Origin of the sequence: Rhodoferax sp. U11-2br (assembly GCF_018619435.1) — a bacterium.
Taxonomy (GTDB): Bacteria; Pseudomonadota; Gammaproteobacteria; order Burkholderiales; family Burkholderiaceae_C; genus Rhodoferax.
In genome coordinates, this window is the sequence record NZ_JAHFZF010000031.1 from 1 (window position 1) to 55,830 (window position 55,830).

Sequence of the window (55,830 nt, forward strand, 5' to 3'; positions counted from 1 at the left end):
GGGTGGGCGGGCGTTATTCGGTCTGGTCGGCCATTGGCCTGCCATTGGCGATTGCCATTGGTGCGACCGGTTTCCGTGAGTTCCTCGCCGGTGCACACGACATGGACGAGCATTTCCGCACCGCCCCACTGGTGCAGAACCTGCCGGTGCGCCTGGGTCTTCTGGATGTCTGGTACCGCAACTTCCATGGCTTCACCAGCCGCAGTGTGGCGCCTTACCACTGCGCCCTGAAACGTTACCCGGCCTACCTGCAACAGCTGGAGATGGAAAGCAACGGCAAACGTGTCGACGCCAGCGGCGAAGCGTTGCCTTTTTCGACCTCTCCCGTGGTGTGGGGTGAACCCGGCACCAACGGCCAGCACGCCTACTTCCAGATGCTGCACCAGGGCACCGACGTGGTGCCGGTGGAGTTTGTGGCGGTCAAGAAGCCGCTGCATAGCCTGCCCGGCCACCACACCCTGTTGCTGGCCAATGTGCTGGCCCAGGCGCAGGCGCTGATGTTGGGCAAGGCCGATGCGGGTGGCCACAAACACTTCACCGGTAACCGGCCCAGCACCTTCTTGCTGTTGGATGAGCTGACCCCGACTTCGCTGGGTGCGCTGATTGCCTTGCAGGAACACCGCGTGTTTGTCTCGGGCAGTCTTTGGGGCATCAACAGCTTTGACCAATGGGGTGTGGAGCTCGGCAAGGTCTTGGCCAAGGACGTCGAGGCCCGTCTGCTCAGTGGCGACACAGCGGGGCTGGACGGCTCCACAGCGGGCTTGCTGGCCCGTTTGCAGGCTTGATCCCACACGCGGTGTTGTTGGACACAACACCGCGCTCTGCCAACGGCAGAGGCCCAACCTGCCCGGCGCGGGCGCGGCGGCGTCAGGCCATGGCTTTTACAAGGATGTGTTCGTGAACATTGTTTTTGACTTTGGTGCGGTGTTATTCACCTGGCAACCCGGCATCTTGCTGATGCAGACTTTCCCGCAGCGTGTGCGCACACCCGACGAGGCCGCGCAGCTGGCGCACCAGGTGTTTGGCCATGCCGACTGGCACGACTTTGACCGAGGCCTGCTGGAAACCGATGCGGTGGTGGCACGCACCGCCCTGCGGCTGGACTTGCCGCAGCAGGACTTGGCGGCCCTGGTGCAGGGCATTGGGGAACGCTTGACGGTGATGTCGGAGTCACTGGCGGTGTTGACGCAGTTGCACCAGCGCCGTCTGGCAGGCGATGGTGTGAGCGGTTTGTATTTCCTGTCCAACATGCCGGTGCTTTATGCCCGTTATCTGGAGCAACACCACCCGTTTTTGCAGTGGTTTGACGGCGGCATTTTTTCAGGAGATGTGCTGCAGATCAAACCGGACCCAGCCATTTACCAGCTGCTGCAAAGCCGCTACAGCCTGGCACCCGATCACACCGTGTTCATCGACGACCTCCAACACAACATCACGACCGCCCAGTCGTTGGGTTGGCACGGCATCCATTTCACTTCAGCGCAGCAGTTGCAGGCGGATCTGGCCCAGCTGGGCCTGTAGCGCACCCACGCGCTCTGAAAGGCGGGTGTTCCCGCTGGCGACTTGGTGCCCATTCAGACGTGAGGTTATCAAGAAAAATGCCCTCTAGCCCTTATGAATCAAGGGCGAGGAGCTTCTGAAACCATAGTAAAAAACCCCGCAAAGCTCGCGCTCTGCGGGGTTTTTTGTTGGTGAGTCGAGTGCCTTAAAAGCCACTCGACGCCGCATGGTGATCTACAGCTAGGCGTTTGGGCGCAGACAGTACCAGAGGTACGGCAAGCCCAAATAACGACGCTGTAGGTCGCCAGGCAAGGAGCTCTTACATGCCCATGCCACCCATGCCGCCCATACCACCCATGTCAGGCATGCCGCCTGCAGGTGCGTCGTCCTTCGGAGACTCAGACACCATGCATTCGGTGGTCAACATCAAAGAGGCCACAGACGCTGCGTTTTGCAGGGCGGTGCGGGTCACCTTGGTCGGGTCCAGGATACCCATTTCGATCATGTCGCCGTAGGTGTCGTTGGCAGCGTTGAAGCCGTAGTTGCCCTTGCCAGCCAACACAGCGTTCACCACCACAGAGGCTTCGCCACCGGCGTTGAACACGATTTCGCGCAGAGGCGCTTCGATGGCCTTGAGCACCAGCTTGATGCCGGCGTCTTGGTCAGCGTTGTCACCCTTGATTTCGCCAGCAGCTTGCTTGGCGCGCAGCAGAGCCACGCCACCACCAGCCACAATGCCTTCTTCCACAGCAGCGCGGGTAGCGTGCAGGGCGTCTTCGACGCGGGCTTTCTTTTCCTTCATTTCGACTTCGGTGGCAGCGCCAACCTTGATCACGGCCACGCCGCCAGCCAGCTTGGCCACGCGTTCTTGCAGTTTTTCGCGGTCGTAGTCGCTGGTGGCTTCTTCGATTTGCACGCGCACTTGTTTGACGCGGGCTTCGATGTCAGCAGCTGGGCCGGCTCCGTCGATGATGATGGTGTTTTCCTTGCCCACTTCGATGCGCTTGGCAGAACCGAGGTCAGCCAGAGTCACTTTTTCGAGTGTCAGGCCAACTTCTTCAGCGATGACCTTGCCGCCGGTCAGGATGGCGATGTCTTCCAACATGGCCTTGCGACGGTCACCAAAGCCAGGCGCCTTAACAGCCACAACCTTCAGGATGCCACGGATGGTGTTCACGACCAGAGTTGCCAGGGCTTCGCCTTCGACATCTTCAGCAATGATCAACAGCGGACGGCCGCTCTTGGCGACTTGTTCCAGGGTGGGCAGCAGGTCACGGATGTTGCTGATCTTCTTGTCGTACAACAGCACAAACGGGTTGTCCAGCAAAGCGGATTGCTTTTCTTGGCTGTTGATGAAGTAGGGCGACAGGTAACCACGGTCAAACTGCATGCCTTCAACGACGTCGAGTTCGTTTTGCAGGCTCTTGCCGTCTTCCACGGTGATCACGCCTTCTTTACCAACCTTGTCCATCGCGTTGGCGATGATTTCGCCAATGGAGGCGTCAGAGTTGGCAGAAATCGAGCCGACTTGGGCGATTTCCTTGGAGGTGGTGGTGGGCTTGGAAGCCTTCTTCAGCTCTTCGATCAGGGCGGTCACAGCCTTGTCGATGCCGCGCTTCAGGTCCATCGGGTTCATGCCGGCGGCAACGTACTTCATGCCTTCGCGCACAATGGCTTGGGCCAACACGGTAGCGGTGGTGGTGCCGTCACCAGCGTTGTCAGAGGTCTTGGAAGCAACTTCCTTGACCATCTGCGCACCCATGTTTTGCAGCTTGTCTTTGAGTTCGATTTCCTTGGCCACGGACACACCGTCCTTGGTCACGGTGGGGGCGCCGAACGAGCGCTCCAACACCACATTGCGACCCTTGGGGCCCAGGGTCACTTTGACCGCGTTAGCCAAAATGTTCACGCCTTCAACCATGCGTGCGCGGGCTTCGCCGCCAAAAATAACGTCTTTTGCTGCCATGTTATGACTCCAGAATATTTAAGTGAAATGAGTCGCTAGCCCGCATGAATAAAGCGTAACCAGCTATCTATTTGGTATTGAGTGCTTACTTCTCGACGACTGCGAACAGGTCGTCTTCTTTCATGACCAACAGTTCGTCGCCATCGACCTTGACGGTCTGGCCGCTGTACTTGCCGAACAACACGCGGTCACCAACCTTTACGCTCATTGCGCCGAGTTCGCCCTTGTCGTTCTTCTTGCCAGGGCCAACGGCCAGCACTTCACCTTGATCAGGCTTTTCAGCAGCACTGTCAGGGATCACGATGCCAGAAGCGGTGCGGGTTTCGTTCTCAACGCGCTTGACAATCACGCGATCGTGCAGGGGACGAAGTTTCATAAAGATCTCCTAAAGTTTGAAACAAGGTTAAAACGCAAACGCCAGCTGTGTCAGCGGGCTGTTGTTGTCTTGAAGAGATGTGTGTTCATCACACGGTGCTGTTAGCACTCATCTCTATCGAGTGCTAATGATAAGGGCGTTTGAAAGCTTTTCAAGAGCCAGGCTGACAATTCCTGTCGTCTGCAAAACAACTTGTTGTCGAGTTTCAGCTAACTCAATAGTTTTCTCACTTAACTCGATAGTGATCGCCCCGGACTCGAAGTGCAGCCTGCGTCGACGTTTAGGGGTGTGAAGCGTACAGACACCCCGTAAACCTAAACGGTAGCCATTGAATTCACGAAGTGATGATCACGGCGTTGACTGAGGGGCTCCATAAAGCTGCCCTTCAATTCACACCTGCAGTTCCAAATTGCCGGCATTTCTGGCGGAAACGTCTGGTCCCAGTTCGACATCTACTTTTGCAGTGTGTGGCCGAGCGCACATACGCCCCGGCTTCGATTAATTAACGTTGCCCAATCGAGTTTCTGTGAGGGTCAGAGGATGAACATGTCTACTGGAAGAGTCCGACTGGCACTGGCGCTTGCCGTGTTTGTGTTGATGAGCTATATCACGGCAAAACCCGGCGTCGATGTGTCTCATTCGGTCATTGCTTCGGTCGCAGCACCCAAAGCCATTGGGGCGGCTTTGAAACGTCTGGAACCCCGTCTATCTGAAAGTCTGGTGACTGGACCCGTGGGAATCAAGGATGGCCGGCCATTGGCTGCAACGGGTTTGTCCTCCGAAGTGGGCCCCGACAACCAGTCGTTGCAGGAAGACGATGCGACAAAAACCTATGCGCTGGTTTTGTCGTCTCTGGGAATACTTCTCGCGATTGCTTTGCTGCGCCTGACGAGAACGCGTTCCATGCGGTCGCCACTGTGAGCCTGCAACGTCTTTTTCTGGTCTTGCGCGGACGCTGGAAAACCGTGCTTGGGGTGTTGCTGAGTGTGATGGTCCTGTCTATCGCGTTCAACCTCCTGATGCCGCGCAAATACACGTCCGAGGCCGCCGTCATGGTCGATGCCCGACCGGCCGACCCTGTACTCGGCGAAGTGCTTCCTGTCGTCGCGCCGTCGAGTGTGATGTCGACACAGGTGGACATCATCCTGTCCGATCGCGTGGCGCAAAGGGCCGTCGTCTTGCTCAAGCTCGATCAGGATGAACAGGCGCGCATTCAATGGCTCGAACAGACCCAAGGTCGGGGCTCGCTGCAGGCCTGGCTGGCTGCGCCTCTGAAGCGTGACCTGAAGGTCATGCCGACGCATGAGAGCAACGTCGTCTCCATCGTCTTCACGTCCCGACATCCCAAAATGGCGGCCGATGTCGCAAACGCTTTTGCCCAGGCCTACATCGATACCAATCTCGATCTGAAGATCGCCTCGGCCACGCAATACAACCAATGGTTCAGCGAGCGTACCCGGTCATTTCGCGACAAGCTCGAAGCGGCGCAGTTGCGGCTTTCGAGCTTCCAGCAATCCAATCGCATCGTCGTCGCTGATGAAAAACTGGACGTTGAAACCGCCCGATTGACCGAGTTGTCAACCCAACTGGTCGAGGCCCAGACGCAACGCGCTACAACCCGGGGCCGGCAAAGCCAGGCCGGTGCGGCGAACATCCTTCCCGAGGTAATCGGCAATGGCCTGATCCAGTCCCTTAAGACCCGGCTCGCCGAGCTCGAGGGGCAACGTCAGCAATTGGCGCTTCGCCTTCGTGAGACCCATCCGGATTACGTCGACCTGGTGACCAAGGTCGCTGCTCTGCGGACCCAAATCGCCAGCGAAACCAGCCGGATCGCCAGCTCGCTTGGCATCGCAGACCGGATGAATGCCGCGCGCGCGGCCGAAATTGACAGCTCTCTGGATGCCCAAAAGAAGAAAGTTCTGGCCCTGCGCGCGCAACGTGACAGTGTGGCTGTACTCCAGCGTGACGTGGAATCGGCCAGACGCGACTACGACATGGTGAGCCAGCGCTTGGCGCAAACCAGTCTCGAAAGCCAGATGCCGCAAACCAATGTCGCGATGCTGACCATGGCCACCGAGCCTTTCAGTCCGTCCAGCCCAAAAGTGGCTCTCAATACGGCCTTGTCATTGTTGTTCGGCGGTTTGCTTGGCATGGGCCTAGCCCTGTTGCTTGAGCTGCTCAACCGTCGCCTGCGCAGCGCGTCGGACCTGTCGGAATGGCTCAATGTGCCCGTCCTGGTGGTGCTGAACAAGAAGGGCATACCTCACCAGCTGTTCGCTCCGGCTGGCTCTGCCCCTGGCTACCTGGCCCGCCTGTCTCACGGTTTGCCGCAGACCCTGGTCAGGGGAATTTCCCCCCGGTCCGTTTAGGGTCCGCTGACGCCGACCGCCGCCCCGCTACCCGCACCCAGGAAACACATTGATGAAATTGAGCCAGCCCCACGCTGTGGAAGAGTTCCCGGTGCCATTGCGGACCCTGGGCGCCATCCTGATTGAGGCCGGACGCCTGAGTCCTGCCCAAGCCGTTCTGGTCATGCAATTGCAAAAACAGCAGGGCCTGCGGTTTGGCGACGCCGCATGTCAGTTGGGCATTCTTCAGGCCGAAGACATCCGGTTTGGGCTGTCGCTCCAGTTTGAACACAGCAGCCTGGCCAGCGGCGATGCGTCCGTCGCCAGCGAGGTGATGGCCGCCTTCGGTTCGCAACATCCTCTGGTGGAAGGTCTGCGCGATCTGCGGTCCCAGGTGATGTTGCGCTGGACGGCACAGCCAGCGCGGCCAAAAAGCCTGGCCCTGGTCAGCGCCCGACGAGGTGAAGGCAAAAGCTTCATCGCGGCCAACCTGGCCGTGCTGTTTTCACAACTGGGGCTGCGCACCTTGCTGATCGACGCCGACCTGATGCATCCGCGCCAGCATGACTTGTTTCGGCTCGACAACCGCGTCGGACTGAGCTCGGTGCTCGGCGGCCTGACCGGCTTGCAGGCGGCCGTATCGCTAGAGAAGCTGCCCGGCCTGGTGCTGCTGCCGGCCGGACCGACCGCGCCGAATCCACGCGAACTGCTGTCCCGGCCACTGCTTCCGAGCCTGTTGTCCCAAGCCATCCAGGCCTTCGACGTGGTGCTGGTTGATACCCCTTCAGCCGCGCTCCCCGACGCCCTGATGATTGCCTCCAACGTTGGTGCGAGCATTTTGGTGAGCCGCCCCAATGCCGCCACCGTCGCGCAATCGGCCGCTTTGGCGGGATCGCTTGACAACCTCTTTGGCGCCGTCGTCAACGAGTTTTAGAGCCTGAGCACGATGTCCGTCATTTCTCTTGCGGTCTCCGCCCAAACCCGTCGTGCCGGCCTGCTCGCCAGCCAGACAGGCTTGTTGCCGCAGGCCAAGGGCAGGCGTTGGGCGCTGTTGCTGCTCTACACCCCTTTGCTCGCCAGCACCTTGCTGGCCAAGCTGTCGGTGCCGCCTTTTGCCGCCCAGTCACTGAGCATTGCCTACCTGTTCATCCTGCTGGCCATGGTGCTGGGCCTGCTGCTGGGCTATCTGCGGCTGGACACCGCCCGGCTGAGCTTTTTTCTGCTGTTTATCGGCTGCATCGGCACGATTCAGGTCTTCAGCACCGAGTCCTTCTCGCTGGCTTCGATGTTGTTGCTGGTCACCCTCTATTCCGCCTATGTGCTGTGTCTGCCAAGCCAGGACCAGAACGGCGAGCAGGCGATGCACTTCTTCCTCCAGCTGGCCAGTGTTCTGGCGCTGGCCGGGATTGCCCAATACGGCGTGCAACTGGCGTTTGGTGCCCGCTTTGCCTTCCCCGTTGAGAATTTTGTCCCCGATGCCTTCCTGATTCATGGCTTCAATGCGCAGGCGCCGATTGCTTATGGCGACGCGACCTTCCGCGTCAACGGCATTGTTTTCGCCGAGCCATCGTTCTTCAGCCAGTTCATGGCTGTTGCCATCGTCATCGAACTGCTGACCCACAATCGGCTGGCAAATGTGGCCCTGTATGCCCTGGCGCTGATGCTGTCTTACTCGGGCACGGGCGTTCTGGTGCTGGCGGTGTGCGGCCCCCTGGTCCTGATCACCCGACGTCATTGGGGGCTGGCCTGGCTGACGCTCGGCGGGAGCTTACTGCTGGTCGTCTTGGGAAGCTACCTTGACCTTGACAAATTCACTGGCCGCATTGGCGAGTTCGGCTCGACGCGCTCAAGTGCGTCTGCCCGGTTCATCAGCGGCTTTTGGGTGTTCGAGCAATACCTGTGGCCCTATCCCATGAAGGCGCTGTTTGGTTACGGCGCCGGGGCGTTTCCCAATTACGCGATCCGTATGCCGTTTCCGGTTGCCGAAATGACGCTGTTCAAGATGGTTTTCGAGTACGGCGTCCTCGGCGCAACACTTTACTTCTGCTTCATTTTTTACTGCGTTTTTCGCTCCACTGCGCCGATCCTGGTCCGACTCGCGGTGGCGCTGACGCTGCTGCTCAACGGACCCTTCGTGCCGTTTTTCCATGGCATGGCGCTGAGCCTGCTGGTCTGGCCCCAAAGGCCGGATCCAGACACTCTGGCGCCATCGCGCGCATCCCCCTAACCGACGAAGGAGCGTACCGATGCAAGTCTTTTTCCTTGGGCTGGGAGCTATTTTCCTGCTGCTCGCCTTTCACCCCTTTGTCAGCTATCCGCTGTCGCTGCTGCTCATCAAGCGCCTGAAAAGGCCGCCCCGGACTGGCCCCGGCCCCGGACAGGTCGATGTGCCCAGTTTTGCCATTTGCATGTGTGCCTACAACGAAGAGGCGGTGATTGACGCCAAGATGCGCAATCTGCTGGCGCTGCGTCAACTCGACCCGACCCTCGAAATCCTTGTCCACGTCGACGCCGCAAGCGACCGGACCGCCGAGCTTCTTGGCGCCTATGCCGACCGCATCGTGTTGCAGGTTGGGACCGAGCGCCTAGGCAAAACCGCCGGCATGAACAGTCTGGTGGCCCGAAGCACGGCCTCGATCGTCGTCTTCACCGACGCCAATGTGATGCTTGACGGCCTGGCCCTGCAACATCTGCGCCGCCATTTTGACGACCCGGGAGTTGGCTGCGTCTGTGGCAACCTGGTCTATGTGAACGCCGGTGATTCGGTCACTGCCGCTACCGGTTCGCTCTATTGGTGCTTTGAGGAAGCGATCAAACGGCTGGAGGGTGCCACCGGATCGGTGATGGGCGCCGACGGCTCCATGTTTGCCATCCGCAGCAGTCTGCATCACCCGCCGCCGCCCAACATCATCGATGACATGTACATCTCCTTCATGATCCTGTGTGATGGCTACCGGATTGTCCAGGCCACCGACGTGCGCGCCTACGAGAAATCCGCCACGTCGGCCGGCGAAGAATTTCGCCGCAAGCAGCGCATAGCCTGTCAGGCGCTGAATGTCCACCGTCTGCTGTGGCCGCGGCTGCGCCAGCTCGATGCCCTGAGCTTGTACAAATACCTGTCGCACAAGCTGTTGCGCTGGCTGTGCATCTACCTGCTGGTGCTTGCGTTCGCCTGTTTCGAGACGGCAATTGTGCTGGCGGGGCAAGGCCCGGCAGCGCTGGCCTTGGCGGCCCTGGCGCTGCTGGTGCTGGTGATTGGCTGGCGCTTCCCGATTAAACCGTTTTCCCAGATTTTTGACATCCTGACGGTGCTGACCGCGGTTGGACTTGGCGTCTGGCGGTCCCTGCGTGGTGAACAGTTTCAGACCTGGACACCAGCGGCTTCCGTGCGCCAGACATCACCGGGCAAAGGAGCAGGCTCATGAAATGCCTGTGGATCGCCCGCGATCAGCCCTTTCCGCAGGACGCTGGGGACAAAGTCTATTCGGCCAATCTGGCCTGCGCGCTGGCCGAGGCCGGGGTCATGGTGTGCTTTCTGGGCTTTGCCGCCAGTGCCAGTCACCCGCCGCGCGATACACCGGTGCACTGGCGGCAAATTGTGGGCGGCAAGCGCAGCACGCGCCGGGCGCTGCTGAGCCATTTGCCGATTGCCGGCGCGATCCACGACACACCGGCGTTCCGGCAGGCCCTTGAGGCGCAGTTGCAGCAGTCGTGGGATGCGATCATTTTCGACAGCTACGGCTCCGGCTGGGCGCTCAGGCGTTATCTCGCTGGCCACCGGGCGGCCGGCAAGGCGCCGGTCCTGGTCCACGTCTCGCACAATCAGGAAGGCATCCTGTGGCACGACATGGTGCGCCACAGCGACGCGGGCTGGCTGAAGAAGCTGGGGCTCTGGCAAAACTGGCTCAAGGTCCATTTCCTTGAGCGTTTTGTGCTGCGCCATGTCGACCTGATCAGCGCCATCAGCCAGGAAGACGCGCTGGCCTTCAAGGCGCTGGCGCCAGAATGCCCAAGCGTGGTGCTGACCCCGGGTTATTCGGGCGAGCGGCAAGCCTGGCGGGTGCTTGGCCGGGACGGGCCCAAACACGTCGTCCTGATCGGCTCCTTCCGCTGGGTGGTGAAGCAGGAAAACCTGCGGCAGTTCATTGACCTGGCCGACGCCACCTTCCATCGCCACGGCATCAGCTTTGACGTCATCGGCGACATGCCGCAGGCACTGCGGGACGAGCTGACACCACGCATGAAGGCCACCGTGCTGCACGGCTTTGTCGACGACGTCGCCCCTTTGTTCAACCGCGCCCGGCTGGCTGTGGTGCCGGAAATGATCGGCGGCGGCTTCAAGCTGAAGTTCCTCGACTACATCTTTCAGCGTCTGCCGGTAGCCACCATCGACGCCGCGGCAGCCGGTCTACCTCCGCCCATCCGCAGCCAGCTGTTGCTGAGCGCTAACCTGCAGGATCTGGTTGACAGCATCGTCCAGCACATCGACCACATCGACATGCTCAACCACATGCAACAGGAGGCTTTTGAAGCGGCCAGCCAGCTTTACCAATGGGGTGAACGCGGCATCGGCCTCAGGGACGCCATCGCCACCTGCCAGCAGGCCCGGTCCCAGCCGCAAAACGCCAGCAGCCAGGCCGCCTATCGGATGGAGACCTCATGATCAGCCTCATCGTCCCCACCCGTAACCGGGCCCACACCCTGCGCCTGGTCGCACCGAGCTATTTTGTCCAGGATGGCATCAACGAGATCATTTTTGTCCTCGATGGCGGCGACGACGAGACGCCGCAGGTGCTGGAACAGATCGCCACCAGCCACCCCGGCGTGTGTACCCGGATCCTGCAGCACGATACCCGCCAGGGCGCGGCCCAGTCGCGCAATGCCGGGGTCCAGGCCAGCAGCAACGACTTCATCCTGTTTTGCGACGACGACGAGTACCTCGAAGCCGGCTACGCCAGGACCTGCCTGCAAAAACTGCTGGCGCTTGGCGTCGGCGCCGTGTCGGGTCGACGCGTCTACATGGAAAACGGGGAAGTTCCGGCACAGGCCCTGCGGCGCTTCGGCCACGGGCTGCGCCCTGGAAAAGCCTTTCGCCCGGTGATCTGCGAATACGTCAACGGGGCATGTTTTGATGGGGACATCCGGCAGCCGCTGACCAACGCCGTCATCCTGACCCACAAGCACCTGCTTGAGCGCTTTCCCTATGACCCCTGCTACGCCCGCGGCAACGGCTACCGCGAGGAATCCGATTTTCAGATGCATTTGTACACCGAGGGTTACGACCTGCTCACCACCAACGACTGCCACAGCATCCACCTGCCGCCGGCGCTGGTGCGCACCGGCGGGCAACGGACCCAGACCGCGCGCCGCATCTACTGGTCGATCCATTACACGCACTACTTTTTTGGCAAGTACTACGCGGCCTACGCCCGCAGGCTTGGCCTTGGAACCCCGCGCTGGCTGGCCGAAGTGGCGTTTGCCATCTTTGCCGTTTACCGCGAGACCCTGCGCCCGTCGCTGTATGCCCTGGCCATGTGGGGTCTGCGCCAGCGCCGGCGCTGGTCCGAGCGGACGGTTTCCGCATCAGGCCATCACGGATCACCGAGATGAACGCGCCACAGGGACTCAAGCGCCGGGACTTGCTGCAGACGGCCGCGCTGCTGGGTAGCACGGCATTGATCCCGGGCGCGCCGGTCTGGGCCAGCGTGCCGACCTTGGCCCTGGATTTTCGTGGTAGCCTGCCAGCCGGCGTGGACTTCCGGCGGGCCAGCGCGGCCGGCCTGGCCAACGGCCAGTCATGGCGCCTGCTGCCCGCCAACACCCCGCGTTTTGCGCTGCAGGGCAGCGCCGTGACCGGGCTGCTGATCGAAGGCGCGGCCAGCAACCTGATCGACAACGCCTCCCGGCCCGATAGCCGCGGCTGGTCCCGGGGCGGGGCGGTCAGTCTGTCGCCCAGCAAGCTGCTCGCGCCGGACGGCAGCGCCAGTGCCTATCGCATCGTCCGCGGCGAGCCCAGGAACGGCGGCCTGTGTGAAGTCGCCGTGGCCAACAGCGCCAGCGGGGATTTTGTCTCGGCCTCGGTGTGGCTGCGCTCCACCGGCGGCACGGGCAAATGGCGCCTGCGCCTGCTCGATTTCAACAGCTACAACAATGTCAATCAGGTGGTCACGGTGACCCCGGAATGGAGGCGTTACAGCCTGACCCTCAATTTGCAGCCACGCGACAGTGGATCCAGGCATTTTGCGGTGGTGTGGAATGAACCCTTTGGCCCCGTCACGGCAGCGCCGGCGATCTACGCGCTCAAGCCAGCCAGCCCCTATGAACCCGGGCGCACGCCGCTGACGCTCGGCGAGGTGCTGATGTGGGGGGCGCAGTACGAAACCGGCAACGAAGCCAGTTCGTTCGTGCCGACCACGGGTGCACCGGCGTTTCGGGCCGCCGACGAAGTGACGTTTTCAGCGGTGCACCTGGGTGCACCGAGCGGCAGGCTGACCATTGTGCTGCCCGAAGGCGGGCGGCGCGGCGGGGTGATCCTGGACGCCAATGGCGACTCGGGCGGCCTGCGCCTGGGGTATTCCAACAGCGGCTGGATCGTCGCCCGCATTGGCAAGTTGCTGCTCACAGGCTTCAGCGACAGCAGTGCCGACCCGGTAGTGCGGCTCGAATGGAGCGCCTCGGGCGTGCAACTCTTCACCGGCCAGACGACCGAATCGCTGCGGCTTCAGGCGGCGGTGCAAGCCAGTCCCTTGCCGATCCAGATTGGCGCGCTGGCCCGTTTGGGGATGACGCTTGAGGGCCAGCAGCCGCTTGGGCGGGTGCTGGCGCAATTGACCCTCAGCGCTGAGGTGACGGCGGTTGGCCGGGTGGCTTTGCCGAACTTCGTTCCCGCAAGCTACCGGCTGGTCTTTGGTGATGATTTTGACGATCCCGACCTGTCGCGGATCAACGAAAACGCCACCGGTGGACGTCCCGGTGCGCCGGCCTGGCGCAGCCGCTACCGGCATGAGCGCAAGACGGTGATCAACCAGGAAAAGCAGATCTACATGGACCCGCAGTTTGCCGGCAGCGCCGGGCAAGCGCTGCAGGTGCAACCCTTTTCAATCAACAAGGGCATCCTACAGATCCGTGCCGAGCGCGCCGACCCGGTCGCCGTCGCCCCTTTCATCTGGAATCATTCCTACACGTCGGGCTGCATCACCAGCGAACTGACGTACTGGCAGACCTACGGCTACTTCGAGATGCGCGCCCGCTTGCCGCGTGGCAAAGGTTTCTGGCCGGCTTTCTGGCTGCTGCCCAAACGCGCCACCTGGCCACCGGAAATCGACATTTTGGAAGCTTCCGGGACCCGGCCCTACGGCATCAGGCACGGTGCCATCGAAAAACCCCGCAGCGCCAGCACAGCCGCCGGCATGTGGATCGACCAGCTGATCGACAGCAGCGACGGCTTTCACATCTACGGCCTGGAGTGGACACGGGACAACATCGTCTTCTTCATCGACGGCATCAAGAGCTTTGAATACGGGCCCCACGCCATTCACGAGGACATGTACCTGCTGGCCAATCTGGCACTGGGCAGCCACGACCCGAACTGGATTCCCGACCCGGACCAGAGCACACCCTTTCCCGGACTGTTTCAGATCGATTACATCCGGGCTTACCAGCGAGGCATTTCATGACCATAGCCAGCCAAGTCGAGGTCGACGTCATCATTCTTTCCTGGAACCGCCCCGAAGACACCATCGCGGCCATCGCCAGCGCCGCCGAGCAGCAAGGTGTGCGCCAGCGCATCCTGATCGCCGATCAGGGCAGCCAACCCGACAACCTGCGGCTGCTCGAAGAATTCCTGCAAACGGTCCCGTGTGCCACCCTGAGCAAACTCGGGCGCAACACTGGGGTGGCAGGTGGCCGCAACATCGCCTCGGCCATGGGCTCGGCGTCCTTGATCGTGGCCCTGGACAGCGACGCCGTGTTCGCCGACAAACAAACGCTGGCCCGGGCCGTCGCTCACATGAACGCCCAGCCCCAGTTGTGCGCCATCGGCTTTCGCATCAGCAACTATTTCACCGGTGACAACGACGCCACGTCCTGGGACTACCCGGTTGGCTGCCAACCCGATGCCGGTTTTCCAGCCACGCGCTTCATTGGCGCGGGCCACGCCTTGCGGCGCGATGTCTTCGAGGAGGTTGGCGCCTACGACGAACGGCTGTTCTTTTGCGGCGAGGAAACCGACCTGAGTTATCGCATGCTCAATGCCGGTTACCGCATCGCCTATGTGCCCGAGGTCGGCATTCTGCACAAGGTCTCGCCCGAACATCGGGTGTTGTGGGGTCGTGGACGCTACTACTACACCGTGCGCAACAACCTGTACTCGGCGTACAAATTCGGCACACCGCTGCCGCGCCTGCTGTTGGGTGCCGGCGCCTTCACCCTGCGCGGCTGGCGCAATCACATTCCGCTGGCTGCCCTGCGCGGCATGGTCGATGCGGTGGGCATGAGCCTGGCCTACCGCAAAAACCTCAACGCCGGCGGACCGAACGCGGCCGCGGCGCAGTCCGCCTACGCCCTGAGTTCCGCGACCTTGAGTTACATCCGCCAGTGTGAACCGGCGCGGCAGGAGCCCTGGCTGACCAAGATCCGTCGCCAGTTCATCCGTTTGCCGCACCAGGGCGCCTGAGCGGCCAGGGGACGCGATGAAAACACCGATGAAACAACTCAAAGAAAAGCTGGCGGCCATCGTCAACTACCTGCCACGCGAGCGGCCGGTGGTTTACCTCGACTACCCGGTGCATCTGAACTTCGGCGACATCCTGATCATGCGGGGCACCGAACAGTTTTTCAGCGACTACGCCTACCGCGTGATCGAGCGCGCCGGCTACATGAATTTCACCGAATCGGCGCGTCGCGCCATGCCAGCGGACGCGGTGATCGTGCTGCACGGCGGCGGCAATTTTGGCGACCTGTATCCGGTGCACCAGAAATTTCGCGAGGCCGTGGTCTGCCAATTCCCCAGGCACCGCATTGTCTTGCTGCCGCAGACCGTCCATTTCCAGTCGGAGCAGGCCAAGCGGGCCTCTGCGGCGGTTTTCCGGCGGCACCCCGATGTGTTGCTGATGGTGCGTGATCAGCGTTCGATGGAAGCGGTGGAAGACCTGTTCACGCCAAAGGTTCTGCTGATGCCCGACATGGCGCATCAACTGTGGGGCGGTCTCCCGGCAAAACCAGCAAGCCGGTCGGGCGCCCGGCTCGATCTGCGACGCAAGGACATTGAAGCCACCGAGCCCGACGGCGCCGGGATGGAGGCTGGCCGCACGGCGCGCGACTGGATGGACTTTGTCCCGGTCCACCAGCGCCGGGTTTTTGGACTGATCCTGCGCTGGCACATGCTGGAGGCAAAAACCAACCGGCATCTCGGCGCGCGTCAAGCCTGGTACGCCTACTGTGACCGGCTGGCCGCCAGGATGCAAAGGCACTTCGAACCCTACAGCGTGGTTCAGACCAGCCGCCTTCATGGCATGATTTTCGCGGCCTTGCTTGGCAAGCAGGTGGTGTTTGACGACAACTCGTATGGCAAGTTGGGCCACTACGCCGATCAGTGGTTCAACCAGCATCCAGGCATCCATGCAGGCTGATCCACCCCCCGTGACGCTTGCCTCTGCAGCGCTGCCGCCCGCTGTGACGCCTGCCGTGCGTGCCACCGCCGCCCGCTCGCTGCGCTGGACGCTGCTCGAGAGTGTCGGTTTGTCCGGGCTGTCTTTTGTCGCGCTGATCTTCTTTTCCCGCTATCTGTCGGCAGGGGACTTCGGCATCGCCGCGGTGGCCATCGGCATCGTCCAGCTGCTGACCGTGCCGGTGGAAGTGCTGTTCCACGATGCCTTGATCCGCACCCGGGAGGCGACCCCGCGGCATGTCAATTCGGCCTTTGCAGCCTCCTTGGTCATCGGCATTGTGTTGACGCTTGCCTGCTGGTTGCTGGCGGATCACTTTGCGGCCCTGATCGGCCAGCCCGACGTGGGTCCGGTGCTTCGCTGGATGAGTCTGGGCCTGGTTGCCAGCGGTTGCGGCAGCGCCCTGGTGGCGATGCAGCGGCGGCGCATGCAGTTCCGCGCCCTGGCCCTGCGCTCGACGATTGGCCGGACCGGCTCGGCAATCATCGGCATCGGCCTGGCGGTGGCCGGGGCAGGGGTCTGGAGTCTGGTGGCACAGCAGGTGGGTACGCCCGTCCTCTCGACCCTGGCGCTGTGGCTCATGACGCCGGACAAACCCCGCTTCAGGCTGTCGCGCCCCGAGCTGGTCGAGATGACCCGCTTCGGCGCGGTTGCCACGTCCTTCAGTCTCATGGCGCTGTCGACCCAGCGCATCTTCATCATCGCTGTGGCCTCCTTTCTTGGCAGCCAGATGGCGGGCATCCTGAGTCTGGCGTTTCGCGCGGTGGACATGTTGCGTGACATCGTGGGTGGCGCGGTGGCCCAGCTGGCCCTGCCTATTTTTGCCAGCCTCAAAGGCAGCCGCAGCGACATCCAGCACACCTTCACGGTGGCCGTGCGCCTGACCACCGCGCTGATGTTCCCGGTCTTCACCGGTCTGGCGGTCTGTTCGCATGAGGTGGTCGAGCTGGTTTTTGGTGCCCGCTGGCTGGCAGCTGCACCCTTCGTTTCGCTCTTGTCCGTGCTGACCTTCCAGTTCTTCTTGCGGCTGTTTTCGGTACCGATCTACAACGCCACCGGTCATCCGGCCCTGCCCACAGCGGCCTTGCTGCCGCAGATTGCTTTTGTGCTGATCGGCATGCTGCTTTTTGGCCGCTTTTCACTGGAGGCCGCGGCAGCGGTCTGGGCCTCCCGGCTGGTGCTGGGCCTGAGCATTGACCTCTGGCTGCTCAAGCGGGTGACCGGCATGCGGGCGGCCGTGCAGTTGGCCGGCGCCGTGAGTCCGGCGCTGGCCGCAGCCGGCATGGCGGCCATCGTCTACGGCACCCGGCTGGGGCTGCTGGGGCAGTTGGACCTGGTGCCCAGGCTGGCCGTCATGGTGAGTGTTGGCGCCATCGCCTATGTGGGCCTGCTGTGGTTGCTGAACCGCAGCCTGGTCCTGGAACTTGTGGGCTTTGCACGCCAAACCATTGCCAGGAGCCAATAACATGCTGCGACACGCTTTCAATCTGGCGCTGTCCCTGCGCTCCAAGCTGCTGCGCAGTGCACAACGGGCGAGGCTCAGGCGCTGGCTCATCCGGCGCGATGGCCGGCAGTCGCAGCAGCCCATCGCCCCGCGTCTTGGCAAAAGCCTTTACGCAGCGCCCATTGGCGCCGCAGGGAAAGACCTGCTGGCCAAGCTGATCAAAAAATGGGGTCATGAGCAATTCGACTACCTGATCTTTGTTTATGACGGCAGCCGGTTCGACGAGGCTATTTTCAGTCGCTGCAGCTTCATCAGCGAGCCGGGCATCGTTTACCAGTTCTTTCGGAAGTACCTCACAGCGCAGCGCTGCAGTGCGTACGACTACGTTGTCCTGGGCATCGAGGATGTCGATATTGACAGCTTCTCGTGGCCGAACTTTGCCGCGATCATGCAGCGCAACCATCTCGACATGGCCTCGCCGGCACTGTCCGCGCAATCCCACAGCCCGCACAGCATCATGTTCCAGCAGCTCGGCAAGGTGGGCCGTCTGGTTGACGTGATCGAAGTTTTTCTGACGGTGTTCGAGGCCCGCGCCTGGCTGGCTTTCCGGGAACTGATCGAGCCCGACAAAAACTTCTGGGGCTGGGGCTACGTCCAGCTGGCGCAGTCGTACTGCGACTTCAAGATGGGCATCGTTGATGCGCAAACCATCACCGTCACACGTGCGCCGACCTTCAAGCAGGAATCCCAGGACGAGATGACCCGTTTCCTGCGCAGCCACCCGAAGGTCCGCCGGGCCAGATTCTGTTGCTACGGTGAGCTCCAGCCGGCCTTGATCGATATTGACCAGAAAGAAAAGTCATGAATACGGCAACCGCCCCTGCGTACAAGCGCCTTGCATCGCCTGCCCACCTGTCCCGACGGATCTATTCGCTGGTCAACCTGGTCGAGGCGGTTGTTCCGCCCTTGCTGGCGGTGCTGGTTCTTTTTGTCACCGCCCTGGCGGGAGATCCGTCACTGAGGAGCCTCGATCCAGCCTACTTCATTCTTGCTCTGGCGGTTTTTTCACTGAGCTTCCCGGGATGCTTTCACCTGAACCGCCCGGTCAGGGTCATGCTGCGCAAGACCCTGATAGGCTGGTTCTTTTTGGCCACCTTGCTTCTGCTCTTCGCCTATGGTGCGGACTACCTCGACTATTTCCCCCGCCCGGTGATGCTGGCCTGGCTGAGCCTGACGCCGCTGGCCCTGGTCGGTGTCAACACCCTGGCCAGAATCGTCGTGCCCAGCGTCTTGGCGCTGGAGCGCAACCGGCGCTATGCCGTCATCGTTGGCTGCAATGCCACCAGCCAGCGACTGGCGCAGAGCTTCGCCGATGAGCCCGCGCTTGGGGTGAACTTTCTTGGCTACTTCGATGACCGCAACGGATCACGGCTGCAAGAGGATGATCGCGGACGTGATCGGGACAAGGACCTGGGTTCGCTCGGGCAACTCGTTGCCTATGCCAAAGCCAACCGCGTCGATCAGATCTACCTGGCCCTGCCGATTGGCGAGGCGTCACGCCTGCACACGCTGCTCGACGACTTGAAGGACACCACCGCATCGATTTTTTTCGTGCCCGACATGTTTGTTACCGACCTGATCCAGGGCCGGGTTGACAGCGTTGGCGGAACAGCCATTGTGGCCATGTGTGAAACACCCTTCAAGGGCATCAACGGCGTGGTCAAACGCCTGAGCGACATCGTGCTGGCGTCGGTGATTCTTGTGCTGATCACGCCGATCCTGCTGATCGTCGCCATCGGGGTCAAACTGATGTCGCCGGGCCCGGCCTTTTTCAAACAAAATCGCTATGGGCTCGACGGCCGCGAAATCGTCGTCTACAAATTCCGTTCGATGACGGTGACCGAGGACGGCGACCGGCATTACACCCAGGTCACCCGCGGTGATCCGCGCGTGCCGCCGTTCGGCGCCCTGATTCGCAAGGGCTCGCTCGACGAACTGCCGCAGTTCATCAACGTCTTGCAGGGGCGCATGAGCATCGTCGGGCCCCGCCCGCACGCGATTGCTGTCAATGAACAGTACCGCAAGCTGATCCCCGGTTACATGGTCCGCCACAAGGTGCGCCCCGGCATCACCGGCTGGGCCCAGGTGAATGGTTTTCGCGGCGGTGATGACCTGGAGCACATGCGCGGCCGCTCCGAATGTGATCTGGAGTATTTGCGCAACTGGTCGCTGGGCCTGGATTTGCGCATCATCCTGCGCACCATCATCTTGGTCTTTCGCGACGTCCGGGCTTTCTGAAGCCGCCCAACCCAAGTGACAACCCCATGTCGATCACCTCGCTGAGCTTCATCCTCTTCGTCGCAGTGGTGATCGTCGCCTTTCAGCTCAGCACGTCGCTGACCTACCGGCAATGGGTCCTGGCAACGGCCAACGCCAGTTTCATCGCCAGTCAGGTGGACACGGTCCAGGCCGTGGTGCCGCTGCTGGTTTTCCTTGGTCTCGGTTATACCGCCGTGCACGGCGTGCGACGCAGCCCCGCTTGGGGGCTGGTTGTGTGTCTGGTGCTGAGCATCGGCATTTTCATCGTCCTCAAGCGCTTCGCCTTCCTGAACGGCGCGTTCGCGCTGCCGTTCAGCTACCTCAGCATGGGGCTGTCCTACGTGCTGTTCCGGCTGATCCACCTTTTGGTCGACGCCCATACCGGCGAATTGCCCTCGGCGCCGAAACCGCTGAGCTACTTCAACTACACCTGCAACTTCCTGTGTTTTGTCTCGGGGCCGATCCAGCGCTACCAGGACTTTGAGCGCCAGGACATCCCACCGGTGCCCCTGGACGAACCCCTGGTGTTTGCCGCCTTCTCGCGAGTGGTCAGCGGCTTTGTCAAGGTGGTGGTGCTGTCAGCGGCGCTCAACTACGCCTTCGCCCAGCTTTCAGCACCCGTCCTGAGCACCGAGGTGTTGCCAGGTGTCAGCTTCGCCGCGAAGTTCAGCGCCTCGGCGGTGCTCTACACCTTGTACCTGTACCTGAATTTTTCAGGCTACATGGACATCGTCATGGGTGTGGGTGGCCTGCTGGGCCAGACCTTGCCGGAGAACTTCAGGGAGCCCTTTGCCGCCCGCAACTTTCTCGAGTTCTGGGGGCGCTGGCACATCACGCTCTCGGAGTGGTTCAAGACCTATCTGTTCAACCCCTTGCTCAAGGCGCTGGCAAGCCGCTTTCGTTCTGCGGCGGTCATGCCTTGGCTCGGGGTTGTGGCGTTTTTCATCACTTTTCTGGTGATGGGCTTGTGGCACGGCACGACCGCGGTTTTTGTGGTCTATGGCCTGTTGCTGGGTTTTGGTGCGGCTGCCAACAAGCTGTGGCAGCTGAGCCTGACTCGCCGGCTTGGCAAAGTCGGCTACCGGGCCCTGGCTGAGCGGCCCGTCTACCGGCAACTTTGTCGCGGTGCCACCTTTGCATATTTTGCGCTGGCCTTGACCTGCCTCTGGGTCGATCTGGCCCAGTTGGGTAAATTGCTTCAGGCGCTGGGACCCTTCGGCCTGGCCGGCAGTTTTGCCCTGATCATGCTGGCCAGCGCCCTGGTGATGGCGGTCTGGAGCTCTGCCAGCACGGCCCTGAGCCAGGGCGCCGCTGGCCTGCTGCGTCCCGTTGGCAGCACCGCAGGCTTCATCGGCCGCAACCTCGTGCTGGCGGCGCAGGTGTTGCTGATCCTGGTGGCGTCTTCGTTCTTTCACAAGGCGCCCGAATTTGTCTACCGGGCCTTCTAGCATGAAACACATCCTGCGCCAGGCGACCCTCCTGCTGCTTTTTCTGCTGCTGATCTATCTGCTGGCGCTCATCCTTGCCACGCCGTTCATGCGCTGGTCGCCAGCGGGTGGCCTCGACACCGCATCAGCCGCCCGCTCACCCTTCATGACCGAGCCCAAGTACGCATTCCTGAGCCGCAGCCCGCTCAACAACAGCGACGACAAAGTCATTCTGCTCGGCGCCTCCAATGTTCTGGCAGGGTTTCGGCCGGCCCAGCTGCAAGGCGAGCTGCCGTCCGTCCGGGTCCACAACCTGGCCATTGGCGGTGCCAACATGACGGAGCTGCAACAGATGGTCGACCTGGTTCTCGAAGTGCAAAGTCCCAAGGCGCGTCAGCACAATGTTTTTGTTCTGGGTGTCTGGTACGGGCTGTTCGCCGACGACCTCGCGCGCTGGTACACGCCTGATCGTTTTCCCGGCGACACCGACCTGGACATCGAGCGCTACCGCTATGGCTTTTATCGCCGCACCGACGCCGGTCCCGTGCCGATCCTGCCCGCCCAATGGCTTGATACCGGTGTCACGCTGGTCAAGCCTTTCCTGTTGGTTGACCGGCTGGCGCGTGACGCCGGCAAGTTTCTGCGACGCGGCGGCAAGCCGGTGGCGAGCGCCGAGGCCGGTCAGCCCGGCGCGCCCAGTGCCGAGCGTCAGCGCCAGTACCTGGCGTTCTGGGATCACTACATGGGTCACAACGGCCAGCTGGTCGATGAACCTTTTGAACTGCTGAGCCGAACCATCAGTACCATCCGCGAATCGGGTGGCAAGGTGGTGCTGGTTGATTTGCCGCTACCCAGGTGGCACGCCAGCGCGTCACCGTACGACAGCAGCTACCGCCAGCAATTGCAGAAGCTGCAGCAGCGGCTGGATGGCACGAGCGGCGTGGCCTTCCTGAGCCTACGTGATGCCGACCAGTCGGAAGATTTTTCCGACGAAGTTCACCCCCGGCCGCCCGTCGCCGTCCGATGGGCGCAGCGGCTGGCACAGGCCCTGAACCACTTGCCAAACCTGATCAAACAAGGAGTCTGAAATGCTGTCTGCCCCCAAACTGGCCGATATTTACGCAAAGCTGACCGCGATATTTCGCGACGTTTTTGACGACGACAACCTAGAGCTGACGCCGGAGCTAACCGCCGCCGATGTAGACGAGTGGGACAGCCTCAACCACATCCGCCTGGTGGTGTCCGTCGAGCGTGCCTTTGCCGTGAGCTTTTCGGCAGCCCAGGTGGGGCGTCTGAAAAATGTCGGCGAATTCGTCGATCTGATCGTGGCCAAGCTGTGAAACCCGCGCAGTGCCAGACCCTGGCCTGGAGCGAGCTTCAGGAAGGCCTCAGTTCCAGCGTCGACTTCGTCGTCAGTGCCGAGGAACTGCAACAGTTCGCGGTGCTCTCCGGCGATTTCAATCCGCTGCACGTTGACGCCGATTTCGCGCGCAGCAAGGGCTTCGAGGGTGCCGTGGTCCACGGCGCCTTGCTGGTCGCCAAGGTGTCGCAACTGATCGGCATGCTTCTGCCGGGGCGTGACAGTGTCTGGACCGGCGTCTCGCTGCAATTTCGCCAGCCGCTCTACGTCGGGCGGCCGGCGCGGGTAGACGCCGTGGTCGGCCGACTTTCGGAAGCCACCGGCATGGTCCTGCTGAAACTCAAATTGTTCGCCGGACAAAACCTGATCGCCAAGGGCGAGGCGGAGGTGTTGCTTGTCCGGCCCTGAGCACTTTCTGGTCTCCGGTGGCTCGGGCGACATCGGTGCGGCCACCTGTGATGCACTGGCCGGCGCTGGCTTCATCCCGGTCGTCGGCTATCACCGGGGCGCCGCCGCCGCCGATGGGATTGCCCGACGCACCGGTGGCCTCACCCTGGCCCTAGATCTGGCTTCGGACACTTCCATCGATCAGGCGCTGGCCTTTTTTGCGACACAGTCGGCCCGGCTGGCTGGCGCGGTGCTTGCCGGGTCGCCGCCCCTAGCGCTGGCCCCCTTTGGCAAGATCCTGCCTGACGAGCTGAATTCGCAGTGGCAGGTCAATGTGCTCGGCCCCCAGCGCCTGCTCGCGGGTCTGGTACGCCAATGCTTTCGGCTGCACAAAAGCGGTGTGGTGGTAGGGGTGCTGAGCCAGGCCATGGGCGATGAATCGCACAAGGCGGCCTCGGGAATGGGTGCCTACATCATCGCCAAATACGGCATGGCCGGCCTGCTCGCAGTGCTGGCTGCGGATTACCCGTGGCTGCGGGTTCGCTCGGTCAGGCCGGGCTACACCGAAACACGCATGCTGGCGGCTTTTGACGCGCGCTTTCTGGACACGCAGCGCGACCTGACGCCGTTTCAGACACCGCAGCAAGTCGCTGCCCAAATCTTGAGGGAGGTTGAACGGCCATGAGTCAAACTTTGTATTCAAGCCTGGCCTGGTTGCCCAGGCCACCGGCGGATTTCGCTGCCAAATGCCGAGCCTTGCCAAGCAGCGGCGCCGACCTAGGGCGTGGCCTGCAAGCCCTGGCTGGCTACGCCCTCGACGAGAACCAGCTCATCCGCTTGAGCCGCTGCATGAATCAGCTGCAACAGCAGGGCAGTTCACTCAAGCCGCTGCTGCCGTTTCGGCTTGGCATCGTCAGCAACGCGACCTCGCACTTTCTGCTGTCGGCGCTGGTGGCCACTGCCGCCCGACACGGTGTTGCCCTTGAGTGCCTGGAGGCTGACTTTGACCAGGCGATGCAGGAGGCCCTGCGGCCCGACTCGATCATCAACAGCGCCCGGCCCGATGCGGTCTTGCTTGCCATCGACTACCACGGCCTGCCGCTGCGCCTGACGCCTGGCAATGCTGAGGCGGCCCAACAGACGGTTGCCGAGGTGCTTGAGCATGTGGATCGGATCCGCGCAGGATTTCACGCCAACAGCAAGACCGTTTGCATCCTACAAACCTTGGCCCGGCCGGTGGAGACGCATTTCGGCAGCCTCGACCTGGTGCTGCCCGGAACCCTGCGCAGCCTGATCGACGCGGTCAATCGCGGGCTCGCCGAACGGGTCGCCCAGAGCAACGACCTGCTGTTTGACGTGGCCGGTCTGGCAGAAACCGTTGGGCTTGCCGACTGGCACTCACCGACCTTGTGGAACCTGGCCAAACTGCCGTTTTCAAACACCTTCCTGCCGCTGTACGCTGACCATGCCTGCCGGTTGATCGCGGCCATGCGCGGCAAGAGTCGGCGCTGCCTGATCCTCGACCTCGACAACACCGTCTGGGGCGGGGTGATTGGCGACGATGGCCTGGAAGGCATCGTCATTGGTTCTGGCGACTCCACGGGCGAGGCGCACCTGGCGGTGCAGCAGACGGCCCTGCAACTGCGTGAGCGCGGTGTGGTGCTGGCGGTGTCGTCCAAGAACCATGACGAAACCGCCCGTCTGCCGTTTATCCGGCACCCCGAGATGTTACTGCGCGAAGATCACATTGCCATTTTTCAGGCCAACTGGAACGACAAGGCCAGCAACATCCAGGCGATTGCCGAGGCGCTCTCGCTGGGCCTGGATGCCATGACCTTCCTTGATGACAACCCCGCGGAACGCGGCTTGGTGCGTGAGTTGCTACCCCAGGTCGCGGTGCCGGAGCTGCCCGACGACCCGGCACTGTATGCCCGCACCTTGTTGGCCGGCGGCTATTTTGAGGCCGTGACCTTTTCCGCTGAAGACCGCCAGCGGGCCGATTTCTACCAGGACAACGCCCGGCGCATCGCACTGCAGCAAGGTTTGGGCGACGTTCATGCCTACCTCGATTCTCTCGCCATGGTCTTGAGCATCCAGCCTTTTGACGCGATAGGGCGGTCACGCATCACCCAGCTGATCAACAAATCCAACCAGTTCAACCTGACCACCCGGCGTTACAGCGAGGCCGAGGTGGCTGATCTGGAGAGCGACCCCAATATCCTGGCCTGGCAAATGCGCCTGGCCGACACCTTCGGTGACAACGGCATGATCAGCGTCGTCATCTGTCGGCGCCTGCGTGCCGAGTGGCACATTGACACCTGGCTGATGAGTTGCCGGGTCCTGGGCCGCGGGGTGGAAGAGGCGGTGCTTGCCGAACTGGTCATCGCTGCGCTCCAGCAGGGGGTCAGTCGGCTGATTGGCATCTACTTGCCGAGCGGACGCAACCAGTTGGTCGAAAAGCACTATCCCAAGCTGGGATTCAAACCGCTGGATCGACACCCGGACGGCAGCAGCACCTGGGCCCTTGACATCGACGACGCCGCTTCAGGTGGACAACTGCTGATGCGTGTCCATCACGTTGCGCTGGTGTGAATGGTGCATTTGGGGTGCCTCAAGACCTGTCATCGGGTCTTCTGAAGACAAAAGTCCAAACGCTCGGTATCAAGCGCCACACTGTTGCAGACGCGCACGGCCTTGGAGTTTGTAGCGGGCCATGGTCGCGATCTCCTTCTCAGGATTTCGAAAAGAACTGGCTTGAGTTAGAGCGCTGGCTTGCTCATGATGGTCTTTTTGGCAGTGTGTGTTCAGGGATTGCCCGGAGCGAACAGCAGTTCCCAATTCAGGAAGGGGCCCAGTGGAATGACATCCCAGCTGATGAGACCCGACTTAGCGAGTGGGAACTCCATCAGCTCAGTTTGGGCCGCCTCTACTGAATCAGCTTCAACTATGAGGGCTACGCCGGGACGATCCTGGCGGAAGTAAAAGTCGCGAACCAGGCCACCCTTGTAGACCTGCCAGCCGTGGCGTACCTCGGCTTGCAGATGTGGCATGTACTGTTCCATGGTGGTACCAGGTTGGGGAATGTCGAGGCAAAGCAATTTCATAGTAAATCTCCAGCTAAATTTTTGGGTCGATGGAAAAGTGAATAAGAAACCCAAATCAAGCAGCGGGTTGAAGACGTTGCACGGTCTCCGCCACACGTTTGCCAAGGTGCGCGGCTGTTTTTAAGTCGCTCGCAATGGGGGAGAACTCGGGCGACTCGTCGTTGGACTGCGCCATGGCGCCCAGCCAGCCGCCAATACGGTTCAGTTCTTCGGCCGTCTTTCCGGGGAAGACATCCAGTCCGACCCACAACATGCCGTGCTGGGCTGCGAACAGCACCATGGTTATCAGTGTCTGGAGTTTGTCACCGTGCATAGCACCTGAGTTCGTGAATCCGGCAGCCACCTTGTTGCGCCACTTCTGTGGAATCCAGGCCTGTCGCGTCGAGTCTTCCATGAACTGCTTGAACCGGGCGCTGATCGTGCCGTTGTAGGTGGGTGAACCAAAGATGATGGCATCACTCGTTTCCAGGGTTTCCCACGGAATTGCACCGTCTGCCACGGCGATCAGTTTTGCTTCTGCGCCAGGAACGCTGCACACACCCTCTGCGACGGCTTGTGCCTGTTTGGCGGTATGGCCGTAGCCACTGTCATAAATGATTGATACCAGCATGGATGTTCTCCAAGTAAATCGTGTTGTAAAAAATAGATCAAAGGCTTGCGGCGTAGACCTGACGGCAAACGTCAGGGGTTACGTCCTGCAGCTCACCCAGTTGGGTCATGCCATGCGCTTGCAGCGGTTGGACCAGCTTGTCGATGGCATCTGCGGTGATGCTGTACTCAGAAAGACGGGTTTTGACACCCATGCTTTCGAAGAAGGTGCGGGTCTTCTGGATGGCCTGGTCGATCCGCTCGTCTTCACTACCTGTGGTGAGGCCCCACACTCGCTCGGCGTACTGGAGCAACTTGGCGTGTTTGCTATCGCGGCGGACATGGAGCATTGACGGCAGCAATATGGCGAGGGTTTGCGCGTGATCCAGACCGAACTGCGATGTCAGTTCATGGCCAACCAAGTGCGTCGCCCAGTCCTGCGGCACACCTGCGCCAATCAGGCCATTGAGCGCCATGGTAGCCGTCCACGACAGGTTGGCCCGTGAGTCGTAATCTGCGGGTTCATTCACTACTTTCGGGCCGATTTCGATCAGTGTTTGCAACAGGCCTTCTGCGAACCGGTCTTGCACTAGTGCGTTAACGGGGTAAGTCAGATATTGCTCTGCAATGTGAGTGAACGAATCCACCACGCCGTTGGCCAGTTGGCGTGCGGGCAGCGTGTAAGTCTTTGTCGGGTCAAGAATCGAGAACTGAGGGAATACCAAAGGCGTGGCAAAAAATGCCTTGGTCTTGGTTGACTTGCGGGTAACCACTGCATTGAAGTTCATTTCTGAACCTGTTGCCGCCAAAGTCAGCACCGCGCCGAGCGGAAGCGCTTGGGTGACGGCTCCACCAAAAGTCTCAAGAATTCGCCAAGGATCGCCTTCAAATTTGGCGGCGGCAGCGACGAACTTGGTGCCGTCAATGACTGAGCCGCCACCAACCGCCAGCAAGAAATCAATCTTTTCTGCGTGCACCAGTTCGACGGCCTTCATCAGGGTCTCGTAGCTGGGGTTGGGTTCGATGCCGCCGAACTCATAGCGCTGGCGCTGTCCGAGCGCCGTACGGACTTCGGCCAAAGTGCCATTCTTCTCAGCGCTCTGGCCCCCGTAAAGAACCAACACGCGGGCTTCATTTGGCACCAGGGTGTCGAGACGAGAAATCGTGTCTTGTCCAAACACGATGCGGGTTGGATTCTGGAATTCAAAGTTCAACATCACACTACTCCTAGGCTTCGATGCAATCAGTAAAAATCAAGTGGCGGGGTGACAAGACCTCGTCGTCTATTCATTGGAAATTCCAATGGGACGAATGCTATTTCTCGTCACTCGAAACCGGAAGATGCTCTATGGTTGAACGTTTAATAACTTTGAGTTGACAATCTGAGGGGTAAAAGGCTTGGTGTGGCTTTTTCTAAAGGCCATTCGATGAGGTTTAGCTCAACTCTTAGAAGGGCATTTATGGATATGTCACAGCGCGTGCGCGCCATTTGTTCGTTTGTCCAGGCGGCAGATGCCGACAGTTTTGCGGCTGCCGGACGCGTGCTGGGGATCAGTTCGGCTGCGGTCAGTAAGAACGTGGCGAGCCTTGAGCAGGCACTAGGGGTGCGCCTGATGAACCGAACGACCAGAACGCTGAGTCTCACCGATGAAGGAACAGCCTTTCTCAAGCAAGCCCGCATCGCCCTTGATGCACTGGACTCAGCTGTGGACTCGGTCGCGGCACAGCGGAGCGAAACCAGCGGCCATGTTCGCATATCAACCAGCGCCGGGTTTGGGCGTGACCAATTGTTGCCAGCGTTACCAGGGCTGCTGACCCGCTACCCCGCCTTGACGGTTGAAGCGGACTTTGACGACCGAGTGATTGACCTAGTGGGTGAAGGTTACGACCTGACTATCAGGGGAGGTCATATCGCCGATTCCGCATTGATTTCGCGTCCGATCTGCCGTATGAATCTGGTGCTGGTCGCCTCACCTGAGTATTTGAATCGAGAGGGCGTGCCGCATACAACGCAGGAACTCAGACAGCACAAGCTAATCGTGCGGCGTTTTCTAGGCAGAAAGGCTTCGCCATGGAACTTTAGGGCCGCTGACGGCAGCATCACCACGCTGGATATGGATGCAGCGGCAGTCACCTTGTCCGCCCCTGAGGCAATGGCGCAGGCAGCCAGTCTGAGCTTGGGGATCGCACAAGTTGGAGTCCACCATGCGTGGCGCTATTTGGCTTGCGGCAGGCTGAAGATTGTGATGCTTGGGCTGCATGATCCCGGAAGCTACGAGATGGTGATGCAATTTCCTCATCGAGCGTTGATAGCTCCCAGGGTCAGGGCCACGATTGACTATCTGCTCGCTGCGTTTGCAAAGGACGAAGCGCTACATGTGCCCCTCAGCGCTTTGAATGCCTATGTCTTTCAGGATCGCGATTTTGCCGCCATTCACATAAACAACAGCGTCTGATTTTCGGGGGCCAGAGAATGCCGAAGCTGGATCATGTAGGGTGCCTGCCCCTGACCGCAGCAGAGGCAGCTCCAACGATGGTGTGAAGGCAGGCGCCGTAAAAGCACAGAGGGTGGAAACTGAGGCGAATACCGAGCGAGCGGCTTAGTCCATAGGCACGATGCCGACGTCTGTGAATGATGGTTGATCGTCCTCCAAATTCATGAAACTGGTTCACTCGGACGCCGACATTTGTAGCAGTAAGGCAACGCTCCGATGTGATTACCCGTTTTGCCCAAAGAGGTAGTTGGGTTTGCGGAGCTACCACGGCAAAACCGGCCGGTCAAATACGCCTTGCACGGTCGGCAATGTGACCACGTTTTCACAAACAGGAGCACCAAGGCTGGAACAGGTCTGGGGTTCGGAGCGCGAAAAATCGTCTTGGTCAGCTCCTGAATCGCGCTATCGGGTGTTAGTGACTGTCTCCCACCAAGGCGTGAAAGTATGTGCTCGGCCATCGAGATAGATGGGGAGGCCGATTTCTGGTGTCCACAGGGCATAGCTTCTCCCCTGACTGGCGGCCGTGATCCGCTTAAAAGGATCGTCCCAATCATGGGGGGAAATGGAAAAGCGTCCGATATGGGCAGGCGTCAATGCTCTGGCTCGCAGATCTTCAGCCGCTTGCGCAGCCTGCTCAGGGTTCATGTGAACATTGGCCCAACGCGGGTCGTACTGCCCAGCGTCCAACGCCACCCAGTCGAACGGACCCAAGCGCCGCCCAAGTTCAGCAAAGTGCGGCGCGTATCCCGAGTCGCCGCTGAAGAAGATCCGGCGCTGCGGTGACACCAGTGCGAAGCCGACCCATAAGGATTTGTCGCGGGTGAACGAGCGTCCAGAAAAATGCCGCGCCGGGGCGACGTGGATGTGCAGTTCCGGCACCGGATGCACGGTCGCGTACCAGTCGGCCTCTTGCACGGCACGTTTGTCGTAGCCCCAGGCCTCGAAATGCGCGCCAACACCCAGCCCCGTGACCACCTGTTTGACCTTGGGCCGCAGCGCCTGGATGCTCGGGTAATCCAGATGGTCGTAGTGGTCGTGGGTGATCAACAGAAGGTCAATCTCCGGCATATCGTTTGCCGTATAGATGCTGGCGCCATCGAAGGCCACGTTCGCCAGCGGTACAGGTGCGGCGTTGGTGCTGAACACCGGGTCGATCAGAATGCGCTGCCCGCCCAGTTGCACAAAATAGGACGAGTGGCCCAGCCAGACCACCATGTCTTGCGTTGCATTCAGCGCCTTCAGGTCGGTTTTGATCGTTGGGATGGCGCTGGGTGGACGGGGATGGCCTTTTTGCCCAAAGATCGTCTCCATCCACATGGACAACTCGGATTGGTCCGTTGTGCTTAGCGGCGAGTCGATCTGGTTGTGGAAGATCCCATTGGCGAAGCTGGGCGATTGCGCAATACGCGCCTGCCGGTCACCCTCGGGCAAGTGTCCAAACAACGGGTGCTGCAAGTAGGCGGCGATGGCAGCGACGGCCAAGACCACCACAAGGGCCAAGGCTTGGAGCAGGCGCACGCAGATTTTTTTCATGAGGAGACTCTGGAAGCTGCAAACGCCAAAGGGTGGTCGCAATGCCACCCGCCCTCTGGTTTGGTTGGTTTAAAAAACTACGCCGCCAGGCTGGCGCAATCGATCACAAAACGGTACTTCACATCACCTTTGAGCATGCGCTCATAGGCTGTGTTGATCTCGTCCATCTTGATCATCTCGATATCGGACACGATGCCATGCTCGGCACAGAAATCCAGCATCTCCTGCGTCTCGGGGATGCCGCCAATCATCGACCCGGCGAGGCTCCGGCGCTTCATGATCAGGTTGAACACGTTGGGCGACGGATGTGGCGTGGCCGGCGCGCCGACCAGCGTCATCGTGCCGTCTCGCTTGAGCAGGGTCAGAAACGCATCCAGATCATGTGGCGCGGCAACCGTGTTCAAAATGAAGTCAAAACTCTTGGCATGCGCCGCCATTTCCTCGGCATGGCGCGAGACGACCACCTCATCCGCGCCCAACAACTTGGCCGCTTCGCGCTTGGATTCAGACGTGGTGAAGGCCACCACGTGTGCACCCATGGCGTGCGCCAGTTTGATGCCCATATGCCCCAGGCCGCCGATGCCAACCACGCCCACCTTCTGCCCCGGCCCGACCTTCCAATGCCGCAACGGCGAATAGGTGGTGATACCGGCACACAGCAGCGGTGCCACAGCAGCCAATTGTGCCTCGGGGTGACGGATGCGCAGCACATAACGCTCGTGCACGACGATCTGCTGCGAGTACCCACCCAGCGTGTAGCCAGGTGCTTCCGGGGTCGGGGCGTTGTAGGTGCCGACCATGTGGTCGCAGTAGTTCTCCAAGCCGTCGTCACAGTCCTCGCAGTGTTTGCAACTGTCAACAATGCAGCCGACACCCACCAGATCACCGACCTGCACGCCCGAGACATGTGCACCCAGGGCGGAGACACGGCCAACGATTTCATGCCCTGGCACGCAGGGGTAGAGTGTTCCGCCCCACTCGGAACGCACCTGGTGGATGTCAGAGTGACACACGCCGCAGTAAGCGATGGCGATCTGCACATCGTGCGCGCCTGGCGCGCGCCGTGTGATGTCGATCGGTTCAAGAGCTTGGTCAGCCGCATGGGCGCCATAGGCTTTGATGGTCATGGTGTGTTGTCCTTGGTTGGATAAAAATGAATTACTTTTTGGAAAAATGGATCAGCACCGCGCGCTGTCCCAAGGCCTGCGCCAGGCCCTCAGGGTCGCCCACACGACCCAGGCGGGTATAGGCATACGAGGTGTCGAAGCTCAGATAAAAAACAACCAGCGTGCTTGAACCGTACAGCATCAGGTCGCCATGGTGGATCCTTCCCGGTTGGCTTGCACTCACCGGCAGCGCTTTGGGCAATTCGGCATGTTTTTCATTGCCGTTGAGGTCTGCCATGTTGAGTGTCAGCGGCAGCTGCGCGGCAAACGCACGGGCCGCAGTATTGTTGGTCAAGGTGATGGCAAAGCGATGTTCACCGACGGTCATCCACATGCGTGATTCCTCCGGGTTCAGCGCTGGTTCAACCGCCTGTGCGACAGCCAAAGTGCGTGGGCTGGGAACGGGTGGCTGCTCGGCGTCACAAGCGCCGCCGAGCACCAGCAGGCCGAGTATCAAGCCAAAGCCCCGCAGTTCGCACCAGGCTCGGAGATGTTGGATCTTGTTGGCGAAGGGGCGCTGGCCGATGCAGGCGCGAAGGCTGCTGAGTGTCATGACCTGTCTCCTTGTTCTGCGTGTGGCTTAGGCACGCCTTGGCGTGGGCGAACGCGCGGTCAGAAAAGTCAGGAAGGCCGCAAGCAGCAGCAAGGCGGCGCTGGCCACAAAGGTGCTCTGGTATCCGCTTACATCGAACAACCACCCACCGATGGCGGAGCCCAAGGCAATGGCCAACTGGATCACGGCAACCATCAACCCTCCACCCGCCTCTGCATCCTGCGGCAAAATGCTTGCCAACCACGACCACCAGGCCACCGGTGCTGCAGTGGCCACCAAACCCCAGACACCCAGCAGTGTAGCCACCACTGCAAGTTGGCTGCCAAACAGGCTGAGTGCCACCGCGATGACAGCCATCAGGATCGGAATACCGATCAAGGTGCGATAAAAGTCCCATTTCAGGACGGAGCCAATGGCGGTGGTGCCAATGAATCCAGCGACACCCATCGTCAGCAGCACAAGCGAGAGCGTGGCGACATCCACACGGGTCACCGTCTCCAAAAAGGGTCGCAAGTAAGTGAACAAGACAAACTGCCCCATGAAGAAGGTGCTGACTGCCAGCATCCCCAAAGCAAGCACCGGATGCCTGAACAGCCTGAAGACGTTGCCGGAGCCCGCCGGGCGAGTTTGAGTCGGCATGGACGGCAGGCTGCCCCCCTGCCAGACAAAAGCGATCAAGGCCACCGGCACCAGGCAGAAAAACGCCCCGCGCCAGCCGATGACCGAACCCAGGTAACTGCCCAACGGGGCGGCGATGACGGTCGCCAGTGCGTTGCCACCATTAAAAATGGCCAGGGCGCGCGGGACCAAAGAGGCCGGCACCAACCGCATTGCGGTGGCGGCGGAGAGAGACCAAAACCCACCAATGACAACGCCAATCAGCGACCGACCGACCATGTAGATCAGGTAGTTCGGGGCCAGCGCCACCACCGCCCCGGAGACTGCCATCAGCGCGGTCAGCCCCAGCAACAGTGTTTTGCGGTTCATGTTGCCAGCCATAGCCAATATCGACAGACTCGTGAGCACCGCGAACGCGCCAGAGATGGCAATGCCCAGCCCAGCCTGCCCTTCGCTGACCCGCAGATCGCGCGCCAGGGGTGTCAGCAGACTGACCGGCATGAATTCCGAGGCAATCAGTGCAAAGACACACAGCGCCATGGCAAAGACACCGCCCCACCTGGCAGGCTGAGCCACTGATGTAGCCCACACGGGGCCACCTACGGCGGTGGCCCCACTTGTTTGTGCTGTCATGAAAGTCGCGTTTATGCCAGGTTCTTCTTGTAGAACGCGTTGAGCTTGTCCCAGGGGATGAGGTTGACGCGGTCGTACAGGTCCACATGGCCCGCACCGGGCACGACCACCAGTTCCTTGGCGGGGCCAGCCAGTCGGTAGGCCTCTTCGCTGAACTCCTTGGAGTGGGCCTGGTCACCCGTGATGAACATCATCGGGCGCGGCGAGATGGTTTCAATGTCGTTGAACGGGTAAAAGTTCATGAACTTGATGTTGCTGGTCAGCGTGGGGCGCGTCGTCGTTTCAGTCGATGCACCCGCGGGTGTGAACTCGCCGCGTGGCGTGCGGTAAAAGTCAAAGAACTCGCGTTGAATGGGGTGCGTTTTTTCATTCAATACCAGGTCTGTCCCGCCGGTGTATTGGGTTGCACCACCCGTGAACTCGGCATAACGCTGCTGGGCCGCATCGGCAATGATTTGCTTGCGTTGTTCAAGCGTTAACGAGTGGTTCAGCGCGTTGCGGTTGGCTGCGCCCATGTCGTACATGCTGACCGTCGCGATGGCCTTCATGCGCGGGTCGATCTTGGCCGCGCTGATGACAAAGCTGCCACTGCCGCAAATACCGAGAACACCGATACGCTCCCTGTTCACAAACGATTGGGTACCCAGGAAGTCCACCGCTGCGCTGAAGGCTTCGGCGTAGATGTCTGGCGAGACGAGGTTGCGCGTTTGACCCTCGCTCTCGCCCCAGAATGACTGGTCGATGGCCAGAGTGACAAAGCCTTGCTCTGCCAGTTTCTGTGCATACAGGTTGGAGCTTTGCTCTTTGACTGCACCCATCGGGTGGCCGACGACGATCGCCGGATGTTTGGCGTTGCGGTTGAGGTCCTTGGGGGTGAACAGGTTCCCGACCACCTTCATCTTGTACTGGTTGTTAAAAGCCACCTTTTGCGTCGCCACTTTCTCGCTTTTGAAAAAGTTATTGGCGCCATTGGACATATCTGACACGGGCTTGTTGTCCGCCGCAAAAGCGGCGCTGCTGGCAACAGACAGAACACCCAGCGCAGCCACGCTGGTGCCGGCTGTCTTGAGAAAATCTCGGCGATCGGATGCTTGCTTGGTCATGTTGGAATCTCCATTGGTGTTGACATGGAGGTATCTTCGCAAACGGAGATCACTTTGACTAGCTAATGAATGCTTAATGAGCATATTAGCCATACTAATTAATGGCCATGTAAAAATGGGGCATGGTGAAACGAAACCTCAACGATCTTTTGTACTTTGTCACGGTGGCCCGAGAAGGCAGCTTCACCCGTGCTGCAGCACTCTTGGGTGTGACCCAATCGGCGCTGAGTCAAGCGATCAGTGGCCTGGAGGAAAAACTCGAAATCCGGCTGCTCACACGCACAACGCGCAGTGTTTCACCCACTGCGGCTGGGGAGCGACTTTTGCAGGCCATCGGTCACCGTTTCGATGAGATTGAAGCGGAAATGGACGTGTTGACTGAGATGCGCGACAAGCCAGCGGGCACCGTGCGGATCACCTGTGGCGATCACATCGTGCGCACCACACTGCTGCCGAAGATCGCCCCCCTGTTGAAAAACCTCCCCGATATCAAAGTCGAGTTCGACATCAACTACGGCTTCAGAGACATCGTGGCCGATCGTTTCGACGCCGGTGTGCGTTTGGGCGATACCATCGACAAAGACATGATTGCGGTACCGATCGGTCCAAAACTGCGCATGGCCGCCGTGGCGTCGCCAGCGTACTTCGCCAATAACCCAGCACCAAAAACACCTCGAGAGTTGGTGACACACCGCTGTATCAACATGCGTTTTCCAACACATGGTGGCTTGTACGTTTGGGAGTTTGAGCGCCGAAAAGAAAAACTGAATGTCCGCGTTGACGGCCAAATTGCACTCAACAGCACGCCCCACATCGTGCTTGCAGCACTAGAGGGGTTGGGCATCGCCTTCCTTCCAGAAGAGGAATTCCATCCTTACATTGAGGAAGGGCAGCTGGTTCGCGTGTTGCAAGACTGGTGCGCCCCATTTGAAGGCTACTACCTCTACTATCCCAGCCGTCGGCAACCGTCCCCAGCATTCTCACGCGTGGTCGATGCTCTACGTTTCAGCGAACCCGAGCATCAGTAAAGCAATGTTCGCCACAAAAGGCTGGTGACCGGATACAGAGTTTTGAAATTGGACTTCCAGAGACAGCGTACTGGTGACTGACTCTTTGCAATACGTTTCAGAAGTTCATCGCAACCGGGACAAACCACCTGAGCATGTTTCCTTCCTAGTGGTGGATATCATCTATCAGAATTCCGCTTTCGGTCGATCGCCCACAATAGTCGAGTGTGCCATTGCTTGAGTCCAACAAATTCGCAATGCTTTTATTTCCCGTAAGAGCGCTAGTATCTTGCGCACAGCCCTAAAGGGGGGCGTAAAAGTTGGTCTGATTTGTGCCGGGATTCAGGCCAATACAACAGGCACCAGCGAGCGACGCGCCCCCCACCCAATACTCCCCCCATCAGGTCACCCGCTAGTGCGATGCTGACAAGGTCAACATTGCCTTCCACCCTCAGGTTCCCTGTCCGCAGTGCGTCGCTGTCGAGGCGCCAGATGCTGTGCACCTGGCTCTCAAACATGGGGGGCCGGAGCCGAGCTACGGTGCGGAGCGCTATCGTGCACACGTGATTGCCGAGATATCTATGAGCCGTTCTTCAGGACAAGACATTTTTCAGGGTTGCCACGCGCGAAATCAGCAGCCAGTCCAAAAGCACCACAATGAGCAGCACGCCACCCGCCAGCGGGAAGGCCAGTCCGGTGATCAACATCACTAGCGCACCGCCTTTCCACAAAGGTGTCTGGGCTGGCACGCCAGGCGCCACCAAGCTGTCACTACCCTTCGGACGGCGCACCCACCACATCGCGATGCCGCTCACGCACAGCAACACAACGGCCAGACACAACAGCACGTTGGTCCATGCGCTTCACCGGCCGATATCCCCCTGGTGCAGCGCAATGCCGATAGCCATGCCTTTGGCCACCATGGAATAGTCGGCAAAGGCCGCATCCGCCAGCACACGACCGGTGCACTGGTTCACGTGCACAGTGCGATCCTTGAAGGGGTTGGTCAGGTCGCCACTCATGGTGTCGGCAGAGAGGGTGTACACGCCTTTTTCATCCTGCGGCACATTGATATGGAACTGCCCTGCAAAGCCCAAACGATGGGCCAAAGCCGCCACACCGTCGAGGTTGACCGGTTCGCCGGCTGCCACGCCTGGCACGCCGGCGTCCGAGCCGGACTGCGGCAAAGGCGTTTGTTCCAGGCCCCATGGCACATCGCGAATGCCAGCTGTATTCAGGCTGGCGTGTGTCAGATCGGAGGTGGGAGCCGCATCCCACTTGGCAGCGGGGAAGGTGCCCCAGGGCTGCACAAATTTGCCGCCCCACACCTCGGTCCATGACATGCCGGTCAGCAAGAAAGAGAACAACACGAGGCTGAGCCAGACGCCCAGGCTGGCGTGCAAGGACTTCCACCACCGGCGGCCGGTTGCCCGCCATTCGGGCATGAGCGCCTGTGCCCAGGCAAAGCCCGTGTTGTTTTTGTCCACGGACGTGATCACAGTGGCCGTGTAAGGGTCCACTGCAACCGCTTCAGTCGTATCGCCCTGTGCCAGGATGAACCAGGCGGCGAGCTCCGGGGACTTGGGTGCGATGTATTCCTGCAGCTTGGCGTCCGGAAACTGCGCAAAGACCGCTTTGGCCAGGGCTGTCACCGTCTGCGTCGTGTTTTGCGGCTGCACATACACGAGGTTACCTAGCTGACTCTGGACGCCGGTGAAATACACCATCACCAGACCGGTCATGGCCAGGACGGTGAGGAAAGGAACAACAAACAAACCTGCATAGAAGTGCCAACGCCAGGCGGTAGCATAAAAACGGGATGATGAAGACGCGCTCACGGGCGCGGGTGCTGAAGACGACATAGGGAATACATCCAAAAAAGCGGGAACACGGGTCGACTCGCGGGTACAACGCGCATCAACCATGAAGAGACTGCTGCCTGCGAGGGCAGCAAAGGCTCAGGCACGTGCTGTCGGACCGCGCGCCGGGGGCGCTCGCTGAATGTCTGTGAAGAAGAAAAACGCCTGCCGGACCGGGTACGCCTGGTTTCCGCCAATCTCCACGAAGAGGTGAGGCTGATGGGGCGGCGGGGCCGCCATGCGGTCCGTGGCTTGCAGGCAAAACGGGCAATGGTCCAAGGAAGGGCGCGGCGCCTGCCCGTTAGCGGCTCCGTCCGTTGAAGACTCGGGTGAGGTGCTCACCCAGACTGCACCGCCATCTGCGGTACAGATTTCTTGCATAGGCCCCGATGCATTCCAGACCAGTGCACGTGACACCGTAGGTGCCAGTGCCCCCAGCACCAGAACGCACAGCACTAGCCATATCGCCCAGGGGCGGTGGATGGACTTGTGGCGGGCGAGGCTGGGGGGCACGCATGGTCAAGTTGCCAAGGGCTTTTGATGACGCACTCAGTGTTTGTGCTCACCGTGATCTGCAGCAGCGTCATGCCCCATGGCGCCATGGTCTCCATGCATGGCGGCGGCAGGCGCACCCGCAGGCGCCGTCTGCGACACCGGTACCTTCAGTTCTTTCTTGGTCTCCACGCCTTGGGCGTCTTTGAACACCAGGGTGAGTGGAATGGTGGTGTCTTTCCGCAATGGCAGCTTCAGGTCCATCAACATGACGTGGTATCCACCGGGCGTGAGCGCCACGGCCTTGCCCGCTGGCAAATCGAGGCCACCGGCGAGGGCGCGCATTTTCATGACATCACCCTCCATCTTCATCTCATGTACCTCGGCGATACCGGCCACGGGTGAGCTCACGCTCAACAGTTTGGACGCCGTCGGGGCGGTCAGGGTCATGAAGGCGCCGGTTGCCTTTTGGCCTTGTACCGTGGCTCGGGCCCAGGCGTTTTGCACATCCACCGCCTGCGCCAAAGCGCCTGCAGCCATCACGGAGAGTCCAGCAGCCAATGCGGCTGACAAAGTCCAACGGGGGAAAGTCATGAAAAGCTCCTCGTCAAAATCAATGGGCGTGACCGCCAGCGGCCTGCACATCTAGCACTTCGAGGCTTGCGGCAGGGAATTTCAGGCTATGGGCATCTTGGCCTGCACTGGGAACCTCGACCCAGGCGTTGCTGCCTTTCTCGCAGGCCTGAACGACCTTGAACCACAACGTGCCGGGCTTTTTGGGCGTGGTGCCACGGAAGATGAACTCTTCTGCAAACGCGTCAGGCAAGGCGTTCTCGGCGCCTTTGGCCGTCCAGGTGATTTCCTGCACGCCTTCGGTGTATTTGGTGCCGTGCATTTCGTAGGGTTGGTCCAGTTTGCCGACCTTGGTGCTCACACTCCAACCGGATTTCACCAAGGGCTGTGCGGCGTTGAATCCGGCGGGGATGGTGACGGTGATCGAAGTGGTGGGCGCGCCTGCACAACCATGACCCACGCGCAGCACGCCGCGGTAACCGGCCCCGGCAGCAGCAGCTTTGTCTTCAAACGTCACATGAGAAAAAGCGGCGCTGGCACCAAGAGAACAAGCGCAAGCAGCAATTAATTGCATAGCAAAACGATTCATAACTACCTCAAAATATTCGTTCGGTACGCCACGTACAGACGCACTGAAGCAGGATTGCGAAACTAACGAAGGGGAAAGACGGACGTGGCCAGACGAACAGCGCCCCGCGCTGTCAGCGGCACTCAGAACGGCGCAGGCGGGCCGCGAGCGGATGCGGCGTTGGCGAAACGGGTCGGAACATGTTCCGGCGGCGATGCCGTTTGCGGACTGCGCACTGCCGGACCAGTTGCCGGGACCCATGAGACCAACGGCGGGGCGCCGACGGGCAGACACATGACGCAGTCCAGCGTGTGGCCCTGCATGCCGGAAGGTGCACCGTCCGGGTTGTCGCCGGTTGATTGGGCCACAAACTTGACGCTGCCCGCCGCGCTGCAGATCAGCATCAGCGCTTGCGGGTTGACGACGGGGGCCGCCACCGCCACCCCGATGGACAACGCAAACCACACCAACATCCAATGGACGATGGAGCGTGCTTCGCGCTGGGATTGAAGGGTGGGCATGGGGCGCGATTATGGTCTAGTGGTATGGAAGATGGCGGCTAGGCAGATCTACTGCCGCAGGAACTCGGCCTTGTGGTCGGCGAGGCCGTGCGGCGCGAAGACGCGGTTGGCGTGCTGCTGGACTTCTGGACCCCGGACGAGCTGCGGGAGCTGGCCGAGATCGAAGCCAACCTGCCCGCCGATGGTCGCGCACCTGGCGAGGTGGTGCCCGTCAAGCTGCGCGCCGCCGTGACCGAAGCCGACACGCTGAAGCTGCATGCCATTCCGCGCAATGGCGGCGAGGGTTGTGAGGAGGGGTTTGAAGTCCGGGCTGACGGCCAGTGAGGTTTTTTGGTGAAAACAGCTTCTGGCGCTGGAATTACCTACGCCAGAAGATATCAATAGATGAGCATGGTGTCCGCCGCCGCCGGGGTGCGGCCCGTGTGCGAGCCTGCGCCAATGCAATCCCCTCATGCTGCGCGAGGGCGTAGCGTCAGAGAGGTCAGGGCGGCGAACAGGCATAGCGCGGCGGTGCCCATGAAAGCCGCCTGGTAACCCTGTAAGAGGGCCTGGGTGGGCGCTGTCTGCGCCGCATGCCGGGTCACAGCATGCGCCAAGGTGGACAACACGGCAATCCCCAGGGCCGCGCCCAGCTGGCGCCCGGTATTGAACAGGCCGGAGGCCAGGCCTGCGGCGGTACGCCGTCGATGGCGGTGTGGGTGCTGGTCATCAACATCAGGCCTAGCCCCAGGCCAACCAGTAACATGGGCCCCAGCACATCGGTGGCAAACACGGGCTGCGCCGGAATAACGCCCAGCCAGAGCAGCCCGGCTGCACTGATCAGGCCGCCCCAGAACGGCAGGCGGCGCACGCCCTGCTCCATCAATCGGCGTGACAGCGGAGCAGCCATCGCCACTGTCAACCCCATGGGCAAGATGGCCAAGCCGGTGTCCAACGGGCTGTAGCCAGCGATTTGCTGCAGCACGATGGAGCCGAAATAGGTAGATGCAGTCAGCGCCGCCCCCATGCACAGCACCACGATATTGCCCATGCGCACGTTGTGCAGTGCAAAAATACTCAGCCGCACCAAGGGCTGTCGGGCCCGGGATTCGATGCGTACAAACAGCAGCAGCACCGCCCCCGCAACCAGTGCGGTCCATACGGTGGGCGAATTCCATCCCAGCGCCATGGACTGCAAGATGCCAAACAGCAAGCTGCCGACTCCCAGGGTGATGGTTACCGCGCCCGGTACATCCAGGCTGGGCGGTTTAGCCGCCTTGCGAGACGGCGCCAGGCACAGCGCCACGGCTACCACCAGCACCAGGCCGATGGGCACATTCACCCACATGACCCATCGCCAGGAGCTCACCGTGGTCAATCAACCGCCCAGCAGCACCCCGCCGGCCGAGGCGATGGAGGTGGACGTGGCCCACCAGGAAATGGCGCGGCCGCGTTCCGGCCCAGCGGGAAACACCGCCATGATGATGGTCAGCGTGGAGGTCGATAGCGCCGATGCGCCCAGGCCTTGCACGGCTCGGGCCAGCAACAACCAAGGTCCGCTAGTGGCCATTCCACCGGCCAGGCTGGCCAGGGTAAATACCAACAGGCCGGCCTGCAGAATACGCCGCCGCCGCCACAGATCACCAGCCCGCGCCGCCAGCAGCATGCAGCCACCCAGCACCAACAGATAGGGGGCCACCACCCTGCCCAGGGTCGCGGTGGACAAATGCAAATCGGCCTGTATCGCTGGCAGCGACACATTGACGATACTGCCGTCCAACACCAGCATGAAGGCCGCCGTACAGGCAATGAGCACCGCCACCCAGGGCGGCGCTTGTGGGCGTAGCAAGGCGGAAGGCATAGCAAGCGTAGCGGACACGGAAACTCCTGAAAAATGTGCAGGTGCAGAGGCGCGGGCTGGATACCGCCGGGCGAAAGGCACAGGGTCAGCGTCAGTGGCACCATGCGCGGCTGGGGGGGCTGATCGCGCCATCGCTGCAGGACCTGCTGCCGCGCGTGCCCTGCGTGATGGGCACCAGCCCGTTGATGCGCTCCCTGGTGCAGCGCGCCGTAGCCTGGGCCGAGCAGGACCAGCTGCAGCCCGAGCAGGAGCGCATCCTGGCCGTATTGCAGGACGAAATCCGCAGCGCACCACAGGAACCGCTGCACCTGCCCATGCCGACTGACCGGCGCCTACTACGCGTGGCTGAGGCCATACTGCGGCAGCCGCAAGATACGCGCACCCTGGCGCAATGGGCCGACTGGGCCGGCCTGTCCGCGCAGACCCTGGGTAGGCTGTGCCAGCAGGAAACCGGCTGCAGCTTTGCCCAATGGCGCCAGCAGGCGCGCCTGATCCATGCGCTGGAGCGCTTGGCCTAAGGCCGGCCCGTAGCCCAGGTGGCCGACGCCCTGGGATACGCCACACCGAGCAATTTCATTGCCATGTTCCGGCGCTGCTTCGGCGACTCGCCGGCACGCTACTTTGCCCTGCGGCGCTAAGCAGGGCGCTGATGACACTTCAAGCATAAAAAAGCTTCCGCCGCAGATGTTGTTTGCGTAAGGAGCCATTCTTGGTCCCTAACCCACATCGGCATCGGCGCCAACACGTCATGTTCTGATTGATGCCAATTGGGCGGTGAACTGAGAGACGTCGCGCCTTTAAACTCCTGCCATGTCCAGCACCCAGACCCTGCCCCAACTCAGCACCGCGCCTGACAAAGGCAATGCCAGAACCGAGGCCGCCCTTAAGCGGCTGCGTACTGCCATGGCGGATATTGAGGCGGAAATCGACCAGCACAACGGCATTTACCCGTTCAACCATGGTCGGGTCACCCAGTCCGAGCTGTGTCGGCGGGCAGATGTCAAGAAGGCCACCTTGCAGAATCCACTGCACAAAGACAGCACGCGTGTGGAGATTCTGAACTGGCTGGAAGCTTTGGGTGCTCGCTTGATACTGAGCCGTGACAGCGTGCGCGAGCGGGTCACGGCCGTTGCTGACGACCTCGCTGCCGAGCTGCAGCGGTTGACGTTGGAGAATCAGGCGTTGCGGATGCGTCTTGCCGAGTCCGAGCGGCTGATTGCCCAACTGCGACTCCTGGAGGTTGAGCTCATGCCACCTGTTGCCCTGAGCTCTGGCCAATGCCAACCCGGCGCACAACTGCGTCACTATAAGGGCGGGCTCTACACAGTGGTTGGCAGCTGCCTGATTGAGGCGACGCTGCAGCCAGGTGTTCTCTACAAACCCCTTCAGGGAGACATGCAGGATACCGTTTGGATGCGCCCTCTGGCTGACATGCAGGAGATGGTTTCAACAGAACACGGAACCGTCCCGAGGTTTGTGTTGATAGTCGACGCAGACTAGGTCGGTTGTTTGCCTGATGGCAGGCGCCAACAGTGATCATGATGGCGCAAGGCTCGCGCGTCTTGGGGTGCACAAACCAGAGGATCACATTGTTGAACGAGCCTTAACTGAGTGGTCTCCGTCATAGACGGCTTATTCAGCGCCAACTCATGGAGTGATCAGGCGCTCAGGCCGCATCACACAGCTGGGGCATCAGCGAGAAAACCACCTTGCCGCAGGCGCCAGTGGCAGGCTTACCTGTCCAGTGGGAAGTTGGAGCAACCGAGTTGGGACGAGATGTCTTTGGCGGCGCCTTGCAGCATGGCCACAATTTCGTCCTTCTTGGAGTCGTCGTAGCGGAAGGTCGGGAACGAAATGCTGAAACCCGCGATCGGCCGGCTCAGGCGGTCAAAAATGGGCACACCCAGGCAGCGGATGTGGTCGTCAAATTCTTCCCGGTCTTCGCCGAAACCCTGAGCCTTGACCTGCTGCAGTTCGGTCACAAACGCTGCGGCGTCCACAATGGTTTTTTCCCGGAAACGCTTGAAATCTGCACCTTTCAAGATGCGGTCACGGCGCTCAGGGTCTTCCCAGGCCATCAAGACCTTGCCAATGGCGGTGCAATGCAACGGCGCGCGTCGTCCCACGCGGGAGTACATGCCCAGGTTGTGGCGCGAGTCCACTTTGTGGATGTAGATGATCTCGCTGTCGATCAGTGTTCCCAAGTGCACCGTTTCGCCGGTGATGTCGGCCATCATCTGCATGTGGTGTTTGGCCAGGTCGACCAAGTCAGGGAATTGCAGGGCCTTGGTGCCCAGCTCGAACATCTTCATGGTTAAACCATAACGTTCGCTGTCCTTTTCCTGTCGGACATAACCCACCGTCATCATGGTTTGCAAAAACCGGTAGACGGTTGCCTTGGGCATGGCCAACCTCACTGAGAGGTCAGAAATGCCGGTCTCGTTGTTTTCAGACAAGGCCTGCAGCAGAGCAAAAACCTTGAGCACGGCCGCCACCGACTCAGGTTGCTTGACATCATAGGATTCATCAGCCATTTTGTTTTGATTCCCCTGGAAGTGTGTTTCAAATTATATTCCTTACAGCCGAAGAAACTACCCAACCAAAGGGTTGGGTAGCCAACAAAGTGCAAGTTTTTGAGGTCACACCGTTTGAAGATCAGCTAATGGAACTGCGACGATGACGTGTGCAGACGCTTGGCCCTGGTCGTGTTATTAACGTGCGAGCCAACCACCATCCACAGCCACGGTGTAGCCGTTGATGTAATCGGCAGCAGCCGATGACAAAAACACCACCGGGCCTGCCATGTCGGCTGGCACACCCCAGCGACCTGCCGGGATGCGATCCAGAATGGCTGTGCTGCGGGCTTCGTCTGCGCGCAGGGCGCTGGTGTTGTCGGTGGACATGTAGCCAGGGGCGATGGCGTTCACATTGATGCCGTGTTTGGCCCATTCGTTGGCCAAGGCACGGGTGATGCCCATCACGCCGCTCTTGGAGGCGGTGTAGGACGGAACCCGCACACCACCCTGATACGACAGCATGGATGCCACGTTGATGATCTTGCCACCTGTGCCTTGCGCGATGTACTGGCGTGCCACGGCTTGCGAGAAGAAGAACACTGACTTGAGGTTGAGGTCAACCACATCGTCCCAGTCTTTCTCACTGAAGTTGATAGCATCTTCGCGGCGGATGATGCCGGCGTTGTTCACCAGAATATCGACGCTGCCTGTCAGAGTCAGCGCCTGTTTCACCAGGCCGTCAATGCTGCTGACGTCTGACAAATTGGCACGCAGATCGAGAAAGCGGCGTCCCGTGGCTTCAATCAGAGTCCGGGTGTCGTCCGGAGCAGCGACGTTGACACCAACGATGTCGGCGCCAGCTTGTGCCAGTGCCAGCGCCATGCCTTGGCCCAAGCCAGTGTTGCAGCCAGTGACGATGGCGACGCGGCCATCCAGTTTGAAGTTGTCCAAAATCATGTTGTTCCTTGTTGTGTTGAGCGGTTTGTTTAGCGAATGGCGTTCATCGGCACGTGATCCATGTCCTTGAAGACTTGGTTTTCACCGACCATGCCCCAGATGAAGGTGTAGGCTTGGGTGCCCACGCCGGAGTGGATCGACCAGCTCGGGCTGATCACCGCTTGTTCGTTGTGAACAACGATGTGGCGGGTCTGGGTGGGCTCACCCATCATGTGGAACACGGCGGCGTTGTCGTTCATGTCGAAGTAGAAATACACCTCCATGCGACGGTCATGGGTGTGGCAGGGCATGGTGTTCCACATGTTGCCGGGTTCCAGCTGGGTCAGGCCCATGGAGAGTTGGCAGGTCGGCAACACATCAGGCACCAGGTACTTGTAGATGGTGCGGCGATTGCTGGTTTCTGGGGCGCCTAGCGTTTCAGGCGACGCTTGTGCCTGGGTGATCTTGCGGCTGGGGTAGTGGGTGTGTGCCGGCGCACAGTTGAAATACAGTTTGGCGGGGTGTGCAGCGTCAACACTGGTGAATTCCAGCTGCTTGGTGCCTTGACCAATGTACAAGGCCTCACGCGAACCGATCTCGAAAGTCTCGTCATCGGCCACCACGCGGGCAGCGCCGCCAATGTTGATCAGACCCAGTTCCCTGCGTTGCAGAAAAAAGTCTGTACCTGTAAAACGGCCCAGCTCAGGTGAGAAGCGCACCGCTTGGTTGACGGGCATGATGCCGCCAACGATGATGCGGTCGATTTGGCTGTAAGTCAGGGTGGCTTCGTCGGCTTTGAACAGATCTTCAACCAAAAAATGCTTACGCAGGCCTTCGGTGTCAAGTGTGCGAACGTGGTCGCTGTGGATGGGTTGGCGAATTTCCATGGTTGCTCGATATGGGCCTTGTGTGGTGCTGGGTTGATTCGGGCTGCGGCAGACATTGACGCAACGCATAACAATTATGAAATGCAGTTACTATTTATTGAACCAGCGTTTCAAATTGTTTGATGAATGATACATTATCGGAAACGTCTTGTCCTGACAAGCTTGTACTTTTCTGCACAAGCTTGTCTTTTTAACCACCGTGAGTACTGCTATGGAACATTACTTTGACAACGCCAACACCCCCTGGATCGAACTGGGTGATGGCATCCGGCGAAAAATTGTGGGTCATACGCCTGACCTGATGTCTGTGATGGTGCAGTTCGACAAAGGGTCGATCGGCACTGCGCATGCCCATGATGCCCATGACCAGATTGTGTTTGTTGTGGCTGGTTCATTTGAGGTCGAAGTAGCGGGCGTCAAGCGCATCTTGAAGGCCGGAGACTCTTTCATTGCGCCACGCCAGGTGTGGCACGGCGTGGTGTCGCTGGAGCAGGGTGGCATGCTGCTGGACCAATTCTCGCCACGGCGCGACGACTTTCTTGTCTGATGATTCCTCTGGTCAGGCTCGCCGAGCTGCGATGCAGCAGTCTGGGCGACTGGTCAAAGAGTCCCTATTTACGGAGCTTATGAAATGACGCAACAATTTGATCTGGTCGCCCTTGGCGAAGCAATGGTCGAGTTCAACCAGATCCCACAGGGTGATGGCCGGATGTACTTACAGGGGTTTGGCGGCGACACCTCCAACACCACCATTGCGGCCGCTCGGCAAGGCGCGCGTTGTGCGTATGTGTCGCTGGTTGGCAGTGATGCGCTGGGTGACATGTGCTTGGCGCTTTGGAAGTCTGAGGGGGTGGACGTCAGTGCTGTGCACGTGCACAAAGATGCCCCCACAGGGGTCTATTTTGTGCACCATGACGCCGATGGCCACCATTTCTCCTACCTGCGCAAGGGCTCGGCCGCCAGCGGCATGCGGCCATCGGATCTGTCGCCCGCGCTGATTGGCAACACCAAGTACCTGCATGTGACCGGGATCAGCCAGGCCATCAGCGTCAACGCCCATGAGACCGTGGCTGCTGCCATCGCCATGGCCCGAGCCGCTGGCGCCCGTGTGTCTTATGACCCCAACCTGCGATCTGCCCTGTGGTCCCTGGAGGATGCCCGGTCCACGGTCATTGAAACCATCGCTTTGGCAGACGAGTTTCTGCCCGGGCTGGAGGAACTGTCCAAGCTGTCTGGCCTGCATGCGCCCGAAGACCTGGTGGCCTGGGCCCACCAACAAGGCACCAAGGTGGTGGTCATGAAAATGGGCATCGAAGGGGTGATGGTTTCTGATGGCAAGCAGATTCAGAAGATCCCGGCTTTCCCGGTCAAAGCGGTGGATGCCACCGGTGCGGGCGATTGCTTCAACGGCGCTTATCTGGCCCGACGTGCACGGGGTGAGGATGTCTTCGCCAGCGCGCGCTGGGCGGTGGCATCGGCAGCCTTGTCGACCCAAGGGTATGGTGCTGTGGCACCGCTGCCCACTGAGGCACGGGTGGCAGATTTCCTGAAGTCCGCAGCAGCAGCACCCAAACCCTGATCACGGCAGGCGCCACGGCTTGTGTGGCGCCTGATTCTGGGGGGGGGCGGCAGGTTCTTTCCGAGTTATCAATAAAAATAGCACCTAGCCCTTATTGGATAAGGGCTAGGTGCTATTTTTTTTATATAAGCTGTTCGTGGGCTTCGTATCCAGCCCACCCAAGCCCCGACTGGCAGGCGCTTGCGCTGGTGGGGTGTCACCACCCCACCTCCAGCGTTTAGCGGATCACGCGGGCGCCTTTGCCCTTCATGGCCGCTTCCACTTCTTCAACGCGCACCATCGAGGTGTCGCCAGGTGTGGTCATGGCCAGCGCGCCGTGGGCTGCACCGTATTCCACAGCGGCTTGCGGGCCCTTGCCTTCCAGGAAGCCATAGGCCAGACCCGAAGCAAAACCGTCACCTCCACCCACGCGGTCATAAATTTCCAGGTTGTCGCGCTTCATCGACTGGTACAGCTGACCTTCGTAATACAGCAGGGCAGACCAATCGTTGAGCGTGGCTGTGGTTGCCTTGCGCAAGGTGGTTGCGGCCACTTTGAAGTTGGGGAATGCGGTCACTGCGGCCTGAATCATCTTCTTGAAACTGTCGGTTTCGATGTTGGTCAGGTGTTCGTCAGCGCCTTCCACTTCAAAGCCCAGGCAGGCGGTGAAGTCTTCTTCGTTGCCAATCATCACATCGACGTATTTGGCAATGTGGCGGTTGACGCGTTGTGCGCCTTCCTTGCCGCCTTGGCTCTTCCACAAAGAAGCGCGGTAGTTCAGGTCATAAGCCACCACGGTGCCGTACTTTTTGGCCACTTCCACCGCTTCAATCACGGCTTCGGCGGTGTTGCTGGCCAGTGCCGCAAAAATGCCACCGGTATGGAACCAGCGCACACCTTCTTCGCCAAACAGCTTTTCCCAATTGACTTCGCCAGGGCGGATTTGCGACGCAGCGGAATGGCCACGGTCAGAGCAACCCAGCGCCGGACGGACGCCAAAACCTTTTTCGGTGAAGTTCAGGCCAACCCGGGTGTTGTTGCCCAGACCGTCAAAATCACGCCAGATCAGGTGGCTCATGTCAACGCCGCCTTGCATGATCAGATCTTCCACCAGCCAACCCAGGTCGTTCTTGGGCAGGGCGGTCACAACAGCGGCGCGTTTGCCCCAGCATTTGCGCATGGCCCGGGCCACGTTGTATTCACCACCACCTTCCCAGACTTGAAAGCTGCGCGCATTACGCACGCGACCAAAGCCGGGGTCAAAACGCAGCATGACTTCGCCGAACGAAGCACAATCCCATTTGGCTTCCGATGCGGGTTTGATAATAAGTGCGGACATTTTTTTCAATTCCTTCTTGACTGATTATTTGGTGGCCAGTTCGGCCTTGATGGAGGCGGCCAGTTCGACCGTCTTGCGCACGTTGTCTTCGATGCCTTTGTAGTCCTTGGCGTCGAGCAGCTTCTTGGTGATCATGTTGGAGCCAATGCCACAGGCCACAATGCCGGCACCAAACCACTTGCGCAAAGACTCTTCGGTGGGTTCCACACCACCGGTGGGCATGATGCGGCTCCAGGGCATGGGGCCCATCACACTCTTGACAAAGTCTGGGCCACCCACGGACGAACCAGGGAACACCTTGACGATTTCGCAACCCAGTTCTTGCGCGTCACCAATTTCGGTGGCCGAACCGCAGCCTGGGCTGTAGGGGATGCCACGGCGGTTGCAAACCTTGGCCACATCAGCGTTCAGCAGCGGGCCAACCACAAACTTGGCGCCGTTGGCGATAAACAAGCCAGCCGTGGGTGCATCCACGATCGAGCCCACACCCATGATCACCGATGGGTCGGCCTTGGCAAAGTGGCGGGTCACATCCAGGAACACTTGTGCAGCAAAGTCACCGCGGTTGGTGAATTCGACACACTTGGCGCCCGCGTTGGCGCAGGCCTGGATGACGTTGATACACAGTTCAACATCAGGGTGGTAAAAAACCGGGATGATGCTTTGTTTCATCATCGCCGAAAGGACTGCCATACGATCTTTTGATGCCATGCTTACGCTCCTAAAAAAACCTTGTTTAAAAATGCCTGCTGACCCCGTTCAAGGCCAGTCAGACCTGTCATCCATGGGGATTTACATCACCGCACCGACTTGCCACGGCAAGAACTCGTCGTTGCCGTAGCCCAGTTCTTCACTGCGAACCTTTTCACCTGAGGCGTGCCGAATGATGGCGTCGAAGATGCGCTGGCTGATCTCGGTCATGGGGGTGCCGGTGATCAGGTCGCCGCAGTTGACATCCATGTCGTCCTGCATGCGCTCATAGAGTGCGTTGTTGGTGGCCAGTTTGATGGTGGGCACCCCCGCGCAGCCAAACGCCGAGCCACGGCCCGTGGTGAAGCAGATGATTTGTGCACCACCTGCTGCCTGGCCGGTCGCCGACACCGGGTCGTAGCCGGGGGTGTCCATGTAGACAAAACCCTTGGCGGTGATGGGTTCGGCATACAGGTACACACCATTGAGCGTGCTGGTGCCGCCTTTGGCAACGGCCCCCAAAGACTTTTCCAAAATGGTGGTCAGGCCACCCGCCTTGTTGCCCACCGACGGGTTGTTGTCCATCTGGTTGCCATTGCGGGTGGTGTAGTCCTTCCACCACTTGATTCGGTCAATCAGCTTGTGTGCGATCTCGGGGCTGGCAGCGCGGCGTGTCAACAGATGTTCTGCGCCATACACCTCAGGTGTTTCAGACAGGATGGTGGTGCCGCCGTGCGCCACCAGCAAATCAGAGGCGCCACCCAATGCTGGGTTGGCAGTGATGCCGGAGTAACCGTCAGAGCCTCCGCAGTTCAGCCCCACAATCAGGTGGCTGACCGATGTTTTTTCACGCTGGTAGGTATTGGCGCGTTCCAGCATGCTGGTGACCTGCGCAATGCCTTTCTTGATGGCTGCGGTGGTACCACCTTCAGCCTGCATCACCAGTTGTTGCAGCATGCCCTCGTCGTGAGCACCCACCATCTCAACGATGGGGGCAATCTGGTTTTGTTCGCAACCCAGACCCACAAACAACACGCCAGCAAAGTTCGGGTGGCGGGCATAACCGACCATCGTGCGGCGCAGGATGTCCATGCCTTCACTCACCACGCCCATGCCACAACCCAGCGGGTGGGGCAAAGCCACCACGCCATCGATGTTGGGGTAGGCAGCCAGTTTTTCCCGGCTGAAATGGCTGGCAATCGCACGCACCACCGTGGCCGAACAATTGACCGATGCGATGATGGCGATGTAATTGCGTGTACCGACTTTGCCGTTGGGGCGTTTGTAGCCCATGAACGTTGCCGGATGCTCGGCTTTTGGCAACTCGCTAACACCTTGGCCAATGCCGTAATCGCGCTCAAACTCGCCCATGCCCAGGTTGTGTGAATGCACATGCTGACCAGCAGCAATGTTGACCTTGGCAAAGCCGATGATCTGGTTGTACCGGCGTACCGCAGCCCCTTGGGCGATGTCGTGTGCGGCCAGCTTATGACCTGGCGGAATCAGGTCGCGCACCACCAGCTTGTCGGCCAGCAGAGAGGTGCCTGGCAACAGCTGCATGGTGGCGATCAACACATCGTCACTGGCGTGTAAACGGATAACAGAAGATGGCATTGAGTTCCCCTCAATAGTGCTGCGGCTAGACGCCGCAGAGAGTTTTAAATCGTGGCAGAGAACCCGTGCCGAGAAGTCGGACGGGTTCTTGCGAGTCTCAGTAAACTGGCGCGCCTTTGAGCAGGCTCGGAATCCAGGTAGAGAATGCCGGGAAATAGGTCACCACAGCCATCACGGCGAACAGCGCCCCGTAAAACGGCAAGATGCTTTTCATGACCTGTTCCACCGAGACCTCACCAATCGCACACCCGACAAATTGGGTGGTTCCGACCGGAGGTGTGTTGAGACCGAGCGCGCAGTTAAGCAGCATCACGATGCCAAACTGAACCGGGCCCATACCCATGTGGATGGCCAAAGGCAAAAACAACGGCGTGCAGATCAGGATGGTCGAGGCCATGTCCATGAAGGTGCCCAGCAAAAACAGGATCAGATTGATCAGCAAGAACATCACCATCGGATCGGTGGTGGCGCTGAGCAGCAGTTCGGCTGTTTTGTCTGGAATTTCCAGAATGGTCATGATGTACTGGAACATGGTGGAGACACCAATCAGCAGCAGCACCACACCGGTGGTCTTGGCGGCTTTGGCAGCAGCCTTCATCAACTTGTCCCACGTCATGGTTCTGTAACCGACAAAGGTCAAGAACAACGAATACACCACAGCAATACCGGCCGCTTCAGTTGCGGTCGTGATGCCCATGATGATGCAACCGAGAATGATCACCACAACGAACATGCCCGGCAAAGCAGCGACACCCGAGGTCAACACCGCATTCCAGCCCGCAAACTTGTCCAAGGTGCTGCTGCCATCGGCGCGAATGGGATAACCTTCCTTCTTGGCCACCCAGTAGGCTGCAAACAACATGCAGATCATCAGCACAATCACTGGCAACAGACCGGCGAACATCAAGTCCCCAATCGAAACACCCTTGATCATGATGTCTTTGCCCATGAGCAAGCCGCTACTGCTCGATGCTGCAAAAGCATAGATGATCAGATTGTGGGAGGTGGGCATCAGCGCCCCGCACAATGACGCGTGGGTGGTCACGTTGACGGCATAGTCGGCGCTGTAGCCTTCTTTTTTCATCATCGGGATCATCACGCCACCCATGGCGGAGACGTCGGCCACAGGTGAGCCGGAGACACCACCAAACAAGGTGCAAGCAACCACGTTGGCCATGCCCAAGCCACCGCGACGGTGACCGATCATGTTGCGGGCAAAGTTGACAATCTTGTCCGCGATGCCGCCATGCAGCATCAGCTCACCCGAGAAAATGAAGAACGGGATCGCCAGGAACGAAAACACGTTCATGCCAGAAATCATGTTCTGGAATGCCAACTCAAGTGGAAAACCTTCGGTCCAGTAAGTCGCAATACAACTCAACGCGATGGAGAAGGCAACAGGCACCCCCAGCAATAAAAACACCAGAAAACTGATGCAGAGAACGGTCAGTGCCATGATGGAATTACTTTCGTGTCAGAAGACATCGCAATCAGATGCTCAATGGAAAACAGCACAATCATCAACCCAGCCGCGACACAGGGCAGGTAACGAAAGGCTTCTGAAATACCCAGGGTTGGAATCTGGTTGGTCCACACTGACACAGCCATGGTCCAGCAACCCCAAGCGAGAAAACTGCCAAAAACAATGGTGATCAAGCCCACCAAGTTACCAACCCAAAACTGGAATTTGGCAGGAAGCAGGCCAACCAGGGACTCCATACCGATGTGCCCTTCGTCTCGAACTCCGGCCGAGGCGCCAAACATGGCCACATTGATCACCAGAATCAACGCTACTTGCTCAGACCAGGCGGGTGCATCGTTGAGCGCATAACGCCAGATCACGGACCCAAATACCACACCAACGATGCCAAGCAGGCACGCCACAGCAATGTACATTGCCCAACGCGACAGGCGGCTGTTAAGCCACGTTAGCCATTTCATAAACTTACTCCAAAAAAATGCCCGAAAGCGCGATGCAACTTTCGGGCAATATCATCAACCCAACGTCAAATACCAGATTACTTGGTGTTAACGATTTTCTGAACCAACGCCTTCAGTTGAGGTGTTGGAGAGAACTTGTCCCAAACCGGCTTCATGGCGGCAACAAATTCTGGCTTGTTGACATCATCCACAAAGGTGGCGCCAGCCTTCTTAGCTGCTTCCTTGGAAGCCTGTTCTTTCTTGGTCCACAAATCAATGTAGTAAGGCCCAGCTTCCTTCACCGCGTCACGGATGATTTTGTGCTCTTCGGGAGTGAGCGTGTCCCAGACCTTTTTAGAGAACACCAACACTTCAGGTGACATGACGTGCTGAGTTTCGCTGTAGATCGGTGCAGCTTCGTAGTGTTTGGCGGTCTCGTACGAGGGGTAGTTGTTTTCAGCCGCATCGACCAAACCGGTCTTCAAGGCGGTGTAAACCTCGGCCATCGGGATCGGTGTAGGGTTGGCACCCATGGCTTGCACCAGGCTGACCCACAGATCAGACTGCTGAACACGGATCTTCATGCCTTTCATATCGGCCAGGTTGCGCACCGGTTTCTTGGCGTAAACCGAACGTGCACCGGACTCCCACAGAGCCAAGCCCACAAAGCCGGCTTTGTCGAAAGCAGCCAGGATTTCATCGCCAGCAGGGCCGTTCATGGCAGCGCGGAAGTGTTTGACGTCCCGGAAAATGAACGGGAACGAAGGCACCATGGACTCAGGAATGATGCCGTGGAACGCAGCTGTGCTGACGCGGACCATGTCCAACGCGCCAATCTTCACCTGTTCCACGGTGTCTTTTTCAGATCCCAGAGAGCTGTTGCCAAACACCTTGACGTTGTATTTGCCACCGGTTTTTTGACTCACAATTTCGCCAATTTTCTTAACGGTCATCACCGTAGGGTAATCCTGCGGATGCACGTCAGCCGAGCGAAAATCACGCGCATAAGCGCTACCTGCAGCGAATGCAGCAATCAGTGCCGCCGCCAGGATTTTTTTCACATTTCTTTTCATAATTGCCTCATCATTTAGATTAAACAGAGAACACCGCTGAACAAACTTACCAGGGGCACTCGGGCTTCCGCAGCAAGTGCCGGGAATATACGCCAAAATCAAACGGCGCCCAATAATTTTTGAAACAAAATTTCATTTTAGTTTGTGTAAGATTGAGGTAAGTCAAAGTGGATTTTTTCTTAACTAAAACGCCGTTTCAATTTGATTGAATTCTCGTTTGCTTTGAGTTAGAGTCTCTGGCTTGCCTGTTTTTCCACACGGAGTGACCCCATGTCCCCTTTTATGAATGCTGATTTCCTCTTGCCTGACGATTGCTCCAAGAGGCTGTACCACGACTACGCAGCGCAGATGCCGATCATCGACTACCACTGCCATCTGCCCCCCGCTGACATTGCCAGCAATGCTACCTTTCGCAATCTTGCCCATGCTTGGCTGGGTGGTGACCACTATAAATGGCGTGCCATGCGCTCCAACGGCGTGCCTGAGCAAGTCATCACCGGCCATGAACCGGACTACCAAACCTTCTTGGCCTGGGCGCAAACCGTACCACGTTTGGTGGGCAACCCGTTGTACCACTGGACCCATCTGGAACTACAACGCTACTTTGGCATCTTTGAACCCCTGTCAGCAAAAACCGCCCCAGCCATCTGGGAGGCCTGCAACGCTCAAATCGTTCTCCCCGAGTTTGGTGCCCGCTCACTGTTGCAGCGTATGAACGTGCGTGCGGTGGGTACCACCGACGATCCCGCAGACTCGCTGGAACACCATATCGCCTACGCCGCTGTGCGTCAACCGGGCCAACCCGTGATGGTGCCCAGCTTCCGCCCGGACCGCGCCCTGGCCACCGACGACCTGTCCGTCTGGCAGGCTTACATCGACAAACTCGGTGCCAGCGCCAACGTGGCCATCGGCTCTTACCAGTCGCTGATCACCGCACTGGATGCGCGCCACGCCGTGTTCCACAGCCTGGGTTGCCGGGCCTCCGACCATGGCCTGGCGGCGCCCTTTGCCAGCTTCACATCTCCCCAGGCACTTGAGGCGATCTTTGCCAAGCTGCTCAGTGGCAACGCGTTGACGGCCAGCGAGGCGGATGCCTACAAGACGGCGGTATTGCTCGATGTTGGCCGCATGAATGCCAAACGCGGCTGGGCCATGCAGTTGCACTTGGCTGCAGTGCGCAACCTCAACAGTGCCATGTTCAAACAGCTGGGGCCTGACACCGGGTACGACGCGGTGAATGATGAGCAGATTGCGGCCAAGCTCGGCGCCTTCATGAATGCGCTGCAAAGCGAGAACATGTTGCCGAAAACCATTCTGTATTCACTCAACCCGAATGACCTGGAAGTGCTGGGCACGGTCATGGGCTGTTTCCAGGACGGCTCAGTGCCGGGCAAGATCCAGATGGGCTCAGCTTGGTGGTTCAATGACCACATGGACGGCATGCGTCGTCAGATGATCAGTTTGGGCAACCTGGGTGTCTTGTCACGATTTGTGGGCATGCTGACCGACTCGCGCAGCTTCTTGTCTTTCCCGCGCCATGAGTACTTCCGTCGCATCCTGTGTGGACTGGTGGGTGGCTGGATGGAAAACGGAGAAATCCCTTCTGACTTTGAGACCTTTGGTGGCATGGTGCAGGACATCAGTTTTCGCAATGCCAAGAACTACTTCGCCATTCCTGGCGTTGAAGATTAAGTTCAGCCTACTGCATTTTTGCCAATATTGCCATGCGCCTAAGTTTCAGAAGCCTGCCCCACCTTCCCGAGTCGGTCACCCGGCCATCCTACGACCGCAGCCGGGTAGTTGGCTCCATCGTGCATCTGGGCATAGGCGCCTTTCACCGGGCGCACCAAGC

The 55,830-nt window shown here is 59.9% G+C and carries 52 protein-coding genes and 3 pseudogenes; 29 read left to right on the forward strand and 26 right to left on the reverse strand.

The window, feature by feature from the left end; genetic code table 11:
• A pseudogene (locus KKO72_RS16920) lies at nt 1–785 on the forward strand (glucose-6-phosphate isomerase); the annotation flags it as partial.
• 112 nt (nt 786–897) lie between these two features.
• Nucleotides 898–1,521 (forward strand): HAD family phosphatase, encoded by a 624-nt coding sequence (locus KKO72_RS16925; RefSeq protein ID WP_214941590.1) that lies wholly within the window; start codon nt 898–900, stop codon nt 1,519–1,521.
• Nucleotides 1,522–1,819: 298 nt separating this feature from the next.
• Here the strand turns inward: KKO72_RS16925 and groL are convergent, their stop codons facing one another.
• The gene (gene groL, locus KKO72_RS16930; protein WP_078364255.1) at nt 1,820–3,466 is read right to left on the reverse strand and encodes a chaperonin GroEL; all 1,647 of its coding nucleotides are present in this window, start codon (nt 3,464–3,466) and stop codon (nt 1,820–1,822) included.
• A gap of 85 nt (nt 3,467–3,551) precedes the next feature.
• Entirely contained in the window at nt 3,552–3,842 is a 291-nt protein-coding gene (locus KKO72_RS16935; RefSeq protein ID WP_078364254.1) for a co-chaperone GroES, read from the reverse strand.
• A 546-nt stretch (nt 3,843–4,388) separates the two neighbouring features.
• Here KKO72_RS16935 and KKO72_RS16940 point away from each other — a divergent pair.
• The 19 genes from KKO72_RS16940 to KKO72_RS17030 all read left to right on the forward strand — a co-directional run bounded on the left by KKO72_RS16940 (nt 4,389) and on the right by KKO72_RS17030 (nt 25,384).
• Entirely contained in the window at nt 4,389–4,763 is a 375-nt protein-coding gene (locus KKO72_RS16940) for a hypothetical protein (RefSeq protein WP_214941594.1), read from the forward strand.
• Nucleotides 4,760–6,211, forward strand: coding sequence for a chain length determinant protein EpsF (epsF, locus tag KKO72_RS16945; protein ID WP_214941597.1), 1,452 nt, complete (start codon nt 4,760–4,762; stop codon nt 6,209–6,211). The genes KKO72_RS16940 and epsF overlap by 4 nt, the downstream gene beginning before the upstream one ends.
• Before the next feature lie 52 nt (nt 6,212–6,263).
• Nucleotides 6,264–7,124 (forward strand): polysaccharide biosynthesis tyrosine autokinase, encoded by an 861-nt coding sequence (locus KKO72_RS16950; RefSeq protein ID WP_214941600.1) that lies wholly within the window; start codon nt 6,264–6,266, stop codon nt 7,122–7,124.
• 81 nt (nt 7,125–7,205) lie between these two features.
• Nucleotides 7,206–8,417: a hypothetical protein gene (locus KKO72_RS16955; protein WP_214941604.1), complete on the forward strand. Its 1,212-nt coding sequence runs from the start codon at nt 7,206–7,208 to the stop codon at nt 8,415–8,417.
• Between the two features lie 19 nt (nt 8,418–8,436).
• Entirely contained in the window at nt 8,437–9,615 is a 1,179-nt protein-coding gene (locus KKO72_RS16960) for a glycosyltransferase family 2 protein (RefSeq protein WP_214941607.1), read from the forward strand.
• Complete coding sequence (locus tag KKO72_RS16965; RefSeq protein ID WP_214941610.1) at nt 9,612–10,853, forward strand: glycosyltransferase; 1,242 nt, start codon at nt 9,612–9,614, stop codon at nt 10,851–10,853. The genes KKO72_RS16960 and KKO72_RS16965 overlap by 4 nt, the downstream gene beginning before the upstream one ends.
• Nucleotides 10,850–11,800 carry a glycosyltransferase family 2 protein gene (locus KKO72_RS16970; RefSeq protein WP_214941613.1) on the forward strand — a complete coding sequence of 317 codons (951 nt, stop codon included), beginning with the start codon at nt 10,850–10,852 and terminating at the stop codon, nt 11,798–11,800. Before KKO72_RS16965 ends, KKO72_RS16970 begins: the two co-directional genes overlap by 4 nt.
• On the forward strand, nt 11,797–13,866 hold the full coding sequence (locus KKO72_RS16975; RefSeq protein WP_214941615.1) for a family 16 glycosylhydrolase: 2,070 nt from the start codon (nt 11,797–11,799) through the stop codon (nt 13,864–13,866). Before KKO72_RS16970 ends, KKO72_RS16975 begins: the two co-directional genes overlap by 4 nt.
• Nucleotides 13,863–14,864 (forward strand): glycosyltransferase family 2 protein, encoded by a 1,002-nt coding sequence (locus KKO72_RS16980; protein WP_214941618.1) that lies wholly within the window; start codon nt 13,863–13,865, stop codon nt 14,862–14,864. Before KKO72_RS16975 ends, KKO72_RS16980 begins: the two co-directional genes overlap by 4 nt.
• Before the next feature lie 28 nt (nt 14,865–14,892).
• Nucleotides 14,893–15,819, forward strand: coding sequence for a polysaccharide pyruvyl transferase family protein (locus tag KKO72_RS16985; protein ID WP_214941621.1), 927 nt, complete (start codon nt 14,893–14,895; stop codon nt 15,817–15,819).
• Between the two features lie 10 nt (nt 15,820–15,829).
• A complete protein-coding gene (locus KKO72_RS16990; RefSeq protein ID WP_214941624.1) occupies nt 15,830–17,320 on the forward strand; it encodes an oligosaccharide flippase family protein in 1,491 nt (496 codons plus the stop codon).
• The gene (locus KKO72_RS16995) at nt 17,289–18,164 is read left to right on the forward strand and encodes a DUF707 domain-containing protein (protein WP_214941628.1); all 876 of its coding nucleotides are present in this window, start codon (nt 17,289–17,291) and stop codon (nt 18,162–18,164) included. Before KKO72_RS16990 ends, KKO72_RS16995 begins: the two co-directional genes overlap by 32 nt.
• Nucleotides 18,161–19,597 carry an undecaprenyl-phosphate glucose phosphotransferase gene (locus KKO72_RS17000; RefSeq protein WP_214941631.1) on the forward strand — a complete coding sequence of 479 codons (1,437 nt, stop codon included), beginning with the start codon at nt 18,161–18,163 and terminating at the stop codon, nt 19,595–19,597. The genes KKO72_RS16995 and KKO72_RS17000 overlap by 4 nt, the downstream gene beginning before the upstream one ends.
• A gap of 26 nt (nt 19,598–19,623) precedes the next feature.
• Nucleotides 19,624–21,066, forward strand: coding sequence for an MBOAT family O-acyltransferase (locus tag KKO72_RS17005; protein ID WP_214941634.1), 1,443 nt, complete (start codon nt 19,624–19,626; stop codon nt 21,064–21,066).
• Between the two features lies 1 nt (nt 21,067).
• Nucleotides 21,068–22,132: a hypothetical protein gene (locus KKO72_RS17010; protein WP_214941637.1), complete on the forward strand. Its 1,065-nt coding sequence runs from the start codon at nt 21,068–21,070 to the stop codon at nt 22,130–22,132.
• A 1-nt stretch (nt 22,133) separates the two neighbouring features.
• Nucleotides 22,134–22,385, forward strand: a complete 252-nt coding sequence (locus KKO72_RS17015) for an acyl carrier protein (protein ID WP_214941639.1) — start codon at nt 22,134–22,136, stop codon at nt 22,383–22,385.
• Nucleotides 22,382–22,813, forward strand: a complete 432-nt coding sequence (locus KKO72_RS17020) for a MaoC/PaaZ C-terminal domain-containing protein (protein ID WP_214941642.1) — start codon at nt 22,382–22,384, stop codon at nt 22,811–22,813. Before KKO72_RS17015 ends, KKO72_RS17020 begins: the two co-directional genes overlap by 4 nt.
• Nucleotides 22,800–23,477 (forward strand): SDR family NAD(P)-dependent oxidoreductase, encoded by a 678-nt coding sequence (locus KKO72_RS17025; RefSeq protein WP_214941645.1) that lies wholly within the window; start codon nt 22,800–22,802, stop codon nt 23,475–23,477. The genes KKO72_RS17020 and KKO72_RS17025 overlap by 14 nt, the downstream gene beginning before the upstream one ends.
• A complete protein-coding gene (locus KKO72_RS17030) occupies nt 23,474–25,384 on the forward strand; it encodes an HAD family hydrolase (protein ID WP_214941647.1) in 1,911 nt (636 codons plus the stop codon). The genes KKO72_RS17025 and KKO72_RS17030 overlap by 4 nt, the downstream gene beginning before the upstream one ends.
• 212 nt (nt 25,385–25,596) lie before the next feature.
• Here the strand turns inward: KKO72_RS17030 and KKO72_RS17035 are convergent, their stop codons facing one another.
• The 3 genes from KKO72_RS17035 to KKO72_RS17045 are packed head-to-tail and all read right to left on the reverse strand — an operon-like array spanning nt 25,597 to nt 27,701.
• Nucleotides 25,597–25,896, reverse strand: a complete 300-nt coding sequence (locus tag KKO72_RS17035; RefSeq protein WP_214941650.1) for a superoxide dismutase — start codon at nt 25,894–25,896, stop codon at nt 25,597–25,599.
• Nucleotides 25,897–25,951: 55 nt separating this feature from the next.
• Nucleotides 25,952–26,506: a flavodoxin family protein gene (locus tag KKO72_RS17040; protein ID WP_214941653.1), complete on the reverse strand. Its 555-nt coding sequence runs from the start codon at nt 26,504–26,506 to the stop codon at nt 25,952–25,954.
• A 37-nt stretch (nt 26,507–26,543) separates the two neighbouring features.
• Nucleotides 26,544–27,701: an iron-containing alcohol dehydrogenase gene (locus KKO72_RS17045; RefSeq protein WP_214941656.1), complete on the reverse strand. Its 1,158-nt coding sequence runs from the start codon at nt 27,699–27,701 to the stop codon at nt 26,544–26,546.
• Nucleotides 27,702–27,944: 243 nt separating this feature from the next.
• Here KKO72_RS17045 and KKO72_RS17050 point away from each other — a divergent pair, with 243 nt between their 5' ends.
• The gene (locus KKO72_RS17050) at nt 27,945–28,940 is read left to right on the forward strand and encodes a LysR family transcriptional regulator (RefSeq protein ID WP_214941659.1); all 996 of its coding nucleotides are present in this window, start codon (nt 27,945–27,947) and stop codon (nt 28,938–28,940) included.
• A 441-nt stretch (nt 28,941–29,381) separates the two neighbouring features.
• Here the strand turns inward: KKO72_RS17050 and KKO72_RS17055 are convergent, their stop codons facing one another.
• From KKO72_RS17055 to KKO72_RS17075, 5 genes are all read right to left on the reverse strand, one after another.
• The gene (locus tag KKO72_RS17055) at nt 29,382–30,512 is read right to left on the reverse strand and encodes an MBL fold metallo-hydrolase (RefSeq protein ID WP_214941662.1); all 1,131 of its coding nucleotides are present in this window, start codon (nt 30,510–30,512) and stop codon (nt 29,382–29,384) included.
• Between the two features lie 77 nt (nt 30,513–30,589).
• Nucleotides 30,590–31,639, reverse strand: coding sequence for an NAD(P)-dependent alcohol dehydrogenase (locus KKO72_RS17060; protein WP_214941665.1), 1,050 nt, complete (start codon nt 31,637–31,639; stop codon nt 30,590–30,592).
• A 31-nt stretch (nt 31,640–31,670) separates the two neighbouring features.
• Nucleotides 31,671–32,231, reverse strand: coding sequence for a cyclophilin-like fold protein (locus KKO72_RS21095; protein ID WP_251140733.1), 561 nt, complete (start codon nt 32,229–32,231; stop codon nt 31,671–31,673).
• Between the two features lie 27 nt (nt 32,232–32,258).
• Complete coding sequence (locus KKO72_RS17070; protein WP_214941742.1) at nt 32,259–33,389, reverse strand: MFS transporter; 1,131 nt, start codon at nt 33,387–33,389, stop codon at nt 32,259–32,261.
• Between the two features lie 104 nt (nt 33,390–33,493).
• Nucleotides 33,494–34,585, reverse strand: coding sequence for an alpha/beta hydrolase (locus KKO72_RS17075; RefSeq protein WP_214941668.1), 1,092 nt, complete (start codon nt 34,583–34,585; stop codon nt 33,494–33,496).
• 122 nt (nt 34,586–34,707) lie between these two features.
• Between KKO72_RS17075 and KKO72_RS17080 the strand changes: the two genes are divergently transcribed.
• Entirely contained in the window at nt 34,708–35,613 is a 906-nt protein-coding gene (locus KKO72_RS17080; RefSeq protein WP_214941671.1) for a LysR family transcriptional regulator, read from the forward strand.
• A gap of 572 nt (nt 35,614–36,185) precedes the next feature.
• On the opposite strand, the gene KKO72_RS17085 is transcribed toward KKO72_RS17080, so the two are convergent.
• From KKO72_RS17085 to KKO72_RS17110, 6 genes are all read right to left on the reverse strand, one after another.
• Nucleotides 36,186–36,440: a hypothetical protein gene (locus KKO72_RS17085; protein ID WP_214941674.1), complete on the reverse strand. Its 255-nt coding sequence runs from the start codon at nt 36,438–36,440 to the stop codon at nt 36,186–36,188.
• Between the two features lie 15 nt (nt 36,441–36,455).
• On the reverse strand, nt 36,456–37,454 hold the full coding sequence (locus KKO72_RS17090) for a PepSY domain-containing protein (protein WP_214941676.1): 999 nt from the start codon (nt 37,452–37,454) through the stop codon (nt 36,456–36,458).
• Between the two features lie 96 nt (nt 37,455–37,550).
• A complete protein-coding gene (locus KKO72_RS21385; protein ID WP_214941679.1) occupies nt 37,551–37,964 on the reverse strand; it encodes a DUF2946 family protein in 414 nt (137 codons plus the stop codon).
• Between the two features lie 36 nt (nt 37,965–38,000).
• Complete coding sequence (locus KKO72_RS17100; RefSeq protein ID WP_214941682.1) at nt 38,001–38,537, reverse strand: copper chaperone PCu(A)C; 537 nt, start codon at nt 38,535–38,537, stop codon at nt 38,001–38,003.
• A gap of 19 nt (nt 38,538–38,556) precedes the next feature.
• The gene (locus KKO72_RS17105; RefSeq protein WP_214941686.1) at nt 38,557–39,105 is read right to left on the reverse strand and encodes a YcnI family protein; all 549 of its coding nucleotides are present in this window, start codon (nt 39,103–39,105) and stop codon (nt 38,557–38,559) included.
• Nucleotides 39,106–39,227: 122 nt separating this feature from the next.
• Nucleotides 39,228–39,605 carry a DUF2946 family protein gene (locus tag KKO72_RS17110; RefSeq protein ID WP_214941690.1) on the reverse strand — a complete coding sequence of 126 codons (378 nt, stop codon included), beginning with the start codon at nt 39,603–39,605 and terminating at the stop codon, nt 39,228–39,230.
• Nucleotides 39,606–39,677: 72 nt separating this feature from the next.
• Here KKO72_RS17110 and KKO72_RS17115 point away from each other — a divergent pair, with 72 nt between their 5' ends.
• On the forward strand, nt 39,678–39,929 hold the full coding sequence (locus tag KKO72_RS17115) for a hypothetical protein (protein WP_214941693.1): 252 nt from the start codon (nt 39,678–39,680) through the stop codon (nt 39,927–39,929).
• Nucleotides 39,930–40,185: 256 nt separating this feature from the next.
• Here KKO72_RS17115 and KKO72_RS21305 read toward each other — a convergent pair.
• Nucleotides 40,186–41,577, reverse strand: a pseudogene (locus KKO72_RS21305) (MFS transporter).
• A 53-nt stretch (nt 41,578–41,630) separates the two neighbouring features.
• On the opposite strand from KKO72_RS21305, the pseudogene KKO72_RS21390 reads away from it, so the two are divergent.
• Nucleotides 41,631–42,083, forward strand: a pseudogene (locus KKO72_RS21390) (helix-turn-helix domain-containing protein).
• Between the two features lie 172 nt (nt 42,084–42,255).
• Nucleotides 42,256–42,945: a DUF1653 domain-containing protein gene (locus KKO72_RS17135; RefSeq protein WP_214941702.1), complete on the forward strand. Its 690-nt coding sequence runs from the start codon at nt 42,256–42,258 to the stop codon at nt 42,943–42,945.
• 233 nt (nt 42,946–43,178) lie between these two features.
• Here KKO72_RS17135 and kdgR read toward each other — a convergent pair whose 3' ends face one another.
• The 3 genes from kdgR to kduI form a co-directional block, all read right to left on the reverse strand.
• The gene (kdgR, locus tag KKO72_RS17140; protein WP_214941705.1) at nt 43,179–43,979 is read right to left on the reverse strand and encodes a DNA-binding transcriptional regulator KdgR; all 801 of its coding nucleotides are present in this window, start codon (nt 43,977–43,979) and stop codon (nt 43,179–43,181) included.
• 177 nt (nt 43,980–44,156) lie between these two features.
• Complete coding sequence (kduD, locus tag KKO72_RS17145; protein WP_214941716.1) at nt 44,157–44,918, reverse strand: 2-dehydro-3-deoxy-D-gluconate 5-dehydrogenase KduD; 762 nt, start codon at nt 44,916–44,918, stop codon at nt 44,157–44,159.
• Nucleotides 44,919–44,947: 29 nt separating this feature from the next.
• Entirely contained in the window at nt 44,948–45,784 is an 837-nt protein-coding gene (gene kduI / locus KKO72_RS17150; RefSeq protein WP_214941720.1) for a 5-dehydro-4-deoxy-D-glucuronate isomerase, read from the reverse strand.
• A 211-nt stretch (nt 45,785–45,995) separates the two neighbouring features.
• On the opposite strand from kduI, the gene KKO72_RS17155 reads away from it, so the two are divergent.
• Both KKO72_RS17155 and KKO72_RS17160 read left to right on the forward strand, forming a co-directional pair.
• A complete protein-coding gene (locus KKO72_RS17155; RefSeq protein WP_214941723.1) occupies nt 45,996–46,331 on the forward strand; it encodes a cupin domain-containing protein in 336 nt (111 codons plus the stop codon).
• A gap of 84 nt (nt 46,332–46,415) precedes the next feature.
• On the forward strand, nt 46,416–47,363 hold the full coding sequence (locus KKO72_RS17160) for a sugar kinase (RefSeq protein WP_214941726.1): 948 nt from the start codon (nt 46,416–46,418) through the stop codon (nt 47,361–47,363).
• Between the two features lie 217 nt (nt 47,364–47,580).
• Here KKO72_RS17160 and KKO72_RS17165 read toward each other — a convergent pair whose 3' ends face one another.
• The 6 genes from KKO72_RS17165 to KKO72_RS17190 all read right to left on the reverse strand — a co-directional run bounded on the left by KKO72_RS17165 (nt 47,581) and on the right by KKO72_RS17190 (nt 53,978).
• Nucleotides 47,581–48,681, reverse strand: coding sequence for a sugar kinase (locus tag KKO72_RS17165; RefSeq protein ID WP_180129396.1), 1,101 nt, complete (start codon nt 48,679–48,681; stop codon nt 47,581–47,583).
• A gap of 24 nt (nt 48,682–48,705) precedes the next feature.
• Nucleotides 48,706–49,392 (reverse strand): bifunctional 4-hydroxy-2-oxoglutarate aldolase/2-dehydro-3-deoxy-phosphogluconate aldolase, encoded by a 687-nt coding sequence (locus KKO72_RS17170; RefSeq protein WP_214941729.1) that lies wholly within the window; start codon nt 49,390–49,392, stop codon nt 48,706–48,708.
• Between the two features lie 81 nt (nt 49,393–49,473).
• Nucleotides 49,474–50,985, reverse strand: a complete 1,512-nt coding sequence (locus KKO72_RS17175; RefSeq protein WP_214941732.1) for a UxaA family hydrolase — start codon at nt 50,983–50,985, stop codon at nt 49,474–49,476.
• A 97-nt stretch (nt 50,986–51,082) separates the two neighbouring features.
• A complete protein-coding gene (locus KKO72_RS17180) occupies nt 51,083–52,441 on the reverse strand; it encodes a TRAP transporter large permease (RefSeq protein WP_214941735.1) in 1,359 nt (452 codons plus the stop codon).
• Nucleotides 52,432–52,926, reverse strand: coding sequence for a TRAP transporter small permease (locus KKO72_RS17185; RefSeq protein ID WP_078364245.1), 495 nt, complete (start codon nt 52,924–52,926; stop codon nt 52,432–52,434). The genes KKO72_RS17180 and KKO72_RS17185 overlap by 10 nt, the downstream gene beginning before the upstream one ends.
• 77 nt (nt 52,927–53,003) lie before the next feature.
• The gene (locus tag KKO72_RS17190) at nt 53,004–53,978 is read right to left on the reverse strand and encodes a TRAP transporter substrate-binding protein (protein WP_214941745.1); all 975 of its coding nucleotides are present in this window, start codon (nt 53,976–53,978) and stop codon (nt 53,004–53,006) included.
• Between the two features lie 270 nt (nt 53,979–54,248).
• Here KKO72_RS17190 and uxaC point away from each other — a divergent pair, with 270 nt between their 5' ends.
• Nucleotides 54,249–55,670 carry a glucuronate isomerase gene (uxaC, locus tag KKO72_RS17195; RefSeq protein WP_214941737.1) on the forward strand — a complete coding sequence of 474 codons (1,422 nt, stop codon included), beginning with the start codon at nt 54,249–54,251 and terminating at the stop codon, nt 55,668–55,670.
• Nucleotides 55,671–55,830: the final 160 nt, after the last annotated feature.

What these genes read in the sequence shown, in the direction of transcription:
- groL (WP_078364255.1), bottom strand. Translation starts at nt 3,466, where the DNA reads ATGGCAGCAAAAGACGTTATTTTTGGCGGCGAAGCCCGCGCACGCATG.
- KKO72_RS16935 (WP_078364254.1), bottom strand. Translation starts at nt 3,842, where the DNA reads ATGAAACTTCGTCCCCTGCACGATCGCGTGATTGTCAAGCGCGTTGAG.
- KKO72_RS16940 (WP_214941594.1), top strand. Translation starts at nt 4,389, where the DNA reads ATGTCTACTGGAAGAGTCCGACTGGCACTGGCGCTTGCCGTGTTTGTG.
- KKO72_RS16950 (WP_214941600.1), top strand. Translation starts at nt 6,264, where the DNA reads ATGAAATTGAGCCAGCCCCACGCTGTGGAAGAGTTCCCGGTGCCATTG.
- KKO72_RS16960 (WP_214941607.1), top strand. Translation starts at nt 8,437, where the DNA reads ATGCAAGTCTTTTTCCTTGGGCTGGGAGCTATTTTCCTGCTGCTCGCC.
- KKO72_RS16965 (WP_214941610.1), top strand. Translation starts at nt 9,612, where the DNA reads ATGAAATGCCTGTGGATCGCCCGCGATCAGCCCTTTCCGCAGGACGCT.
- KKO72_RS16970 (WP_214941613.1), top strand. Translation starts at nt 10,850, where the DNA reads ATGATCAGCCTCATCGTCCCCACCCGTAACCGGGCCCACACCCTGCGC.
- KKO72_RS16975 (WP_214941615.1), top strand. Translation starts at nt 11,797, where the DNA reads ATGAACGCGCCACAGGGACTCAAGCGCCGGGACTTGCTGCAGACGGCC.
- KKO72_RS16980 (WP_214941618.1), top strand. Translation starts at nt 13,863, where the DNA reads ATGACCATAGCCAGCCAAGTCGAGGTCGACGTCATCATTCTTTCCTGG.
- KKO72_RS16985 (WP_214941621.1), top strand. Translation starts at nt 14,893, where the DNA reads ATGAAACAACTCAAAGAAAAGCTGGCGGCCATCGTCAACTACCTGCCA.
- KKO72_RS17000 (WP_214941631.1), top strand. Translation starts at nt 18,161, where the DNA reads ATGAATACGGCAACCGCCCCTGCGTACAAGCGCCTTGCATCGCCTGCC.
- KKO72_RS17005 (WP_214941634.1), top strand. Translation starts at nt 19,624, where the DNA reads ATGTCGATCACCTCGCTGAGCTTCATCCTCTTCGTCGCAGTGGTGATC.
- KKO72_RS17010 (WP_214941637.1), top strand. Translation starts at nt 21,068, where the DNA reads ATGAAACACATCCTGCGCCAGGCGACCCTCCTGCTGCTTTTTCTGCTG.
- KKO72_RS17015 (WP_214941639.1), top strand. Translation starts at nt 22,134, where the DNA reads ATGCTGTCTGCCCCCAAACTGGCCGATATTTACGCAAAGCTGACCGCG.
- KKO72_RS17030 (WP_214941647.1), top strand. Translation starts at nt 23,474, where the DNA reads ATGAGTCAAACTTTGTATTCAAGCCTGGCCTGGTTGCCCAGGCCACCG.
- KKO72_RS17035 (WP_214941650.1), bottom strand. Translation starts at nt 25,896, where the DNA reads ATGAAATTGCTTTGCCTCGACATTCCCCAACCTGGTACCACCATGGAA.
- KKO72_RS17040 (WP_214941653.1), bottom strand. Translation starts at nt 26,506, where the DNA reads ATGCTGGTATCAATCATTTATGACAGTGGCTACGGCCATACCGCCAAA.
- KKO72_RS17045 (WP_214941656.1), bottom strand. Translation starts at nt 27,701, where the DNA reads ATGTTGAACTTTGAATTCCAGAATCCAACCCGCATCGTGTTTGGACAA.
- KKO72_RS17050 (WP_214941659.1), top strand. Translation starts at nt 27,945, where the DNA reads ATGGATATGTCACAGCGCGTGCGCGCCATTTGTTCGTTTGTCCAGGCG.
- KKO72_RS17055 (WP_214941662.1), bottom strand. Translation starts at nt 30,512, where the DNA reads ATGAAAAAAATCTGCGTGCGCCTGCTCCAAGCCTTGGCCCTTGTGGTG.
- KKO72_RS17060 (WP_214941665.1), bottom strand. Translation starts at nt 31,639, where the DNA reads ATGACCATCAAAGCCTATGGCGCCCATGCGGCTGACCAAGCTCTTGAA.
- KKO72_RS21095 (WP_251140733.1), bottom strand. Translation starts at nt 32,231, where the DNA reads ATGACACTCAGCAGCCTTCGCGCCTGCATCGGCCAGCGCCCCTTCGCC.
- KKO72_RS17070 (WP_214941742.1), bottom strand. Translation starts at nt 33,389, where the DNA reads ATGGCGCTGTGTGTCTTTGCACTGATTGCCTCGGAATTCATGCCGGTC.
- KKO72_RS17075 (WP_214941668.1), bottom strand. Translation starts at nt 34,585, where the DNA reads ATGACCAAGCAAGCATCCGATCGCCGAGATTTTCTCAAGACAGCCGGC.
- KKO72_RS17080 (WP_214941671.1), top strand. Translation starts at nt 34,708, where the DNA reads ATGGTGAAACGAAACCTCAACGATCTTTTGTACTTTGTCACGGTGGCC.
- KKO72_RS17090 (WP_214941676.1), bottom strand. Translation starts at nt 37,454, where the DNA reads ATGTCGTCTTCAGCACCCGCGCCCGTGAGCGCGTCTTCATCATCCCGT.
- KKO72_RS17100 (WP_214941682.1), bottom strand. Translation starts at nt 38,537, where the DNA reads ATGACTTTCCCCCGTTGGACTTTGTCAGCCGCATTGGCTGCTGGACTC.
- KKO72_RS17105 (WP_214941686.1), bottom strand. Translation starts at nt 39,105, where the DNA reads ATGAATCGTTTTGCTATGCAATTAATTGCTGCTTGCGCTTGTTCTCTT.
- KKO72_RS17110 (WP_214941690.1), bottom strand. Translation starts at nt 39,605, where the DNA reads ATGCCCACCCTTCAATCCCAGCGCGAAGCACGCTCCATCGTCCATTGG.
- KKO72_RS17135 (WP_214941702.1), top strand. Translation starts at nt 42,256, where the DNA reads ATGTCCAGCACCCAGACCCTGCCCCAACTCAGCACCGCGCCTGACAAA.
- kdgR (WP_214941705.1), bottom strand. Translation starts at nt 43,979, where the DNA reads ATGGCTGATGAATCCTATGATGTCAAGCAACCTGAGTCGGTGGCGGCC.
- kduD (WP_214941716.1), bottom strand. Translation starts at nt 44,918, where the DNA reads ATGATTTTGGACAACTTCAAACTGGATGGCCGCGTCGCCATCGTCACT.
- kduI (WP_214941720.1), bottom strand. Translation starts at nt 45,784, where the DNA reads ATGGAAATTCGCCAACCCATCCACAGCGACCACGTTCGCACACTTGAC.
- KKO72_RS17155 (WP_214941723.1), top strand. Translation starts at nt 45,996, where the DNA reads ATGGAACATTACTTTGACAACGCCAACACCCCCTGGATCGAACTGGGT.
- KKO72_RS17160 (WP_214941726.1), top strand. Translation starts at nt 46,416, where the DNA reads ATGACGCAACAATTTGATCTGGTCGCCCTTGGCGAAGCAATGGTCGAG.
- KKO72_RS17165 (WP_180129396.1), bottom strand. Translation starts at nt 48,681, where the DNA reads ATGTCCGCACTTATTATCAAACCCGCATCGGAAGCCAAATGGGATTGT.
- KKO72_RS17170 (WP_214941729.1), bottom strand. Translation starts at nt 49,392, where the DNA reads ATGGCATCAAAAGATCGTATGGCAGTCCTTTCGGCGATGATGAAACAA.
- KKO72_RS17175 (WP_214941732.1), bottom strand. Translation starts at nt 50,985, where the DNA reads ATGCCATCTTCTGTTATCCGTTTACACGCCAGTGACGATGTGTTGATC.
- KKO72_RS17180 (WP_214941735.1), bottom strand. Translation starts at nt 52,441, where the DNA reads ATGGCACTGACCGTTCTCTGCATCAGTTTTCTGGTGTTTTTATTGCTG.
- KKO72_RS17185 (WP_078364245.1), bottom strand. Translation starts at nt 52,926, where the DNA reads ATGAAATGGCTAACGTGGCTTAACAGCCGCCTGTCGCGTTGGGCAATG.
- KKO72_RS17190 (WP_214941745.1), bottom strand. Translation starts at nt 53,978, where the DNA reads ATGAAAAGAAATGTGAAAAAAATCCTGGCGGCGGCACTGATTGCTGCA.
- uxaC (WP_214941737.1), top strand. Translation starts at nt 54,249, where the DNA reads ATGTCCCCTTTTATGAATGCTGATTTCCTCTTGCCTGACGATTGCTCC.